Origin of the sequence: Nocardioides allogilvus (assembly GCF_003047285.1) — a bacterium.
GTDB lineage: Bacteria > Actinomycetota > Actinomycetes > Propionibacteriales > Nocardioidaceae > Nocardioides > Nocardioides allogilvus.
Window position 1 is genome coordinate 1 of the sequence record NZ_PZYX01000014.1, and the last position, 57,671, is coordinate 57,671.

Here is a 57,671-nt window from a genome sequence, read left to right on the forward strand (position 1 = left end):
CCAGTCACCGGTCGAGTTCGAACGCCTTCACAAGACCGCCAACCCGGCGGCATGATCAACACACCCAAACCGTCCGGAGAACCGGTTACAGGTCAGTGACTTCCTCAGTTGTGTTGGATTTGCTACCGGGGGGAGGGCGGGTGGGTCGTGTTCGACGCGTCGTGTTCGGGGGTGGGTGCCGGGTCCGTGGACGGTGATGGTGCGGGCGACGACGACACGGGTGGGACAGGCGCGGGTTCCGAAGGCGGCTCCGCGGTCGGTCGGACCGGAGCGGAGCTCGGGGTGCTGCTCGGTGTCGGTGTCGGCGCAGATGTGGGAATGGGGGTCGGGGGCGGGGTCGGCGCCTCAGTGGGTGTTGTAGAGGGGGACGGCAGCGGGACGGGCGAAGGAGATGTGGTTCCCGGCTGCGGGGAGGGGGTGGCGCTCACAGTGGGTTGAGGCGGCGATTCTTGAATGGGTCGATTGGGTTTCGGGGTGGGCCGAACGGATGGCACGTCCAAAGTGGGGGCCTGTTCGTGGGGCTTCAGCTCAACGGGTGTGGCTGGTTGGTCCGGGGCGGGAACGTCGATGCCCAGCTCGTCGAGCCAGCGGTGGGCCAGGTCCTGAGCCGAGTCCGGCAGGGAGCCGGTAGCGGCGGCGGCCGCGACCCCGACCGCACTCAGGGAGAAGGCGGCCGCGATGCCCGCGACGGTTGCGCGGAGTCGGTGGCGCCGGCGGCCCTGAGCTGTCTTTTGCCGGACGTGTGCCCGGAACTGGGCGAGGGCCGCAGCCTGTCCCGGCAGGGGGCCGGCCTCGCCGCGCTCGATGGTCGCACTAAGCAACGATCGGAGCTGGAGCTCGATCGCGTCGTCGGGGGTGTCTCGGTGGTTGACCATCTCATGCAGGTAATCGTCAGTGGGACCGAATCCGTTACCGAGGCTGTGAAGTAGGGACCGCTGCTGCGGGCGAACTCCGGTCCCCAGGGAGCCGCACCACCTTGAAGACCGCTGAGACCCGGAGAGATCTCAAGCCGGGCCCACTCGGATCGACGGACAAAGGTGCTCACGCGGGGGTTGGCTCAAGGCGACCAGTTGCCGCAATCCATGAGCACGTGGGAGCGGGCGGGCCCAGCCGCACGGCCGTTCATCCGCTTGAGGGTTCGATCCAAATGGTCTAGCGCAGCTTGGTGCGGGTGCTCCTTGGCTCGGCGCGGGAACGAAAGGATCGCGGGCCCTGGATCCGTTCGTCACGGACCTCGATGGCGGGGCGTGTCAGATGTTCTGTGTAAGGGATCGGTCCATCTGAAAGGACCACGATGGACCTCGTGACAGACGAAGAACCAAGGAGCGGCGCCGAGGTCGCCGCGCAGATGGCCGCGTCGGGTGCGCTGGATGAGATCTTCTCCAAGATCGATGCCGGCGAGCTCGACCTCACCGGTGCCGAGGGCTTCATCCCAGGGCTGGTCAAGGCCGCGCTCGAGCGCGGGCTACAGGCAGAGCTGACTGGTCATCTGGGCTATGAGAAGGGCGCCGAGGAGTCGTCGCTGTTCGCCAACTCCCGCAACGGCTCGACCCCGAAGACGGTCGCGACCAGCGTCGGCGACATCGAGCTCAACACCCCGCGTGATCGCGAGGGCAGCTTCACCCCGCGCCTGGTCCCGAAGGGGTCGCGGCGTCTGGGTGGGCTCGACGAGATGATCATCAGCCTCTACGCCGGCGGGATGACGATCCGCGACATCGAGCACCACCTTCGCTCCACGCTGGGCACCGAGCTGTCCCACGAGACGATCAGCAAGATCACCGGCGAGGTCCTCGAGGAGGTGCTGGCTTGGCAGCGGCGGCCGCTCGAGGCGCTCTACCCGGTGATCTACCTCGACGCGTTGGTCGTGAAGGTCCGCGACGGCGGCCACGTGCGCAACAAGGCCGCACACATCGCCGTGGGCGTCGACATCGAGGGCATCAAGCACGTCCTGGGGATCTGGGTGCAGGCCAGCGAAGGAGCCAAGTTCTGGGCCAGCGTGTGCGCCGAGCTCGCCAACCGCGGGGTGCGCGACGTGCTCATCGTGTGCTGCGACGGCCTGACCGGCTTCCCCGAAGCGATCGAGGCCACCTGGCACAACGCCACCGTGCAGACCTGCGTGGTGCACCTGATCCGTGCCGCGACCCGGTTCGTGTCCTATCAGCACCGCAAGTCCGTGGCTGCCGCGCTCAAGCCGATCTACCAGGCCGCTGACGCCGAGGCCGCGCGGATCGAGTTCGAGGCGTTCAAAGCCAGCGACCTGGGCCAGCGCTACCCCAACACCGTGGCCACCTTCGAGAACGCCTGGGAACGGTTCACCCCGTTCCTGGCCTTCCCACCCGAGCTGCGCCGAGTCATCTACACCACCAACAGCATCGAGTCGCTGAACTTCCAGCTGCGCAAGATGAAGCGCCCCAGGTTTGATGCCGCTCCTGTTTGAGTCCAGGAGAATGAGCACCATGCCGAAGAAGATCGATGAAGAGCTCAAGGCCCGAGCGGTACGACTGGTCAATGACCACCAGGGCGAGTACTCCTCGCTGACGGCTGCTGCGGCGGTCGTGGCCAAGCAGCTCGGTGTCGGCAAAGAGTCCGTGCGCCGCTGGGTGATCCAGTCCCAGATCGACGGCGGGCAACGTGCCGGCGCGAGCAGTGAGGAGCTGGCTGAGATCAAGGCGCTGAAGGCCGAGAACCGTCGGCTTCGGGAAGACGTCGAGATTTTGCGCGGGGCAACGACTTTCTTCGTCGGGGAACTCGACCCCCGCAACCGTTGATCATGGGCTTCATCGACACCATGAGAGCCGAGGGCCACGTGGTCGAGTCGATCTGTCGGGTCCTGCGTGAGCAGGGCTGCCAGATCGCCGCGCGGACCTACCGCAGCTGGAAGCGAGCCGGGCGCGTCGTCGCTGCTCGGACCGTGACGGATGCCCACGTCGTCGACGCGGTGCGTGACATCGCTTGGACAACGAAGGCCAACAGTGACGGCGTCCTCGTGCGCAAGCTCAGCCCCGAGGGGCTCTACGGGCGACGGAAGATGACGGCCTACCTGCGGCGCACCGCGTTGCCCGAGGCCTCCGCTGGCTCGGTCGATCGCGCGATGCGCACCCTTGACCTATCCGGTGTGCGGCGTGACAAGGGCGTCCGGACCACGATCCCGGCCAAGGACGGGATCCGGACCGGGGACCTGCTCGATCGCGACTTCACCGCCACGGCGCCGAACCGGACTTGGGTCACGGATTTCACCTACGTCCGCACGTGGGCTGGGTTCGTCTACGTCGCGTTCATCGTCGACGTCTATGCGCAACGGATCGTGGCCTGGCATGCCGCGACGACCAAGCAGACCGACCTGGTGATGATCCCGCTGCGGATGGCGTTGTGGCAGCGCGACCGCGAGGGACACCCCACCGAGCCGGGCGAGCTGATCCATCACTCGGATGCCGGGTCGCAAGGCGGAATCAATCGGTCGTCGCAACACCCCGTCATGGAGGTGTTGAGTGGTACGTCGTCAGCAAGCAGCAGATCGAGCGATCCGGCCGAAGCTTCGGTCGCCGGGGCACCCGAAGTTCCAGCGTCATGTCGAGGCCGCGTTCTGGGCCGAGATCGCCAATGGCTTTCTGCCCATCGAGGCCGCCGCGACGGTCGGCGTGGCGCAAGCGGTCGGTCAGCGGTGGTTCCGCCACGCTGGCGGCATGGCGCCGTTCGATCTGACGTTCAAGGCCACAGGCCGGTACCTGTCGTTCGCTGAGCGTGAGGAGATCGCGCTGCTCAAGGCCCAGAACAAGGGCGTGCGCGAGATCGCCCGAGCCATCGGCCGCGACCCCGCAACGGTGTCACGCGAGCTACGCCGCAACGCCGCCACCCGCGCGGGAAGTACCGGCTATCGGGCGTCGGTCGCGCAGTGGAAGGCCGACATGGCGGCCAAGCGCCCCAAGCCCGCGAAACTCGTCGCCAACCCTCGCCTGCATGCCTATGTTCACGAGCGGCTGTCGGGACAGATCAAGACGCCGGACGGCAAGGTCGTCCGCGGTCCGGAGCCACCACGGTTCACCGGCATCAACAAGCCCCACCGCAAGCATCGCGGGTGGTCGTCGGCGTGGAGCCCGGAACAGATCAGTAACCGGCTCAGGGTCGACTTCCCCGATGATGAATCCATGCGCATCAGCCACGAGGCGATCTACCAGTCGCTCTACATCGAGGGCCGCGGCGCGTTGAAGCGCGAGCTGGTCTGGTGCCTGCGCACTGGCCGCGCGTTGCGGGCGCCGCGGGAGCGATCACGGCGCAAGACCTGGGCACACGTCACGCCCGAGACGCTGATCAGCGAACGCCCCGCTGAAGCCGAGGACCGTGCCGTTCCCGGCCACTGGGAAGGCGACCTGCTGATCGGGCTGGAACGCTCGGCGATCGGCACCGTCGTCGACCGCACGACCAAGTTCACGATGCTGGTCCACCTTCCGCGTGAGGAGGGCTACAGGCATAAGGAGACGCCGAGGAACGGCCCCGCATTGGCCGGCTACGGCGCGCTCACGATGAAGGACGCGCTGGCGAGCACTATGTCGACGCTGCCGACCGAACTGGCGAGGTCGCTGACCTGGGACCGCGGCAAGGAGATGTCCGCGCACGCCAAGTTCAGTATCGAGACTGGGATCCCGGTGTTCTTCGCTGACCCGCAATCGCCTTGGCAGCGCGGGACGAACGAGAACACCAACGGCCTGCTCCGCCAGTATTTCCCCAAAGGCACCGACCTGTCGTGCTGGTCGGCCGAGGAGATCGAAGCCGTCGCTCACGCCCTGAATACCCGGCCCCGCAAGACCCTCGGATGGAAGACACCCGCCGAGGCGTTCAACGAGCATCTACTGTTGCTCCAACAAGCCGGTGTTGCATCGACTGGTTGAACCTGGTCAATACACGTCTCTGCGGCTGACCGAGCACCTCGCGCTCGAGGAGATCCGGCCCTCGATCGGGTCGGTCGGTGATGCGTATGACAACGCCCTGATGGAGACGATCAACGGCCTCTACAAGGCCGAGTGCATCCGCACGCTCGTCTTCCACGACGGCCCCTACAAGACCATCGCCGACGTCGAGTACGCCACCGCCGGCTGGGTCGATTGGTACAACAACCGAAGGCTCCACTCGACCCTGGGAAACGTCCCGCCAGTCGAGTTCGAGCAAGCCCACTACGCTGCTCTCAACCGAGAGCCGCACCCCGTATAGGAACGGCCGAGAACCTGGGGCGCTTCAAGATCATCAAGAACCGCGGCCACTTCCCCAACGACGACGCCGTCGTGAAGCTGCTGTGGCTGGCGATATGCAACATCGAGGACAAACGGGCACGCGCCCGCGAGAAGGAACGCGGCAAACCCGCCAACGAACGCAAGGCCGCACCGCGACTCGTCGAGGGCCAGGTCACCACAAACTGGAAGAAAGCCCTCGCCCAACTCGCCCTGGTCTACCCCGACCGAATCGAACCCCACCTGTGAACACCGACCGGCCCCTTACACAGAATTCTTGACAGGCTCCGATGGCGCAGCTGATCGTCTCGTCAGCCAGGCACGCGTCCGGACCCGAAAGCACGATCGGGATGAATGGCAGCAGCGCCTCGCCGTTCTCTCGAGTCGCGGAAGTTTCACAAGTAGTACCCGTGGTCAACGGGTAGTAGTTGACCCGCTGGGCGACGGTGGACCTCGGGTCGTCGAACGCCGTCGGGACGGCCCACGAGAACCCATTGCCTCGTCGCAGTGACACACCGACGGATCGCGCTCCCCTGGTGAAAACCTAAATCCTCGGTCTGCAGGTAGATCAGCGGCGCGTTGGGGTCCTGCTGCGTGTAGTTGACGACCATGTCGCTGTCCGCGAGGTACGGCGCCAACCGCACCGGGCCGCGATCGGTGATCACGTGGCTGCCGGACCAATGCTCCGAGTCAGAGTCGACCTGGTGGGCCCTGGGCGGGCGAGTCACTGGCAGACTACCTCGGACCAGCACGTCGTCCCGTAGTGACCCGGCAACGCCCAGCTTGATCACTTGTGATCGGCTAGACCAAGGCCCGGCCGGAAGTTCTGGCGAATCAGGGGGCGGTCACCGTCGGTGACCGCCCCCTGATTACATCGTTCCTGAGTGTCAGACGGTCGGAGCGACAACCTCGTCGTCGGTCTCGTGCGCTGTGTCGTCCTCACCCGCGTTCTCGTCGAGCTCTGCGCGGGCCGCGTTGAGCAGGTCACGAACAGCTCGAAGGTCAGCCTTCGTGCTGGTGGCACCGATCTCGAGCGCAGCTGCCTCGGCCTGGCCGACAAAGGCATGGGCCTCGGCGTCCGTAGCGGCCTCATCAGCGAGCCCCTCGGCCTGCTTGAGGATGTTCACCACGAGCTGAAAGTTCTCCACCCGGAAGGATCGCAGTTCCTTGCGGACGGCCTTGGTGTCGACCGTGCTGCCGGCCGCCTCGACGGCAGCCTTGATCTCGGCCAGCGTCGCGCGTGCCTCGTCGATGTTGACTACGAGGGCAGCCTCGCTCTCGTCGCCAAGGCGTGTGATCGCCTGGCTCGCGGCGAGGCGGGCGAGGCGCTTGTCCTTGACTGCGACGTCCTTGAGCAGCTGCTTGGACTGACCGCTGGCCGGCTGACCCTTGGCAGGCTGGGCCTTGGTCGGCTGACCCTGGGTCGGCTGGGCCTTAGTCGACTGACCCTGGGTCGGCTGGGCCTGGGTCGGCTGGGCCTTGGTCGGCTGACCCTGGGTCGGCTGGGCCTTAGTCGACTGACCCTGGGTCGGCTGGGCCTGGGTCGGCTGGGCCTGGGGGGGCGCCGTTGGCTGAGCCTGTGCGGGTGGGGTCGGATTGGGAGGCCCGGCGTGGGCGACGGTCATTGAGGCAGGGGCGACCAAGGCTGCGGTGGCGACCAAGGTGGCGGTGAGGCGGCGGGTTCGATTCATGACGGGGGTCCTTGCGATTCGGTGGGAGGGAGGGCCGGGAGCTGAGCCTGTGCCCCTGCTTCCGGTCTGAACAAGAGATGTCGATGCCATTTCAACTAGTCTTTTGGGGTGGTGCTGTTCCTGTGATGCTGTGCCAGGTGACAGTCCGCGAGTTGGGGCTCGATCGTGTCGTCGGGGGTCTCGGTGTTGCCATCTCAGTGCGGTAATCGTCAGGGGGGCGCGATCCGTTACTGGGGCAAGTCCAGGTCGGGATGATCCTGGATCGCCAACAGTTCGGCGAGGCTGCGTAGACCGCGATGGGCGGCGACCCGGACCGCTCCGGGCGACTTGTTGACGATGCGGGCCGTCCGGGCGACGTCCAGACCAGCGATGTACCTCAAGACCACGATCTCCGCCTGGTCCGCCGGTAGTTGCTTCACCGAGGCGAGGACGATCTCGGTGGAGAGGAGGACCTGCACGGACTCTTCGACGTTGTCGTGCGCGGGCAGGTCGGAGAGTGCCTGTTCGTCGATGTCGGTGGAGCGTGGGCGTCGGTAGATCTGGCGTTGAGCATCGTGAAGTCGGGCGCGACCGATCGTGAGGACCCACGCGCGCCAGCCGGCCTCGTCACCCTTAAAACGGTGCAGCCCTTTGACCACGCTGACCCACGTCTCCCCAGCCACTTCCTCAACCAGGGACCGGTCGCGCGCAAGAGACTCCAGATAACGCAGCAGGCTGGGCTGTGCAGCCCGGAAGAGCACGGTGAAGGCAACCTCGTCACCGTTCCGAGCGGAAGCCAGATGGCGTTCGAACTCAGACATCTCTCCCTCGATGGCGGCAACGCCGGTGCGGAAACGGGGGCCGCGGGTTCCCGGCGTGTGTCGTGGTCGGTGAGGCAGCGACATCATGCCGCGCGGTGGCCTCTTGTCGCAACTCGAGCGCTTGCTCCTCCGTGCTCTTGCTGTAGCCAACAGCAAGCTTGACTGACCGCCTGCTCCTGTGGCCCGCGGAGTTCTGCGCATCACCGTCGCCGCCCCAGGCGCTCGGCGTGCCGGTAGGAACACCACGTGCTACCCGAGTTGGTGTCCAGCCGACCCGGCTAGGTAGCCCAGCATGGTCCATTCGACCCATACCATCGCGTTACCCGGAAGTGGATGTCTTGTTACCGATGAGATGTGCTCATGCGTCGTCCCGCCTCAGCTCTTCTTGTGGTCACAGCCGTCTTCACAGCTTCAGCGACGGCGACGGTGCCGGCTGGGCAGAGCAGGCGTCCCAGCCCCGGGGCGATGCCACCGGGTGCTCCGCGGAGCTCGCTCCTGGCCCGGTTCGTGCCAGCACGCTCGGGAGCGTCGACCGGCCGGCGGTTCGTGAGCGCAACGGCCTCACCGCCGTTGGGCTGTCCAAGGTCGTGGAGGACCCCCAGGGCTGGGTCGACGAGTGCGGCGCGGTGTTCTACACAGAGCCCGTCCACGGCCCCGGGCGTGGAGGAGACGCCTAGCACGCGGGTCACGACGAAGTCGCCGCAGGCGGCACCCTAGCAGCGACGACCCGCAGACAGCCTCAGCAACTGTGCCGGCCGACGTGCTGGACCTCTCCTCGCGCCCGGCTCGGCGCGCACCATCTACCTCGACTTCACCGGAGACACCACGACCGGCACCGCCTGGAACAAGACCTACGGCACCACCATCACCTCGCCCGCGTACTCCATCAACGCCCCGGTGGACGCGACCTTCGACGACGCCGAACGCGCCGAGATCCACCTCGCCTGGCGCACGGTCGCGGAGGACTTCGCACCCTTCGTCATCAACGTCACGACGCGCGAACCGAGCTCTGACGCGATCGTCAGGTCCTCCACCTCGGACACGACCTACGGCGCGCGCGTGGTCATCACCGCGACCAACGCCGTGGGCAGCGCCTGCGGTTGCGGCGCCGCCGCCTACCTCGACGTCTTCGACGTGGTGGGCAGCGGCTACTACCAACCGGCGTGGGTCTTCACCGACGGCACCGGCCTCAACGGGTACAACGTCGCGCAGACCATCTCCCACGAGGTCGGCCACAACTTCGGCCTGCACCACGACGGGACATCAACGACGTCGTACTACACCGGCGCCAAGGGATGGGCCCCCCTCATGGGGGCGTCGTACAACAAACGGTTGTCCCAGTGGTCGAACAGGCAGTACGCCGACGCCAACAACAAGGAGGACGACATCGCGATCATCGCCCGCGCAGCACCGCTGCTGGTCGACGACCACGCCGCCACCACCGACGGCGCAACCAGCCTCGTCGCCGACGTCACGGCCGTCGCAACGATCGGTTCGCGCTCGGATGTGGATGCCTTCGCGTTCGTCGCCTCAGGGGCAACGCAGCTCTCCGTCGCCGGAGATCACGGAGTGTCGCACAGCGACATCGCGCTCACCATCCTGACCGGCGGGGGCGCCCACGTGGCCACCGTCAACCTGACGAGCGACACCGCAGCCGACGCTTCCCCGAACGCGACCTGGACCGTGACACTGCCCGACGCCGCCAGCGCCTACGTCGCCCTCGTAGACGGCACCGGCTACGACCCACTCGTGTCGGGCAGGTACGACGACTACGGATCCGTCGGTGCCTACCAGGTAGTCCTACAGACGGTTAGCACTTCGACCGAGCCGGAGCCCACCCCCGGAGCCGACTTCGACTGAGACCACGACTCCCGTGACGACGACCGATGTCCTGCAACCACCGACGTTCGTCGGACAGACCCGACAGCTCCCGCGGGCGACGCTCAAGGACCGCTACCGCGAGGTCATCAAGTTCACCGACACTGTCGCCACCGTGAAGGTGCGCGGCCTGCCGCGCGGCATCAAGGCGCACCAGCGCGACGGGCGCATCGTCCGGGAGGTGTCGAAAGCGCGGGGATTAACCGCCTCGTGGAGCAGCACGCGGCGCGAAGGCATGCGTCCTCCAACGTCCCGGATACCGATTCGAGCCGTCCGCTCATCGGCTCTGTCCGGAAACCCTTGACGCTAGTCGTCGCCGTCCCGCAAGGGATCGGCAACCGGGACGCGCGCCCACCGAAAACGACCGTTTCCGGTGGGTGTTTCGGATACCATTTCGGTCGCTTGCCGGCGGTCGGGTCTAGATGCCGCGTCCGAGCTCGGGGTGTGTTTGCTCGATCCGGTGTTCCGTCGGCGCATCGAGCCTGGCGCTGTGGGTGGCGGCTGTTCGCTCGACCTCGACTTGGAGGGCTCGAGCGCGGCGTGACTCGATGAAGTGCACGGCTCGTCCGATCGGGAGGGATTCGATGCGGGTGAGATCGGCCCGCGCCGCGTCGGCGTATTGCCGCCATCGTTGCGCACGCGCTTGGGCACTGTGTGCACCGCTGACTGCCCGGACAGAGGCGGCATCACGTCGACCGTAGATACGGAGGATGAGATCTTCGGCCTCGGCTCGGTGCCGCCATCGGGTCTGCTTCAGCGCTTCATCGGCGCGCGCGACATCCTGGCGAGCGCTGGCCACGGCGGGCTGGGCTTCGGCGAGTTGATGCGCAACGCGAGCGGCCCATGCTTCGAGCCCGTCGCGAGTAGTGGCGGCCCATCTGCCGGTGGCGGGCACGCTGCCCCACCGGTCCAGTACGGTCACCTGAGCGTCGCGGGTCCCAGCTCGTGCGGCGTCGAGCCGCCGCTGCGCGGCGCGCCGACCCAGTCGCCCCGTCGAGCGGTTTGCGTCCCACGCGGCGTCTTGTTGGATTCGCGCATCGAGGTAGGCCTGACCGTCAACCATGGCATGGGCCAGCAGTGGTCGCACGGCGTCGTCGAGGACCGTCGTCGAATGGGCTTCGGCTCTGGCCATGGCGTCTCGGCCGGATTCGTCCTCGCGAGCGTGGATCTGCCCTTGGGTCGCCAGCAGCCCGGCTGCGTGCTCACACCGTGCCGCTTCCCGGTCTGCGTTGGCGATGGCCTCGACCAACCGTGCTCGTTCGTCGTTGACCACCTTCACCGGCCCCTCAGCCGCCAACCCCGCGATGGCGACCTGAGCTGCTTCAGTTGCTGCTGGGAGGCCGCGGTCGGAGCGGTCGAGCTCGAGCGCGTCGATGAAGTGCTCCCGTGCCTCGTCGAGGTTATCGGCGACGATGTGCAGCACGTTCGCGTCACGGCCGCGAGTCATGCCGACGTACACCCCGGACGCGTCCAAAGCCTCCGACAGCAGGGTGTGCGCGCTGGTCGTGGTGACGCCTTGGACGCCGTACGCGGTCGCGGCGTAGGCGAGGTGGGCGTGGTCGGTCACGTACGAGCTGGGCAGAGCGACCGACCGTGGGTGCTTACGCGGGCAAACTGCCTCAAGCGCCCACACGGTGCCGTCGTCGCCGATGCTCTGGACTGTCCAGGTCTGCCGGTTGGCGACTCCCAGGGTGCTGTCGTTCTTGCGCGTGGTGATCACGTCGCCCGCGCCAATGGGCAGCTCGTCGTTCCCAGACACGGTCGCCGTGTCGTCGACTTCGCCTCGTACGACGCGTTGGGCACGAATGCGGTCGTTCAGGGAGCGGGCCTCGTCGTTGGTCGCGACTGTTGCGGCGACCGTCCTCGTGGACTCGATCGCCGCCGTGGTCGCGGAGGCGATGGCCTGCTCGGCGTCGTCGGTGCTGCGGTGCAGTCGGACATGTCCACGGGCGTGGAGCCGGTCGAACAGGTGCGCCGGGTTGTCACCGGCACGGAGCCGGAGGGTGAGGTCGGCGTAGACCGGGTCAGTGAACCGGTGGACCGAGTCCATGTCGAAGACGGTTCGGCCACTGCCGGCGGCCAGCGCTGCGGCCAAGTCGAGCACCCCACCGCGTCCCACGGCCGGCAGCTGTGCCCGGTCCCCGACCAGCGCGACCGTGGCCGCGGCGTCGTCCGCCAGGGTGAAGAGCGCGATCGCACTGTCCTGGTCGAGCATCCCGGCCTCGTCCACCACGATCCGCTCACCGCGCGACAGTCGCGCCCACACGGGAGGCCCGCCGAACGTCTTACCGGTCGCGGGATCGCGATCCCCGACGGCGAGGCGGGTCCACACGCCGTCGCTGTTCCACCGCCAGCCGTGGGCGTGGAGCAACTTGGCGACCGATTCGGCGGGTACCCCAAGCTCACGGGCGACCACGTCGGCGGCCTTCTTCGTCGGCGTGACGATCCTCGTGGCGCGACCCTCCGCACAGGCGGCAACGATCGCGACGGCGAGCATCGTCGTCTTTCCCGCACCGGCAGCGCCCTCGACCACCACCAGTGGGTCCGTCGATGCGACGGCCGCGGCGGCGCGAGCCTGCCCGCCGCCGAGACCTCGTTCCGCGGCCAACGCCGTAACGTCAGTTATGTGGGATCTCGCGGTAGTGCCCACCCGGGCGGTGAGCAGGTCACACAGTCGCATTTCTGCGGCGAGGACCTGGAGGCTGGTCAGGTGCGCGACATGCTCTGGTTGCGCGGCCCCGGGCGGCAACACCGACAGACAGTCGCCAACAGCAAGGTCGGTCGCGAGCGTTACGAGGTCGCGCAGGTCAGCGGGTGTGGCGCGTACGCCGTGTTCGGTGACGATGCGCGTCACCTTCTCGGCGACAGTGTGGCGGGTCCAGGTCGACGCGGCTGCAGCGCACCGGTCCAGCGCCCGTGAAGCGAGGGTGAGGACCTGGAGATCCTTTGGAGAGACCGTCTCGTTCGCCAGCCAATGGCCGCCTACTCGGGGCAACGAGAACAGCTCGGGGTCGCACCCGGCATCGGCCAACTCCCGACGCCAACCGTCCTCGTGGGCGAGCGAGGTGGGCCTCTTCTGCGGACGGTCCTTGGCCCAGGCCGCGGCGACCATCCGGGAGGTGATCACCGGACCAGGCTCCTCACCGGGATGCCGCTCGGCCCACTCGGCCTCGAGCTCGGCGAGGTTCTTCTCCACCTGGCCGGCGCGCTTCGACATCACCGCATTGAACGGCACCAGCTCGACCACCTCGCCCGTCACCGGGTCCAGGGTGAGGCCTTGACGATCCAGCACCGATGCAAGTCCTGGGTGCGCGGCCAGGACGGCAGTGCCGAGTGCCCGGATCGCTCCTTGTTGCTTGAACAGGGCCGCCGTGTCCAGGCCGCGCCACTTGCCTGCCGCCCAGACGCGGGTGCCGATCTGGAAGTGGACGTGCCGGTGCGGGTCGCCTGCCCTGCTGGTCTTGTGGACCACCGCGACGGTCTGCAGCCGCTCGACCGGCACCACTTCCTGGCGGCCACGTGGCCCGACTCGGGTGACCGAGTGCAGCGCGAGGAACCGGTGAATCTCGGCGACCGCGTCCGCCTGGGCCGCGTCTAGCGCATCCGACACGTCGGGATGCAGCGCGGCGGCGACCGACAGTGACTTCGGAGCGTTCACCACCATCTCGGCGAACCGCGGCGAACCGTGCTTGGCTGTGCCCTCCTCGCCGGGCAGTCGCGGCTTGCCCATCGAGGTCTTGGTCAGCGGGTCGATCCAGTCCACCCAGCCGGCGTACGCCTCGGCGTCCAGTTCGGAGGTGGCCAGCACCTCGCCGCTGCCGTCCATCACGGTGAAGGCGGCCAGCGTCGTCCCGCCCTCCAGGTAGTAGTCGTCAGCGCGCGAGCGATCCGACTCCAGGTACCGGCACGCCGCTGCGCCCGTTCCCCGGAAGAGAATTACTCCACCTTGCATACCCGCCTACGTTTCTAGTATCGCGTTGTTGGTATCTACCACGGTAGCATACGTACATTCAGAGGGGCGTGGGCAGAGAAGGAGGCGGTGCGGGAAGGTGCAGGTGCTAAGGATGAGGAAGGAGCGGTGAGGTGCGGAGTGAAGTGGAAGTTTGAGGCGGATCGAAGGAGATGGTGAGTAGGCGAAGGGAATGGGAGGTTAGCGTTCGGGATGAGCGTGATTGCTGCTCGCTGGAGCCGCGAGTTTCTCCCGAGTTTCTTCCTGGATCGTGGGAGCGCTTGTGCTAGAAACTCGGTATGAAACTCGATTCTCTCGGCGACGCACTGCAGCAGGTCATCGACGGAGCAACGGCTGACTCGCTCGAGAGCGAGACGCTCGACTTCAAGCGTGATCCGCACACGGTGACGGGCCGTGGTGCGCCTGGAAATCCACAAGCGCGGCTCATCGAGGAGTTGGTCGACGCCGTCGTGTGCTTCGCAAACGCTCGTGGCGGACGGGTCGTCCTCGGGGTCGATGACCGCACACCTGGGCAGGACGCCTTTATTGGTACGCAGGCCGACCCTGCGGTCCTCAGGAATCGGATCTACGGCAATACCAGACCACAGCTCACGGTACCGATCGAGGAGATCGAGTTCGGCGGGGCCCGGCTTCTGGTCATCACCGTTCCTGAGGGGCTGGACCTCGTGACCGACAGCAAGGGCAAGGCTCTCAGCCGCCGGGGCACATCATGTGCACCATTGACTGAGGATGCACGGCGTGCTTTGGCCCATGAGCGCCGGAATCCCGATCTGACTGCGCGGCCATCGGACCGTCCGTGGAAAGACGTCGCACCTTCTGCGATGAGGCAGACGCGCCATCTCTTGTCGCAGCTTGTCGACCTTCGCAACCAGATGGCAGACCTCGACGATGCCAGTCTCCTGCGTGCGCTGAACCTCATCGATCGTGACGACCGGTTGCTGATCGCTGGTGAGATCCTGTTCTGCACGCCGGAACAGGACATGCTCGACATCTTGACCCGGCCTGCCGCTGGTGCCGAGCCATCGGTACGGCGACTGCGGGAACCGCTGGTGCTCCTTTTACCGCATGCGCTCGATTCGGTGCGTGCCACGATCGACCCGGAGGTCGCGCACGTTGCGCTGGCGGGCGGCCAAGAGATCGCGCTTCCGGACTTCTCTCCGATCGCCGTCGATGAGGCGGTCACCAACGCCTTGGTTCACCGGGACTACTCACGACCCGAACGCGTCGTGATCGACCACTCGCCCAATGCCCTTAGGGTCTGGTCGCCTGGCGGACTGCCCTTCGGTGTGACGGAGGACCGACTCCTCAGCACAGTGTCGACACCGCGCAACGCAACACTCATGTCGGCGATGCAACAACTCGGACTTGCTGAGCGAGCCTCGCGCGGCATCGATCGGATGTTCCGGGAACAAGTTCGAGTCGGGCAACAAGTCCCCGGCATCCGAGCCGACGAGTACTCCGTCGAGATCTACTTCACCAGCGGCGCTCCCAACCGGGCATTCGCTGGCTACGTCGCGACCCTGCCCCGGAACCTGCGCGAGAACGTCGATGCCATGCTCTCGCTCGTCCACCTCTGCCAGAGACCGACGCTCACACTTGCTGACGCCGCACGCCTGCTCCAGGTGAGCGACATCGAAGCGAGGGACAGACTTGATGCACTCGGAGCGGGCACAGATGCTCTCGTCGAGCGTGACGGTGATGCGCGCCGGGGTGTGAGGTGGCGGCTGCGGCCGTCGGTGGCCTCCGCGCTCGGGACCGCCGTTCAGCACCGAGCACGAGCAAGTTCGGCGCGCCCGCGAGTCGAAGCTCATCTCAAGGAGTACGGCTGGATCACGAACAAGACGATCCGAAACATGTTCGACCTCGACGTCCAGCAAGCCACCCAGATCCTCAACGAGCTTCGGGCGGCGAATGTCGTGATCAAAGATCCCGACGGGCCCCAGCGAGGCCCATCGATCCGGTGGCTCCCCGTGAAGCCGTCGAAGCATCGGTAGCCAACGACTAACGCGAGCGCGTCGCTCATGTGCTAACTCATGTGCTACCGACCCTGTAGATCCCTGTACTACAACGATGTCATTCGATGCGCAGACATGGATTTCACGCCTGATTTGAGCGTGAATCGGGGTCCCGGGGCTCGAACGGGTTCGGGGATGATCGCCAGTTCGAATCCCCTATCCTCCGCCAGTGGTAACGGCGCCGGTCTCGACCGGCGCCGTTCGCCATTTCAGCCACAGCTCGAGGCGAATCATCTCGACGTCGCGCGCGGCCCGACAACCGGCTCAGCGGCGGGTGAGCGAGCGCAGCATGAACGCCAGCGCCAGCAAGGCGCCGCCTGCGAGCCCGCCCCACAGCAGCAGGGCGCGCGAGGAACCGAAGAGGTCGAGTCGGGCTGGCGGGGGCGGCGGCATCGAGTCGCGCCGGTCCTCCGAGATCGAGCGCTCGATCCGGCCGTTGCGTCGCGGGTCGAGGGAGCGGGTGAGCGCGTCGTGGGCCTGGACGACGCCGGCGCCGGTCCACGGGTTCGTGGCGGACTCCGACCCCTCGGTCGTCGCCATCAGCCGGGCGACGGTCTGCTGCGGTGTGTCGCGCGGGTAGTGCGCCCGCAGCAGCGCCACGACCCCGCTGACCTCGGCAGCGGCCCACGAGGTCGCCAGCTGGTCGACGTGGCAGCGCTGGCCGTTGGCGTTGACCGAGAGCGCGTCCACCGTGGGCGCGGCGAGGTCGGTGTCCAGGTTGGGCACCGTGGAGCCGATGGCCGAGCCGCCGAGCGGCGGCGCGGCACTGACCGCGAGCACGCCGGGATAGTCGGCGGGATAGACGGACGCGTCGTTGTCGGGCGTGCCCTTGAACGTCTCGGAGGGCTCCGCGGCGTTGCCCGCCGAGGCCACCACGACGACGTCGAGCTCCAGCAGTTCCTTCACGGCACGGCGCAGGTTGGGGTCGTCCTTCGTGACCGAGAGCGCGATGTTGACCACCTCGAACGGGTTGGTGCGGTGCAGCGCGATCGCCTGGTCGATCCCGTCGGCGATGCCCTGGGAGGTGACGTCCTTCTCCTGCTGCGACACGTCCGCCGGCGAGGTGTCGAAGACGCGGACATCGATCACCCTGGCTCCCGGCGCCACTCCCTCCGGTCCCGCGATCAGGCCGGCGACGATCGTGCCGTGGCCCGACAGCAGCGGCCCGCCCGCGTCCGGCAGCGCGACCGCGGCCGCCAGGTCGATTCCGAGGCCGGCTGCGACACCGCTGTCGATGACGGCGACGCCGACGCCGGAGCCGTCGGTGACCTCCTGCGCCTGCGGCACGTGCATCCGCTCCAGCGGCGGGTTGTCCCGCTCCGTGCTGTCGGCCAGGACCTCGGTCCCCGGGATGTCGGCCTCCGAGCAGACCCCGCCGTCCGCGGCGTACGCCGATGGCAGCACGCCCGCAACCGCCGTCCCGGCGAGGGGCAGCACGCCGACCACACCAGCCGCCAGCAGCCCGGCGGCGGACCGACGCCTCATGACTCCTCGGCGGAGGCGTCCTCCGGCGGGGCGTCCTCGGGCACCCGTCGGGCCGAGTTGACCGACAGCTCGACCTTGTCGTCGAAGAAGCCCATCCACGCGCTCGGCACCACCGGTGCGTCCGTGTCGCCGTAGCCGATGTAACCCGGCACCTCGGCCCCGATCAGCTGGTACTTGTAGCCGGCGGAGTCGATGACGTAGGGCGTGCCCTCGGTGCCCGCGTCGTCCCCACCGGACAGGACGTAGGCGCCGCCCGCGGGCTGCACCTCAACGCGACGCCGGCCCTGGGCGAGGCCCTCGGGGGACGCGTCGCCCGTCGGTTCGTCGGCCAGCGTCACCCGGTGGGGCTCCCCGGAACCGGGGTGGAGGACCGCACACATCTCCTCCGCCAGCACGGGCGTCGGCAGGTCGTCGGGCCACTCGGTGGGGTACGCCGCGGGCTGGGTGCCGCCACGCGGGGCGGCATCGACCGGCTGGGTGCCGGGGCCGACGGCGTCGTAGATCGTGGCGGCGAACGCGGACAGCTGCTGCGGGCCGTCGTCGGCCAGCAGGTAGGCGTCGCCATCGGGGGTGGTCAGCAGGTCACCGACGCGGTAGCGCGAGAGGTCGGTCTCGACCTCGGGGCCGTAGTCGACCGGGCCGGAGCCGGTCACCCCGAAGGAGTCCTGGGTCAGCGAGCCGCCGCGCGGAAAGAGGTTGAGCCAGTCCGCGCTGACCTCGGGGGCCTGCTCGGTGGACCCGAAGCCCAATCCGGTGGCGATCGTCCCGGCGTCGGCCAGGGTCGGCGGCAGCTCGAAGCGGTGGGCCGCCCCCTCGGGGCCGGAGCTGTCCGGCGCGATCAGCCACAGCGATGCGCCCTTGCGGACGAGGAACGCGGACCCGGCCAGCTCGTCGACCGCGGGGCTCGGATCGACCGCGACCTGGATCCCGGCGGCGGGCGCCGTGCACGCCGTCCAACCGTCCTGGATCAGGCCCTCGGGGTCGGGCAGGCCCGCGGGCGCGTCGTCGATGCCAAGGTCCTCGCCGAGGGTCACCTCGCGGATGTACTTGTCCCGCACCTGGAAGGGCGCGAGGTCGGGCTCGCCGAGCAGCAGCTGGGCGGAGATGTAGTTGGGCACGCGCCGGATCACCGGGTCGTCGCCGCCCTCGAGCACGACGTACTGCTCGCCGGTGTCCTTGCTGGTGACGAAGCTGCCGGCCTCGAGCCACTGGGAGTTGGGGCGACCGATGAGGAAGCCCGCGATGGCGGCTCCGGCCAGCAGCAGCAGGGAGATCGCGACACCACCGATGAGCACCCGGCCCGGGCGCACCGGCTCGACCTCGCGACCACCGGGCGCGCCGCTGATGAAGGCGGTGACCAGGCGACGCTTGCTGAACGAGTGGGCCTCGACCAGGTCCTTCTTGGTGGCCACCCTCAGCCCCTGATCTTGTCGAAGAAGCCGGCCGCGACGACCATCAGCGGCAGCAGCGACAACAGGGTCGCCGTCTCGACGGCGTCACCGATCCGTCCCCGGCGTACCGACGGCGAGGCGGGCACGAGCGTCGACACGAGGAGTACGGCGCCGACGACCGCGAGAGCGATGGCAGCACCCGCGCGCCACCCGTCGTGGATCAGCAGCATCGACAGCGCGGTGGAGACCAGACCGAGGATGCCGGAGACCAGCCCGGCCAGGACCTCGGAACCCGCTCGATATTGGCGGGTGCGGAACATGACGGCCAGGCAGCACACGCCAGCCAGGATGGTGCCGAAGACGCCGCGGCTCACGGCCAGCGGCGCCAGCAGCACGAGCAGCGTGCCCACGGTCGCCGACACCGCGAGCAGGATCTCGTGTGCGACACGGGCGTCGGCACCGACCTGCGCGAGGTCGATGTCGTCGGGGTCGGCGGTGATGTCGTGCAGGGAGTAGATCTGGTCGACCTTCGTCCCGGTGACGCCCAGCGCCAGCCACGGGAAGATGCTGCCCGCCAGCACGACCAGGGTCATCAGCACGGTGAACACGACGCTCGGCTCGAAGTCGGAGACCTGCATCAGCAGGCCGCTCGCGGCGAGCACCGCACCCACGACGATCGCGGGGATGACCAGCGAGCGCCCCTCCTGCAGGCCCGCCACGGCCACGACACCGACCAGCAGCATCGCCGCCCCGGCGGTCGCCAGCGGTGCACCGAAGAAGTCAGCGGGCAACGGCCACTGCCACGAACCGAGCTCACCGGGGGCAAGCAAGAGGCCGGCGACGCCGGCGTAGACGACAGCGATCAGGGCGACCGCGACACCCGCATCCGGCTCGTCCTGGCCACGGGCCAGCACGATGCCGCCGACGACGAGCAGCAGGGCGGCGGTGGCAGCCGCGAGTCCGCCCATGATGCTCTCGCCCTGGAGCAGCAGCGCCAACGCACCCAGGCCGAGCAGGAGGCCTCCGGCCCCGAGGGCGGTACGGCGACCGGCGGACGCCTCCCAGGGCTTGAGCTCGTGCTCGACGACGTCGGCCATGGCCTCGACGATGTCGTCGTAGACCCTCGGGGCCTCGTCGTCGATGCCGGCGGTGACGGTCAGCAGGCCGCCGTCCTCGATGCCCTGGATCAGCAGGCCGGCGTCACCCGCGAGCCGGCGCCCGTCCTGGGCGACGAGGCGGTAGCCGCCGTACACGGTGCTCGCATCGAGCAGGCCGACGCTGCGCGCGAGCTCGGGCACGAGCTCGGCGACCGGGACCGCGCCCGGGAGGACCAGGTCGACGCGGCGTGAACCTGAGGCGACGGTGACCCGGACGAGGCCGGATCCGACGGGCGTCGTCTGACTCATGCTGTGGTCCCCCGTGTGGTTCGTGGTTCGGCGATGACACTGCCCGGCCTCCGAGTGGCCCGCTCGCCGATCGGTTGCAGACTATATGGATCGCGGGGCCGGTCATGAAGGCCCGCGCACGACCGAGGCCGGCCCCCCGAAGGGCGGCCGGCCTGGAGTCCAGCTGGTCGTGGTGCGACTCAGAAGCGGCCGGCACCGCGAGCGTCAGCGGCCTTGTACTCCTGGTTGGACGTGTCGACGTTCTGACCGGCCTGGTTGAGCAGGATGATCATGTCGGTGATGGCCTTGTCCCAGGTCGCCTTGGCCTCGCGGTAGGCCTCCTTGGCCGCACCGGTCCAGTCGCTGGCGAGCGGCTTGAGCTCGTCCTCGAGGGTGTTCAGGCGGGCCTCGATGTCCTTGGCCGCGGCGATCACGTCGGCCGCGCCGGTGTCAAGCTTGCCGTGCTCTACTTTGATTCCGTCGAACGACATAACTGTCTCCTTCTAGGTCTGTGGTGGTCGCGGCGGTCAGCCGAGGCGGTTCTGCAGGTTGAGGTGGGAGTCGGACTGCGCCTGGTCGGTGGCGACGTTGTCCTTCTCGGTCTCGATCATCGAGGCGGCCAGCTGGTCGAGCGCCTTGAGGATCTGCTCCTGCTTCTCCTGCCAGGCGAGCATCAGGTTGCCGAAGGACGAGGCACCCTGGCCTCCCCAGCCGGCCATCATGTCGTTGACCCGGTCAGCGACGGTGTTGCACTTCGTCTTGACGTCCCCGCGGGCCGTGTTGACGAACTCGGCTCCCCTGGAGAGCGCCTTTTCTGTCTGGCTGAGGTTGCTCATCTCAATCCTTCCCCCTCGGCGGGTCTGTCCCGCCAGAGTTCACTGTGTGGGTGCTGCTCTGACTGTGCCGCTCGGGGAGACGTCCCGGCCCCCGCGCTGAGGTCGATGTACCCGGGCACTGGGGCGCTAAACATCAAGAAGTCATTTCCCACAGGGCGCGGAAGAGTCCGGACGCCACGACCGTCGCCGCGAGGGCCAGCGCTCCGCTCAGCCCCTCGGCCACCTCGGCCTTGCGCGACCACCAGACCGAGCGCCACCCGCGACCCGTGGCGACGGCCGCCGCGAGGCTGATCGCGCCCAGGGTCGTGACGCCCCCCAGGCCCCAGGTCGTCCACGTCGTCGTGAGGTCGCCGATCTCGAAGCCGACCAGCCACGCCCAGCACGCCAGGCCGGCCGCACGCAGCAGCCGGCGCGCTGCGTCGTGCCTGTACTGCCGGGCAGCGAGCAGGATGGCCGCGCCGGCGAAGAAGGCCAGGCACCTGGCCCCGATCCGGTCCAGGTCGATGCTCGCCGTGTGCAGGAGCAGCGGGGTGGCGATCAGGGCGATGAGCAGGATCGCGGCGCAGGATGCGGTGACCGTGCGCGTGGCGTCACTGACCAGGCGGTGCATCGCCGACTCCGGGATCACCAGGCGTCCGCGTCGACTGCTCGTCTTGTCGCGCGCCGACCACGCCGTCACGGCGAGCCGGTCGAGGTCGAGGAGCGCCTCGTCGGGTACGTCGATGGCGAGCGAGGGAGCGAAGCGCGCACCGAGCATGGCCAGGACGAGGAGGACCGCCCAGGAGACGCGGTCGTTCCACTCCATCAGCGGACTGATCGCGCACACCCCGAACACGAGGCAGCCGACGAAGATCCACACCGTCAGCACCTGGTCGCGGTCCTCGACCATGGCCCGGGTGATCGCGGCGGTCAGCGCTGCCGCCAGCGCGCCCACGGCCACCACCGCCCCGGTCAGCTGGTCGCCGGGCTCGAAGAAGGCGGCGAACGCGGCGGCCGCGGCGAAGGCCGGCGCCGCGGCGGTGCGCTGCCTCGCGTGCCGTCCCCACGGGAGCGCGGCGGTGAGCGCGCACGCCATCAGGACCCCCACGGTGACGGTGCGCAGTGCGGCGTTGCCCGACAGGGCGGCGTACCAACCGGACAGGGCGGCGGCACCGGCGGCGAGGCTCAGCACGACCGCCGCGACCTGGGGCGTCTCGGCGACGAGCTGGGCGCCGGAGCCGTCGTCGTCGCTGGCCCTGGCCCGGCGCACGCCGGTGGCCGCGATCAGCACGGAGCCCGACTCGACCCCCATCTCGGCGAGCGCTCGGTCGGCACGGAGGTGCTCGCCGAGCGCGGTCTGGAGCAGCGGGATGCCGGTCATGCCGGCCTGGTCGGCGTAGGCCCGGCCGACGTCGACGGGGGTGGCACCGATCGGGACCACGAGGTCGAGCACGCCCACGGGGCCGTGCACGCTGATCGCGATCGTGGCGGCAGGCCCGGAGGATGTGCTCACCTCGGACACCGCATCGGACACAGCTCCCCCTTGACCTCGTGCACGCCGACCTCCGAGTCCGGCCGACCCTGTGCAGGGTAGTAGGTGGCCGACGACCCACCTATCATCGTCGCGAATGACCGGGCCTGCATCGACCGGCGAGCCCATCGTCTCGAGGGGGAACGCGTGAGCACAGCACTGCGAGGCGGGCACCGGCTCGACGAGCCGGAGATGCCCGGCGGGCAGATCGTCCTGCAGCCGCCGCCGGAGCTCCAGGACAACGAGGGCGCCAGCGGTGTCCTGATGAACGCGATCCCGATGCTCGGCAGCCTCGGCTCGATCGTGCTGGTCGCGACCATGGGCGGTGGCGGCAACCGCACCCGCAGCTTCCTGGCGGCCGGCATGTTCCTGTTCGCCACGCTCGGCTTCATCATCGTGCAGATCGACCGGCAGCGGAAGCAGCGTGCACAGCAGGTCACCGGCTCGCGCACCGAATACCTGCGCTACCTCGCCAACATCCGCAAGGTCGCACGCAACGCTGCCGACCAGCAGCGTCGCGCGCTGATGTGGCACCACCCCGAGCCGACCGCGCTGCCGGCGCTGGCCGAGGAGCGCACCCGCCTGTGGGAGCACGGCCCGGGCGACGACAACTTCCTGCACGTCCGCTACGGCCTGTGCGCCCAGCCTCTGTCGCTGGAGCTGATCCCGCCGGAGAGCGCACCGGTCGACCAGGTCGATCCGGCAGCCGCGTCCGCGCTGCACCGACTCCTCGTCGTACACCGCCTGCAACCCAACCTGCCGGCCTCGATCGACCTGCGCGCCTTCGACCGGATCGAGCTGTGCGGTCCCGAGGAGGACGCCCGCTCGGCCGCCCGCGCGATGATCTGCTCGGCCACCGCCTTCCACAACCCCGACCAGCTCGTGGTCGCGGTGCTCAGCTCGGAGGCCAACCTCACCCACTGGGATTGGGTCAAGTGGCTGCCGCACGCCCAGAGCTCGCGCGAGATGGACGCCGTCGGACCGCGGCGCCTCGTCGCCACCTCGATCGACGACCTGGGCAACCTGCTGCCGCCCGACCTCAGCGACCGGCCCCGCTTCGGCGCCGACGAGCGCCCGCCCACGCCGCACATCCTGCTGGTGATCGACGGCGGCCACCTGCCGCCCGGCAACCACGTCGTGCCGCCCGACGGGCTGCACGGCGTGACCCTGCTCGACATGCCCGCGCGCTGGGACGAGCTCGAGGACTCCACGCGGCTGCGCCTGCAGTTCGCCGAGGGCCGCCCGGAGCTCGACAAGCTGCCCGTGCTCGGGATCCGCCTGCGCGAGGAGCCCGTCAAGGCCCTGATCGACCAGTGCGACCTCGCCACCGCCGAGGCCTTCGCGCGCCGGCTGGCGCCGCTCAAGACAATCAGTGCCGACGCCTCCTCGGGCAGCGCCGTCGACATCACCTCGGCCAACCCCGACCACATGGAGCTGCTCGGGCTCGGCGATATCCACACCTTCGACCCGACCAGCTCGTGGCGCCCGCGCCCGGCCCGCGACCGACTGCGGGTGCCGATCGGCATCGGTGACTCGGGCGGCCTGATCCACCTCGACATCAAGGAGTCCGCCCAGCAGGGCATGGGGCCCCACGGCCTGTGCATCGGCGCCACCGGCTCCGGAAAGTCGGAGTTCCTGCGCACGCTGGTGCTCGGCCTGGTCATGACGCACTCGCCCGACCAGCTCAACCTCGTGCTCGTCGACTTCAAGGGTGGTGCGACGTTCGCCGGCATGGCCGACATGCCGCACGTCTCGGCCGTCATCACCAACCTCGCCAACGAGCTCACCCTCGTCGACCGCATGCAGGACGCCCTGTCCGGTGAGATGGTGCGTCGCCAGGAGCTGCTGCGCGACGCGGGCAACTACGCATCGGTGCGCGACTACGAGAAGGCGCGCGCCAATGGCGAGGACCTCGCCCCGATGCCGTCGCTGTTCATCGTCGTCGACGAGTTCTCCGAGATGCTCTCCGCCAAGCCGGAGTTCATCGACCTCTTCGTCGCCATCGGCCGGCTCGGCCGCTCGCTCGGGCTGCACCTCCTGCTGGCGTCCCAGCGGCTGGAGGAGGGTCGCCTGCGCGGCCTCGAGTCCCACCTCTCCTACCGCGTCGGCCTGCGCACCTTCTCGGCCGGCGAGTCGCGCGCCGTGCTCGGCGTGCCCGACGCCTACGAGCTGCCCGCGGTCCCCGGTCTCGGTTACCTGAAGCCCGACCAGTCCACGCTGCTGCGATTCAAGGCGGCGTACGTCTCGGGGCCGCCCAGCGGCCGGGCCCGGGTCAGCCGCGACGAGGGCGGCCACGTGCGCGGCATCCTGCCCTTCACGATCTCCGAGGTCCTCGCGCTCGAGCCGCTGGAGAGCGAGGACGACGTGGTGTCGATGCCGGTGCAGCAGCAGGGCGAGCAGCCCTCGCTGCTCGACATCGCGGTCGACCGGATGATCGGTGTCGGCAACCCCGCACACCAGGTCTGGCTGCCGCCGCTCGACGTCCCCGACACGCTCGACGAGCTGATGCCCGACCTCGTGGAGGATCCCGAGCTCGGCCTCGTCTCGCCCCAGTGGCGCAACCTCAACGGCCTGGTGATCCCGCTCGGCACCGTCGACCGACCGCGCGAGCAGCGCCGCGACACGATGACCCTCAACCTGTCGGGCGCCTCGGGCCACGTCGCCGTCGTCGGCGGTCCGCGCTCCGGCAAGAGCACCCTGCTCCGCACGATCGTCACCAGCATGGGCCTCGTCTCGACGCCGGCGGAGTCGCAGTTCTTCGTGCTCGACTTCGGCGGCGGCACGTTCGCGCCGCTGTCGCGGTTCCCGCACGTCTCCGGTGTCGCGTCCCGGTCCGAGCCGGATGTCGTACGACGTGTGGTCGCCGAGATCCAGGGCGTGGTCGATCGCCGCGAGGCCTACTTCCGCGAGCAGGGCATCGACTCGATCGAGACCTACCGCAGCCGTCGGGCCCAGGGCCGCGCCGACGACGGCTGGGGCGACGTGTTCCTGGTCATCGACGGCTGGAGCACCCTGCGTGCCGAGTTCGACGACCTGGAGATCGAGCTCCAGCAGCTCGCCGGTCGCGGTCTGACCTTCGGCCTGCACATCATCGCCGCGTCCACGCGCTGGGCCGACTTCCGCGCAGCGATGCGCGACGTCTTCGGCTCCAAGCTCGAGCTGCGGCTCGGCGACCCGGTCGACTCCGAGATCGACCGCAAGGTCGCTGCCCTGGTGCCGACCGGTCGGCCGGGTCGAGGCCTGGTGCCGAGCAAGCTGCACTTCCTCGGCGCGCTGCCGCGGGTCGACGGCGACGGGGACTCAGCCACGCTGGGTGAGGGCGTCGACGACCTCATCGAGCGCGCGACGACCGCCTGGAAGGGCGCACCCGGGCCCAAGCTGCGGCTGCTGCCGGAGCTCATCAGCCTCGACAGGATCCGTGAGGACGCCGTCCGCCGCAAGATCGACGAGAAGCGCATCCTCATCGGCATCAACGAGAAGGAGCTGGCTCCGGTCGCGATCGACGTCAACGCCGAGCCGCACCTGCTCATCTACGGCGACGGCCAGTCCGGCAAGAGCGCGCTGCTGCGCAACTACGTCCATGAGGTCATGCGCACGCGGACCCCGAAGGAAGCGCAGATCGTCATCGTCGACTACCGGCGCTCGCTGCTCGGCGAGGTCCCCGACGAATACCTCCTCAACTACCTCACCTCGGCCACCCAGGCGACGCCGACGCTCAAGGACATCGCGGCCTACCTCGAGAGCCGGATCCCCGGGCCCGACGTCACGCCCGACCAGCTGCGCAACCGGTCGTGGTGGACGGGGGCCGAGGTGTTCGTCGTGGTCGACGACTACGACCTCGTCGCGACCGCCCAGTCCTCACCGGTCCAGGCCCTGCAGCCGCTGATGGCGCAGGCGCGCGACACCGGGCTCCACCTGGTCGTGGCCCGCCGCGTCGGTGGCGCGTCGCGCGCGTCGTACGAACCCGTCCTGCAGTCGATGCGCGACCTGGCGATGCCCGGCATCCTGCTCTCCGGTCCGCGCGACGAGGGTGCCCTCATCGGCAACCTGCGTCCGCAGCCGGCGCCGCCCGGCCGCGCTCGCGTCGTCACCCGTGACAAGGGGATCGAGGTCGCGCAGCTCGCGTGGACCGACCCGACGACGTGAGTGATCAAGACGAGCGGGCGACCGAGCTCACCAGGCACTACGTCCGCGTGCGCAGCCGACTCAGATGAATCTCCACGCGTGTGCGTGGAGATTCATCCCTGGACCGATGCTCGAGCCTGAAAGTCCACGCATGTGCGTGGAGCTTCATGACCGCTACGTCAGCTCGACGGTTGCACGCCCCCGACTCAGTCAGTGGTCCTCTTCGCCTCGCCCTCGGTGGACGTATCCACCATCCCGCCGCCGCTGACGGCCTCATTGGCCTCCTGATCCGCCGATGGCGGCTCCTCCTCGGGCAGCGAGCTGGGGGTCCCGAGTGTTCCGCCCCGACCGGAGCCGGTCCCGGTCTCCTGCGTCTCGACGTCGGTGGCTTCCGGGTCGTCGGCGCGGTCGCGGCTGCTGTAGTCCTGGCTCATCCTGTGCTCCTCGGGTCGGGGGCCGCCGACCGAGATCGCCCGGCGGGAACCTGGCGGTACCCAGATGGAGCACCCGCAGACACCGGAGCGGCGCCCTGGGGCAACAGTTCAGGCGGGGTGCTCTCCGCGCGAGCGCGCGCCCTGCTCGATGGTGGCGCCGGCGACGGTGGTCTTCTTCTCGAAGATCCGCTCGTAGCCGGTGTGGGACATCCGCCAGCCCTCGGGCGTGCGGACGTAGCGGTCGGAGTAGAGCGCCGCGCCCTCGAGCGCGAAGTCGAAGGCGGGTGCGTAGACCTGGTCGTGGAGGTACCACGTGCCGGTGGCCGAGTCCCCGTCCACGCGGATCTCCGGGTGGTGGCCGTGGTGCATCGTCACCAGGTCGGGCACGAGGGAGGTCCTGATGAACGCCAGGATCGCGTCGAGGTCGGCACAGTCCTGGGTGGGGTACGTCGCCGTCGCCTCGGGCACGAAACAGGCCGCGAGACCCGGCCAGTCCTTGGTGTCGATGCAGCGGAAGTAGGCGTACTTCAGCCGCCGGATCTCCTCGAGGTCCAGCAGCAGGCGCAGGTCGTCACCGTGGGTCATCGGCGTCCGGACTTGAACATCCCGCGGGCGACCTCGCGCGCCGCCGTACGCATGAAGTCCTTGAAGGCACTGGACCGCACCACGTCCATGACGATGCCGTCGTCGTCCTTCTTCGCCTGCTTGGTGACGCGCTCGACCTTCTGCTCGCGCGCCATCTCCTTGACCTTGGCGTCCTCCGCGGCCTTGGCCGCGCCCTCCTCGATGCGGGCGGCGAGCTTCTCGCGGGCGGACTCGCGGTCGATGACCTCGCTGTACTTCGCGAACAGCGGGCTGGCCTTGACGGCTGCCTCCATCGCGGCGGTCTCCGCCATCGCCATCAGCGACTCGGGGGCTCGCAGCCGGGTCCACGCGACGGGGGTGGGTGCACCGCGCTCGTTCATCACGGTCACGACCGCCTCGCCGATGCCGAGGCTGGTGATCACCTCGCCGAGGTCGTCGTAGGCGGAGTTGGGGTAGGTGTTGACCGTCTGCTTGAGCGCCTTGGCGTCGTTGGGCGTGTGGGCGCGGAGCTGGTGCTGGATGCGCGAGCCGAGCTGGGCCAGCACCTCGTCGGGCACGTCGGTGGGGCTCTGCGTCACGAAGAAGACGCCGACCCCCTTCGATCGGATCAGTCGCACCGTCTGGGCGATCTGGTCGAGGAACGCCTCGGAGGCGTCGTCGAAGAGCAGGTGTGCCTCGTCGAAGAAGAAGACGAGCTTGGGCCGGTCGATGTCGCCGACCTCGGGCAGGTCGTGGAAGAGGTCGGCGAGCAGCCACATCAAGAACGTGGAGAACAGCGCGGGGCGGTCCTGCAGGTTGGGCAGCTCGACCAGGCTGATCACGCCCTTGCCGTCCGCGGTGACCTTGAGCAGCTCGCTGGACTCGAACTCCGGCTCACCGAAGAACGTGTCGGCGCCCTGGCTCTGGAAGGAGATCAGCTCGCGCAGGATCACCCCAGCGGTGGCGCTGGAGAGGCCGCCGAGCCCCTTGAGGTCGGCCTTGCCCTCGTCGCTGGTGAGGAACTGCACGACGGCGCGCAGGTCGGCGAGGTCGAGGAGCGGCAGCCCGGCCTGGTCGGCATAGTGGAAGACCAGTCCGAGGCTCGACTCCTGGGTGTCGTTGAGGCCGAGCACCTTGCTCAGCAGCATCGGCCCGAAGGACGTCATCGTGACGCGGAGGGGTACGCCGATGCCCTCGCCCCCGAGGGCGTACAACTCGGTCGGGAAGCCGGTCGCGGTCCACTCCTGGCCGACGGACTTGGCCCTGGCCGCGATCTTCTCGCCGCCCTCGCCGGGGACGCTGAGGCCGGACAGGTCGCCCTTGATGTCGGCCGCGAAGACCGGCACCCCGTTGGCGCTGAGCTGCTCGGCGAGGAGCTGCAGCGTCTTGGTCTTGCCGGTGCCGGTCGCGCCGGCGACGAGCCCGTGGCGGTTGAGCATCCCGAGCGGGATCCGGATCTGCACGTCGGAGAGGTCGGTGGCGTTGAGCATCAGGCCGCCGAGCTCCAGCGCGGTGCCCTCGAAGGCGTAGCCGGGCGCCACGGCAGCGGTGATCGGGTCCTGTGGTGCCGGCTGCTCGGGAGTCTGCGTCATGGGCGGAAGCCTAGTCAGGACGAGCGGCCCGGGACGCGGGGTTCGGGTGCGTCGATATAGTCGCGCCGTGATCTTCAAGGGGGTGGGCCAGGGACGTCCCTACCCCGCCCACGGGCTGGAGCCTCGCGACTGGGCCAAGATCCCGCCGCGGCAGGTGCGCCTGGACCACCTGATCACCACGAAGGACACGCTGCAGCTCGCGACCTTGCTGGACGACGACTCGACCTTCTACGGCGACCTCTTCGCCCACGTCGTCGAGTGGCAGGGCGACCTCTACCTCGAGGACGGCCTGCACCGCGCCCTGCGCGCCGCCCTCCACCAGCGCAACGTCCTGCACGCACGAGTCCACGAGGTGGCGGCCCCATGACGGCATCCCTGAAGTCCGCGCTCACCCTGCTCGCACTGGGAGCCCTGCTCGTCATCGCAGCGGTCTGGGGCTGGCACGCGGTCACGAAGCCGTTCCCCAGCACCGAGCCGCCTCCGCTGTGCACCGACGTCACCGTCAACACCGGCACCGAGGTCTTCCGCGACCAGGTCGCCGTCAGCGTCTTCAACGGCAGCAACCGCAACGGCCTGGCCGGCGCGACGATGGCGCAGCTCGAGCAGCGCGGCTTCGTCGGCGCCGACAGCGACAACGCCCCGACCAAGGTCGCCGGCGTCCAGATCTGGACCGACCAGCCCCGCAACGCGGCCGTGCGGCTCGTGGCCCGTCAGTTCAAGGCCGCGAAGATCGTCTCGGGCGAGGAGCTCGGCCGCGGGATCGTGGTCGTGGTCGGCGAGTCGTTCAAGGCGCTGCGCAAGAAGGAGGTCGAGTCGGTCACCGCCGTGGAGACCTCCACCTTCTGCAGCCCGTCCGCCGGCCAGTAGGCCCTAGTCCTTAAGGATCACGGGTTGGGGTGACACCCGGTGTGCCTGCGTGTAGGGGTGGGCCACGGAAGACAGTCTCTGGATTGCTGAGATCTAGAGAACAGGAAGCCATTCCGTGACCCACGACGACATTGTCTATGACAGGCGTGTGCGAGTGATCGAGCACGCCGCCCGGATCAACAACGTGAGCGAGGCGTGCCGGGTGTTCGGCATCTCGCGCAAGACCTACTACGAGTGGGTCAACAAGGCCGAGCAGTACGGTCTCTCGGCGTTGCTGCCGCGTGAGCGACGTCGTCCTCACATGCCGAACGCGATGACCTCCGAAGAGGTCGCGGTGATCTTGTCGGAGGCGATCGCCAGGCCGACGCTGGGGCCGAAGTCGTTGCTGCGCCACCTGAAGAAGCGTGGTGTCGATCGGTCGGCCTCGGGGGTCGCGAAAGTCCTGCGACGCCACAACCTCGGCACCGCGAAGCAGCGGGTCATCGCGTTGGCCAGCCTGACTGCCACCGAGACGGGGCAACTCACCGAGGCCGCGATGGAGGGCCCGTTCGGGTTCTGCCAGTACGCCTCCCGCCCGGGCCAGGTCGTGGCCCTGGACGCGTTCTACGTCGGGCGTCTCAAGGGTGTGGGCGCGGTGTGGCAACTGACCGCGGTCGACATCGCGACCCGGATCGCGGTCGTCCAGCTCGTTGTCGGGGACAAGACCGCCGCCGTCACGGCGTTGCTGCTCGACCATCTGAAGAAGGCGCTACGCAAGCACAGCATCACCCTCGAAGGAGTCCTGACCGACAACGGCCCAGAGTTCGTCGGCAAGGCATTCCAGGCCCGCGTGGGCGAGCTCGGGTTGCACCATCACCGGATCCCGCCAAGGTCACCGAACCACAACGCGGTGTGCGAGAGATTCCACGGAACCGTGCTGCACGAGTTCTACCGGCCCCACTTCCACCGAGGCCGGGTCGAGGACGTCGCACTGCTCGACAGGGCCTTGCAGGCCTGGGTCACCGACTACAACAACGAGCGTCCCAACCACGGTGACTACATGGCCGGTCGCACCCCGCTGCAAGTCAAAAGAGAACTCAAGCGCCGCATCCGGCAGACTGCTGCCTGACCATCAAAAGTCAGCATCCCCAGAGACGCTGACCTGTCACCCCGACCCGTGAGCCGCAAGCCCTAGTCCCGCTGCGGGTTCCCGTCGCCGAGCCACTGGGCCAGTCGGCCTCCGGACGACACCTGGCGCAGCCGCTCCTCGGTGGCCTCCCGCGACCTGCGCGGCGTCACGACGAGCAGGTCGTCACCGTGGCGCAGCACCGTGCGTCGTTCGGGCACCAGCATCTTGCCCTGGCGGATGACCAGCGACACCGAGGCGCCGGCGGGCAGCCGGAGCTCACCGACCTCGACGCCGTGCATGCGTGAGCTGGGCGCCAGGGTCACCTGCAGCAGGTCGGCCGCCACCCGCTCCAGCGGCGCCGCCTCGACATCGAGCCCGCGGGGCTCGGATCGCCGCGCAACGCGCAGCACGCGAGCGGCCAGCGGCAGCGTCGGCCCGGTCAGCAGGGTGTAGACCACCACCATCACGAAGACGATGTCGAAGAGCTTGTCGGCGCCGTCCACGCCCTCGGCCAGCGGGATGGTCGTCAGCACGATGGGTACGGCGCCGCGCAGCCCGGCCCAGGAGATGAAGGACAGCTCACGCCACGGCATGGGTTGGGCGACCGAGCTCACCAGGACCGAGAGCGGGCGGGCGACGAAGGTGAGGATCAGCCCGGTCACGATGCCCAGGCTGACGATCTCGAGGGTGATGCGATCCGGCGAGAGCAGCAGGCCGAGCATGACGAACAGCCCGATCTGCGCCAGCGACGCGAGCCCCTCGGCGAACGACCTGGTCGCCACCCGGTGCGGGAGGTCCTGGTTGCCGAGCAGCAGCGCGGCGACGTACACGGCAGCGAAGCCGGAGGCGTGCAGGGCCGAGGCGCCGCCGTAGGCGACGAAGGCCAGGCAGAGCACGGAGAGCGGGTAGAGACCGGACGACGGCAGCGCGACGCGGCGCATGATCCAGGCACCCACGACGCCGGCCAGGACTCCGATCAGGGCGCCGACCGCGAGCTCGAAGACGATCAGGCCGGCGACGTGGAGGAGCCCGCTCTCCGCGGCGGCACCGGTCGAGATGACGGAGACCAGGACGACGGTCGGGGCGTCGTTGAGGCCCGACTCCGCCTCGAGCGCGCCCGTCAGGCGCTTGGGCAGCGGCACGACGCGCAGCACCGAGAACACCGCAGCGGCATCGGTCGGGGAGCAGACCGCGCCGAGCAGGATCGCCAGCTCCCACGGCAGGCCGAGCAGGAAGTGTGCGCCGACCGCGACGACCGCCACCGAGACGGCCACCCCGACGGTCGCCAACGAGACGCCGAGCCTGATCGAGGGGCGCATCTCGCGCCAGCTGGTCGTCAGGCCGCCTTCGGCCAGGATCAGCGCGAGCGCCCCGAAGCCGAGCGCGTGTGCGAGCTGGGCGTCCTCGAAGTTGATGCCGAGCACCGACTCGCCGAGCAGGACGCCCATGAGGAGGTAGAACAGCAGGCTGGGCAGGCCGACCGTGGCCGAGAGCCGCACCGCGAGGATCGCCACGAGCGTGACGAGCGAGCCCACGAGCAGGAAGGAGTCGAGCTGGTGGACATCGAACGTCACTCGCGCCTCATTCCTCGTCGGCTCGGAGTCGGGTCCTGATCCTATCGGTGCAGGGCTCCCGGCAAACTGCAACGTGTTCTAGTCTGGCGCCGTGGTCGAGACCAAGGGCACCGCGCTGCCGTCCGTGCTGGACGAGTCGTCGCTGGCAGGCGCGGAGGCCTTCGACGTCGTCGTGGTCGGCTTCGGGATGGCAGGCGCGTGCGCGGCCCTGGAGGCGGCCCGCGCCGGTGCCCGGGTGCTGCTGCTCGAGCGCGCGGCCGTCCACGGCGGCACGTCGTCGATGTCGGGCGGCCACTTCTACCTCGGCGGCGGCACCGCCGTACAACGCGCCACCGGACACGACGACTCACCCGACGCGATGTTCGACTACCTGATGGCCGTCACGCCCTCGCCCGATCCGGTCAAGATCCGTGCGTACGCCGACGAGTCGGCCGCCCACCTCGAGTGGCTCGAGGCACTGGGATTCGAGTTCGAGCGGTCGTTCTTCGCCGGCAAGGCCGTCATCCAGCCCGGCACCGAGGGGCTGATGTTCACCGGCAACGAGAAGGTCTGGCCGTTCCGCGACCGGGTCACGCCTGCGCCCCGCGGGCACAAGGTGCCCAGGCCGGGTGACACCGGCGGCGGCGGGCTGGTGCTCGACCTGCTGGCCGAGCGGATCGCCGAGACCGACGCGGAGGTGCGCTTCGAGACCGGCGCGACCAACCTCGTGACCGACGCGTCCGGTGCCGTCGTCGGTGTCGCGTGGAAGCGCTTCGAGGAGACCGGCGTCGTGCGCGCCGGCTCGGTGGTGATCGCCGCCGGCGGCTTCGTGATGAACCCCGACATGGTCGCCGCCCACACGCCCTCGCTCGGCTCCAAGCTCTTCACCCTCGGCTCGACCTACGACGACGGGCTGGGGCTGCGCCTCGGGAAGTCCGTCGGCGCCGCGTGGGAGCACATGGACGAGGCCTTCATCACCGCGCCGTTCTACCCGCCCTCCGACTTCGTCAAGGGCATCGTCGTCAACAAGGAGGGCCGGCGCTTCGTCGCCGAGGACTCCTACCACTCGCGGACGTCCTTCCACGTGATGAAGCAGCCTGGCTCCGCCGCCTACCTCATCCTCGACAGCGCACACATGGCCGAGCCCGCGATGCCGCTGTGCCCGTTGATCGACGGCTGGGAGACGGTCGAGGAGATGGAGGTCGGGCTCGGGCTGCCGACCGGCTCGCTCGTCTCCACCCTGGCGGTCTACAACGAGCACGCGCGCGCCGGCGAGGACCCCGACTTCCACAAGCACCCCGACTGGCTGGCCCCGCAGGACCAGGGACCGTGGGGGGCCTTCGACCTCACCCTGGGCTCGGCGCTCTACGCCGGCTTCACCCTCGGCGGGATGGCCTGCGACGTCGACGGCCGCGTCCTGTCCGAAGGCGGGACCGTCATCACCGGTCTGTACGCCGCCGGCGCCTGCGCGGCCAACATCGCCCAGGACGGCGCCGGCTACTCCTCCGGCACCCAGCTCGGCGAGGGCTCCTACTTCGGCCGGCGGGCCGGGCGTCATGCGTCCGCATCTACATTGCCTGCATGACTTCCCGCCTGGCCGTGGCCCAGCGCGCCAACGTGCCGCCGTTCCACGTCATGGACCTGCTGGCAGCGTCGGCCGAGCGCCAGCGCACCCACGGCGACCTGGTCAACCTCGTGGCCGGCCAGCCCAGCACGGGCGCACCGCAGCCGGTGCGCGACGAGGCGATCCGGCTGCTCGGCGGGTCCGACCCTCTCGGCTACACGGTGGCGGCCGGCGTCCCGGAGCTTCGGGAGGCGATCGCCGTACACCACCGGCGCCAGCACGGGATCGACGTGACGGCCGAGGACGTGGTCGTCACGACGGGCTCCAGCGGCGGCTTCCTGCTCGCCTTCCTCGCGGCCTTCGAGCCCGGCGACCGGGTGGCGATGGCGCGGCCCGGCTACCCCTGCTACCGCAACGTGCTGACGGCGCTGGGGTGCCAGGTGGTCGAGATCCCGTGCGGGCCCGAGAACCGCTTCCAGCCCACCGTCGAGCAGCTCGAGGCGTGCGGCGACATCAAGGGGCTGGTCATCGCCAGCCCGGCCAACCCGACCGGCACCATGCTGCTGCCCGCCGAGCTCGCCGCGATCGCGAGCTGGTGCGAGGACGCCGGGGTGCAGCTGGTCTCCGACGAGATCTACCACGGCATCGAGTACGCCTCGCCCGCCCTGTCGCGCAGCGCGTGGGAGACGTCGCGCGAGGCGATCGTCTTCAGCTCGTTCTCGAAGTACTTCTCCATGACCGGCTGGCGGATCGGCTGGATGCTGGTCCCCGAGCGGCTGCGCCGGGCCGTCGACATCCTCACCGGCAACTTCACGATCTGTCCGCCGGTGATCGCGCAGTGGGCCTGCGTCGCGGCGTTCACGGACGCGTCGTACGCCGAGCTCGACTCCCATGTCGAACGCTATGCCGGCAACCGGCGACTGCTCCTGGACGGCCTCGCCTCCCTCGGCATCGACCGCCTGGCCCCGGCTGACGGCGCGTTCTACGTCTATGCCGACGTGGGCCACCTGACCGACGACTCGATGGCCTTCTGCCACCGCCTGCTGGCCGAGACCGGGGTCGCGCTCGCACCCGGCATCGACTTCGACACCGAGGTGGGCGATCGGCACGTCCGACTCAGCTTCGCCGGGCCCCAGGAGACGGTCCGGCTCGGGCTCGAACGCCTCGGGGACTGGCTGCCCGCACAAGTCACGTGAAAGCAGACCCACCTGACGGGTTTGAGATCCACGCGCCCGGGGAAGGGCGGTGCACAGGTAATGCACGGGGACGACGAGGAAAGGTGTGATCCGATGTACGGCGACTCAGCCGCATCGCGAAAGCGTGTCGCCCAGCTGCGCGAGCAGGGCGGCGACATCCGCGCCGCAGCCGACCGCCTGGTCGCCCAGGCCGAGAGCGTCCCCTGGCACGGACGCGCTGCCGAGGCCATGCGCACCCGCATCAAGGAGCGGGCCAACCACCTGCGCGTCGCCGCCGACCACCACGAGACGGCAGCCGACTCACTGGCTCGCCACCTCACCGAGGTCGACGCCCGCAAGGAGACGATCGAGGCGACCCGCCACCGCGCCGAGTCCCTCACGAGCGACGCCGCTTCACGGATCGCAGCGCTCGACCCCGAGAGCGGCGCACAGCCTGCGGACGAGGATGCCGTCCTCGCCGCCTTCACTCCCCCTCCGGCCGGTCACAAGGACTGGCTGAGCGTCGAACTGCCGGGACTCTGACATGGTGACGATCGACCTGACCACGCCGCCGCCCCCGGCCGCGAGCTTCCTCGACGGCCTGCCCCGCCGCATCGCCCTCACGCTGCCCGAGCTGCGCCACGTCGCGAGCCTCGCCGGCGACGCGCCGCTCCCCTTCGACCTGGTCGAGGCCTCGGGTCCCGACGGCCTCGAGGGCCGCCTCGGCCAGTCCCGCGGCTCGGTCGAGGACCAGGCGTACGCCGCCGCGCTGGCCTCGCTCCACGACGCCGACGAGTCGCTGCGCCGCCGCGGCCTCATCACCGACGAGGGGATCGACCCCGGCCTGACCGGCGCGATCGGGTTGCTCGCCACCCCCACGCTCGCCCTCGACCTCGACGTCGCGGCCCCGGGCTCCCAGGTCAAGGCCTGGCACCGGCAGGCCGGCGGCGCGGTCGCGACGCTGGCCACCAGCGACGGACTGGTCTTCGAGCTCGCGTGGTTCGCGGCCGACCAGTGGCCCGGGGAGCTCGCCCGTGTGGCCGCCATCCCCGATGACGTGGCCCTGGGCGAGTCCTCCGTCCCCGAGGACATCGACCTGCCCTTCCACCTCGTCGACGCGATCGGCGAGGCGCTGCGCGCCGGTCGGTCCGACCTGGTGCCGGTGCTGATGAGCCAGCACGGCGACGGCATCGCGGACGGCCGGGCCGAGCCCCTCGACGACAGCGTCGCCGCGACGGCGGTCGGCGCCATCCACACCGAGGGCCGTGGCCGGCTCCGGGTGCTCGCCGCCCGGGTGTCCGACGAGGAGGCGACCGACGTCGGCCTGGTGTCGTGGGTGTTGCTGGCCGACGGCTGGCACTCCCTCTCGCCGCACACCAGCGGTGCCGAGTCCAGGCTCCGCGTGCGCCGTACCCTCCCCGCCGATCTCGCGACCGAGCTCGCGCCCGTCCTCGCCCAGGTGATCGCATGAGCACTTCCCCGCAAGCCCAGACCCCCGGCGGCCGACGCATCTCCGAGGCCGCGGTCGAGGCCGACAAGTACCACCAGATGCTCGCGCTCGCCGACTTCTTCGACGCCTCGGGCGCCGAGATGCGCGAGCGTGCCCGGCTCGGCGGCGCGATCCTCGCCGACCCCGAGGTGGCGGACTCGGCCGAGCTGTCGGAGGCGACCTACGCCCAGGCCGAGGAGGACATCCGCGCCGCCACGACCGGCAAGCACGGCCTGCTGACCCGCTCGGTCGAGCTCGACGCCGACGCCCTCGTCGTGCGGGCCACGGTCCTCACCTACCAGTGGATCGACGAGCTGCAGGCCGCGGCCTTCAAGACCCTCGGCTCCATCGCGGGTCGTGCCATCGGCTACCTCGCTCCCGAGGTGGCCCTCGGCGGCGCCATCGTCTCGGCGGGCCTGATCGAGACCGACTCGCTCGACCGCGACGGTGTCGCGGCCTACCTCAACGAGCTGGCCGACAGCCACCCCGAGCTGATGGAGCACCTCACCGACGGTGGCGGGCTGCTCGAGGGCCTGCAGATGCGCTCGCTGCTCACGGCCGGCGTCATGTCCTCCGAGAGCGGCGCCGCTGCCGCGCGCGGCGGCCTGCGTGCGATCGGTGTCGAGCCCTTCCCCACCGACGCGGCCTCCGCACTGCGTGACGCGGCCGCGGGGTTCGCCGAGACCCCCGCCGCCGAGCCGGCCGCCGAGCCCGTCGGCGACGCGGCCCTCCCGGCCTCGATCGAGGACCTCATGGTCAAGCTGACCACCGCCGACCGCCGGATCAGCGTCCAGCGCATCGGCGCGGGCCGCTACATCGCCTACCTCCCCGGCAACAAGGCCCACGAGGGTGGTCGCTTGCGACTCGTCGGCAACGACACCACGACCTACGTCCGTCAGGTCGTGCGCGCGATCGAGCAGGCCGTCGACGGTGAGCCGGGCGCCCGCGTGATGCTCGTCGGTTCGTCGTACGGCGGCGCAGCGGCGGCCGAGATCGCGTCGGCGGCCGCCTCGCCGGCCTTCGTCGTCGACCAGGTCGTCACCGCCGGTGCCCCGTCCGCCCAGGTTCCCTCCATCCCGGAGGAGACGCGGGTGCTCTCCCTGGAGGACCGGGCCGACCCGGTCGCGCTCCTCGGGTCGCTGATCAACGCCGACGTCGCCAACCGCGTCACGGTCGTCTACGACGGCGCCGACGTGGGCGAGCAGCCCTACGTCGCCGGCGGCCGCGCGGCCGACTCGGCCCAGCACCCGGGCCTGCGCGCCGAGATCCGCCGGATCACCGAGCTGGGCTACCTCGCCGGCTGAGTCCCCATCGAGATCGCGGAGACGAACTCCTCGAGCTGGGTCAGGTTGCGGCACTCCACCATCGGCACGATCTCGCCGTAGGCCGGGGCCGCGCTGTCGCCGGTGCCCCAGTGCCGGGTGTGCTCGGGGTTGAGCCACCACGCGTGCCGCACTGCGTCCTCCAGCTCACGCAGGACGGGCAGCGCGAGGTCGCTGTAGTTGGAGCGCGCGTCGCCCAGGATCAGCAGCGACGTCTTCGGTCCCAGCGCGTCGGCGTGCTCCTCGGCGAACTTCGTGAAGGCGCGGCCATAGTTGGTCCGCCCCCACAGCGCTGCGTGGGCGGTGCTGGCGGCGAGGTTCTCCATGACCTCGACGACGTCCCCGCCGGGCGTGAAGTGGTGGGTGACCTCGTGGACGTGGTCGACGAACGTGAAGGCGCGCACCTTGTGGAACTGCTCGCGCAGCGCGAAGACCAGCAGCAGCGTGAACTGCGCGAAGTTGGCGACCGAGCCGCTGACGTCGCACAGCACGACGAGCTCGGTGCGGTGGGGCCGCTTCGGGCGGTGGTGGGTCTCGATCGGCACGCCGCCGGTGGACAACGACGCGCGGACCGTGCGCCGGAAGTCCAGCGCCCCGCGGCGGCGCGCGTGCTGCTGCTTGGTGAGCCGGGTCGCCAGCCGGCGCGCGAGGGGATAGATCTCGCGCCGCATCTCCTCCAGGTCGGAGCGGCGGGCGGCGGTGAAGTCGAGCCTGTCGATGGTCGGCCGGACCACGATGTTCGCGACGTGCTCGGGCCCCTTCTCCTCCGCGATGCGGCGACGCGCGTCGTCCTCCACGAGGCGGGTGAAGGAGCCGATGCGACGCCCGGCGATCCGTTCGGCGTCCTCCTCGACCATGCCGTCGGCCATCAGCCCGGCGACCAGCTGCCCGATGAGCTGCCCCGGGGAGACGCGCTGGAGAGCGGTGTACGCCGACCAGCTGGACAGCCCCGGACCACGGCCGGGCATCGCGCCGAACCTGCCGACCGCCTCGACCGCGAGGTCCTGCAGCCGCTGACTCTCCGCGTCGGTGTCGGCGAGCGCGTCGGCCAGCTCGTCGGTGAACCTGGTGAGCGCCGCCCCGTTGTCGCGCACGCCGTCGGACTCCGGCTCGCCCGCCACCCCGGCGCCGACCAGCCGTGGGTAGTAGAGGTCGAAGATCGCGTCGAAGGTGACGCGTTGGGCCTGCTTCTTGACCAGCGTGGCGGCGTACGCCGTGCGCACCACGTCGCGCTCTCCCCACCCGATGCGTCGCATCGCCTCGATCGCGTCGAGGCCCTCGGCGAGCGAGACGGACAGGCCCGCCGAGCGCAGCGCCTCGATGAAGCCGATGTGGGTGTCGAGCAGGGTCATTTCCCGGCCAGCCTCAGTTCCTTGACCGCGCGTGCCTGGTCGGAGGAGTGCTTGAGGACGACACCCAGCGTGCGCTGGATCGCCGCCTCGTCGAGGTCACCGATCTCCAGCGCGATCAAGGTGCGCGCCCAGTCGACCGACTCGGCGATCGAGGGCGCCTTCTTCAGCTCGAGCTCACGCATCCGGGCGACCACGTCGACCAGCTGCTTGGCGACGGCGTCGTCGAGGCCGGGGACCTGCGAGGTGACGATCTCGCGCTCCCGCTCGGCGTCGGGATAGTCGAGGTGGAGGTAGAGGCAACGACGCTTCACTGCCTCGGACAGCTCGCGGGTGGCATTCGAGGTGAGGACGACGAAGGGCCGGCGGGTCGCGGACACGGTGCCCAGCTCGGGGATGGTGACCTGGAAGTCGGACAGCACCTCGAGCAGCAGCCCCTCGACCTCGACGTCGGTCTTGTCGACCTCGTCGATGAGCAGCACGGTCGGCTCCTCGCGGCGGATGGCAGTCAGGAGCGGGCGGGTCAGCAGGAACTCGTCGGTGAAGATGTCGTCGTGGGTCTCGCTCCACGCCTGGTCGGCACCGCTGGCCTGGATGCGCAGCAGCTGCTTCTTGTAGTTCCACTCGTAGAGCGCGCGGGCCTCGTCCAGGCCCTCGTAGCACTGCAGCCGGATCAGCTCAGCGCCCGTGGAGCGGGCCACTGCCTTCGCGAGCTCGGTCTTGCCGACGCCCGCGGGGCCCTCGACCAGCAGCGGCTTCTCGAGCGCGCCGGCGAGATAGGCGGTCGTCGCGGTCGCTGCGTCCGCGAGGTAACCGGCCTCGTGCAGGCGGGCGCTGGCGTCGTCGGGGCTGCTGAACCAGGTCACCCGGCGGAGCCTAACGCTTGGCGGAGGAGGCGGGATTTGAACCCGCGGTAGCTCTCGCTACGACCGCTTTCAAGGCGGTTCCGATAGGCCGCTCCGGCACCCCTCCTCGTGCCGCCCGAGGACGGCACTGCAGCATTCTAGGAGATGCGGTGGGGCTACTCCGAGCCGCCCAGCTCGAGCTCGACGTCGTCGTAGGCCAGGTCGTGCAGCCGCTGCAGGTGGTGGTTGATGTCGTTGAGCAGTCGCAGGCCCTGCATCCGGACCTGGTCGAGGTCGGGACTCTCGAGCACCTCGGGGCCCAGCTCGCCGATGCGGGCCAGCAGGGCGCGGCGCTCACGCAGCGCGGTGCCGCGGCGCGCGCTCAGCCAGGCGTCGTCGGGGTGCTCCGACTCGCGCATGAGCACGTCGCGCACGCCGGTCATGCGTTGGCGCACGGTCCAGCGCCAGTTGCCCGCGGCGACGCCCCCGACGTCGCGGGGCGCATCGAGGGCGCGGTGCAGCTCTGACAAGGCGGCGGTGGCACTCGTCATGCGCGGCCTCCCGGAGTGGTTGACGTTGACAGTGATGATCCGAGTGTGACCCGCACCACAGAGTTGGACAAGGGCTGGATTGGCACAACCTCGGCCGCCTGTGTTCAATCTTCACGTGCCGTCCGAATACCGAGTCGCTCCCCCCGTCGCTGCCCGACTGATGGGGGTGCTGCTGATCGCCATCGCGGCGCTGGTGTTCATCACCACCGGGCTGGTCGCCTTCCTGGACCTGCACACCGCCCTCCTGCTGGTTCCTGCGCTCATCGGGATCGGTGCCCTGCTGACCGGCGCGGTCGTCCTCGGCCGCCGTGGCTGGGTCGTCCGGTTCACCGAGGACGGCTACCGCGTCCAGTGGGTGCGCGGCGTCGGCGTCGCCGCCGCTCGCTGGAAGGACGTCGAGGACGCCGTCACCACGACCTCGGCCGACTCACCCGTCGTCGTGCTCCGCCTGCGCTCGGGGGCGACGACCACCATCCCCGTGGAGCTGCTGGCCGGTGATCGTGAGGATTTCGTCCGCGACCTGCAGGCCCATCTCCAGCGCGGACACGGCTTGCGGCCGCTCTGAGGAGCCTGCGCGAGGGCCGGGCCGGGTGCGATTCGGCAAAGGCCCGACGCGCCTAGTAACCTCATCCGTGCTCTGGCCCTGAGGCCCGAGCATGGAGGCGTCGCCTAGTCCGGTCTATGGCGCCCGCCTGCTAAGCGGGTTTGGGGCTACAACCCCATCGAGGGTTCAAATCCCTCCGCCTCCGCCCACCTCTGGCCCTCATCCGTGGGGGCCAGAGTCCATTTCGGCACTCGTGCGAGAACGTGCAATGCACAGACTCGCAGCGTCACCCATGATGGACATCTGGCCCAGGTCACCGACAATGGAGGCCGGTCTCGGTTCAGACTGACACACAACAGAGGATGAAAACATGATCTCCGGACGACGCATCGCAGCAGCGGCCCTGACCGCAGTCCTGTCGGTCGGCGCGGTCGCTCTGACCGCCGGCACCGCTGGCACGGTTGACGCACGCACCGACACCTCCTGGCCCGAGGTCAGCTCCAACCTCTGACCCGATCAGAAACCGGGGTCGGGAGCCGGCCCCAGCCCCTCCCCTGACGGCACGTCACGACCGGTGATGCCGCGGCGCCCCATCTCGTAGCCCAGCTGGAACCGGGAATCGACCTCGAACTCCTGCTTCAGCTCCGAGACGTAGCCCGCATAGGTGCGCGGGCTGACGCCCAGCCGCGCAGCGCCGCTCGGATCTGCGTGGCCGCCGATCAGCATCCGGATCGTCATGGCCCGCTGCTCGGCGGCGATGTCTCGCACCACCGACGTGTCCTTGTTGGTGAACGGACGGGCCCGCTCCCAGGAGCGGTCGAAGATGTCGGCGAGGTAGGCGATGACCGACGGCTCGCGCACCACGAGCGCCGAGTTGTGCTCGCGGCCCGGGATGATCGCGATCCGCCGGTCGACGACGATCAACCGGTTGAAGAACTCGTCGAGGGTGCGGACCTGCGCTCCCTCGGCCGTGACCGCGGCGACGTAGTTGACCGTGGCGGCCGACCGGCGCGCGGCGTGCTGGTAGAGCGTGCGCATCGAGACGCCGCGTCGCAGCGCCGCCCGGTCCCGCTCGACGACCACGTCGGGCAGGTGCTGCATGGCGCGGTTGGTCTGCGGCTGGGCCGTCAGCAGCTCCCCCGACGCGTCAGCCACCACCGAGGTGATGTGGGCCCCGATCGCGCTGCCCCGCAGCTCGGTGAAGGGCCCACGCAGCGCCTCCGGCGAGCGACGCCACGCATGGGTGAGGCCCTGGAAGGCCTTCGCCCACTGGGCCGACTCGGCGATCAGCTCGGCCCCCTGCTGGCCGAGCGGGGAGACGACACGCGACTGGACGATCGAGGGATCGACCGGCACCCACCGGTCCTCGCCCTCGTCGAAGGTGACCAGGCCGATGTCCTGGAGCAGCGCGAACGGTCCCGCAGCGCTGCCACCCTCCTGGATACGCGGATCCTGCGCGTCGAGGCCGGCTGACCCCACGAGCTCCTCGTAGAGGTCGGTCGCGGCTGTCTCGAAGACGGAGCGCTCATCAGGCCCGTAGTTCACGCCAACAACACCTCCCAGCGTCGTCGTGGCTTTCAATGACCGGCCGATCTTTCCACAACAACGGCTCCGGCCCGCCGGGATCAGGGATCCTGGCGGGCCGGAGTGGTGACGCTGGGCGATCAGGCGCCGAGGCGCTCCTTGAGACCGTCGAGCTCGGTCCACAGGACGGCCGGCAGGTCGTCGCCGAACTTCTCGAACCACTCGGTGATCTGCGGGATCTCGGCCTTCCACTCCTCGACGTCGACCGCGAGGGCGGCCTCGATGGCCTCCGGGGTCATGTCGAGGCCGTCGATGTCGAGCGAGCCCGGCGCCGGCACGTGGCCGATCGGGGTCTCGACCGCGGCGGCCGTGCCCTCGAGGCGCTCGATGACCCACTTGAGGACGCGGCTGTTCTCGCCGAACCCGGGCCACAGGAAGTCGCCGTCCTCGGAGAGGCGGAACCAGTTGACGTAGAAGATCTTGGGCATCTTCGACTCGTCGTTGTCCTTGCCCATGTTGATCCAGTGGCTGAAGTAGTCACCGGCGTTGTAGCCGATGAACGGCAGCATGGCCATGGGGTCGCGACGCACGAGGCCGACGGCCCCGACGGCGGCAGCGGTCGTCTCCGAGGAGAGCGTGGCGCCCATGAACGTGCCGTGGGTCCAGTCGCGGGCCTCGGTCACGAGCGGGACGGTCGTCTTGCGACGCCCGCCGAAGAGGATCGCGTCGATCGGCACGCCGCGCGGGTCGTCGTACTCGGCAGCGAGCATGTCGCACTGCTTGATCGGCGTGCAGTAGCGGCTGTTGGCGTGGCTGGACAGCTCGTCGCTGTCCGGCGTCCAGGGCTGGCCCTTCCAGGACGTCGCCTGGGCCGGGGTGTTCTCCAGGCCCTCCCACCACACGTCGCCCTCGGGGGTGAGCGCCACGTTGGTGAAGACCGAGTTGCCCTTGTTGATCGTCGCCATGGCGTTGGGGTTGGTGTGCTCGTTGGTGCCGGGCGCGACGCCGAAGAAGCCGAACTCCGGGTTGACGGCCCACAGGCGACCGTCCTCGCCGACGCGCATCCACGCGATGTCGTCGCCGATGGCCTCGACCTTCCAGCCCGGGATGGTGGGCTTGAGCATGGCGAGGTTGGTCTTGCCGCACGCGCTCGGGAAGGCAGCGGCGATGTACTTCGTGACGCCGGCCGGCGAGGTGAGCTTGAGGATGAGCATGTGCTCGGCCATCCAGCCCTCGTCGCGCGCCATGACGCTGGCGATGCGCAGGGCGTAGCACTTCTTGCCGAGCAGGGCGTTGCCGCCGTAGCCGGAGCCGAAGCTCCAGATCATCCGCTCCTCGGGGAACTGCACGATGTACTTGGTGTCGTTGCACGGCCACGGGACGTCGGCCTCGCCCTCGGCCAGCGGCTTGCCGACGGAATGGAGCGCGGGGACCCACTGCACGTCCTCGCCGATCTCCTCGATCTTGCGGAGGACCTCGGTGCCCATCCGCGCCATGACCCGCATCGAGACGGTGACGTAGGCGGAGTCCGTGAGCTCGATGCCGAACATCGGCTTCTCGGCGTCGAGGTGACCCATGACGAAGGGGATGACATACATCGTCCGGCCCTTCATGCAGCCGGCGTAGAGCCCGCGCATGAGGTCCTTCATCTTCTCGGGCTCCATCCAGTTGTTGGTGGGCCCGCAGTCCTTCTCGTCGACCGAGCAGATGAAGGTCTTGTCCTCGACTCGCGCCACATCAGTGGGGTCGGAGGCCGCGTGGAACGAGTTGGGCTTGATCTCGGGGTTCAACCGCGTGAACGTGCCGGTGCCCTCGAGGGCCACGGTGAGCTGCTCCCACTCCTCGTCGGAGCCGGTGCACCAGTAGATGTTGTCGGGCTGGGTGAGCTCGGCGATCTCGGTGACCCACGCCAGGATTCCTTGGTGGGTGGTCGGAGCCGAAGTTTCTGAAATGGCGGTCATGCCTGCGGATTCCCTCTCGCGCATTCGCGGTGGTCGCCTCGCTGAGCGAAGGCGCCTCCGGCCGTCGAGCGCATCGACGGTGGTGTCGTGGAGTGTTGATTGACCCGTCCGGCAACGCTGCGGCGACGGTTGTCGCCGAGGCTAACGTCCGCCCTGCGGCGTACATATTGGAACGATCAAGGGCTGTGACCCAGGTCCCACGCGCGGCTCAGATCGGCGCGTCAGGGTGGATGCTACGGGTTTCGCGGCGACGGTTGCGAGGTGATCGGGTCATGGACGCAGACAGCCGGCCGCGGGCGAACCGCGGCCGGCTGTTGGTCGTGCACTGTTCGAGGCGTCAGGCCTGGTCGTCCTCGAGCGCCTTGGCGACCCGGCGGTGGGCCTCCCAGATCGCGTCGGGCATCCGGTCGAACTGCTGGAGGTGCTCCTCGCGGAAGCCCATCTCCTGCTTCCAGCGGTCCGTGTCGATCGACAGGATCGTGTCGAGGTCCTCGGGGGTGATGTCCACGCCCTCGAGGTTGAGCTCCTCCTTGGTCGGCAGGATGCCGACCGGGGTCTCGCGACCCTTGACCTCACCGTTCTTCAGCTGCAGCAGCCACAGCAGCGGACGCAGGTTGTCGCGGTAGCCGGGCCACAGGAAGCGGCCGTCCTCGCCACGCTGGAACCAGTTGACGTGCGCGAAGATCGGCTGGTCCTTGGCCGCCCCGACGATGTCGAGGTAGTGCTGCGCGTAGTCGCCCTCGCCGTACGCCATGAAGGGGCGGTTGGACATCGGGTCGTAGCGCAGCAGGCCTTCCTTGCCCTCCGCGGCCGAGGTGGCCTCGGCGCCCAGGGTCAGGCCGTCGTAGACACCCTCGGCGAGGTCGTGGATCGCGCGGATCAGCGGCTCGCGGTCGCGGGTGCGGCCACCGAAGATGATCGCGTCGATCGGGACACCGGTCGCCGCGTTGTAGTCCTTGGCGATGTTGGGCACGTTGTCGAGCGTCGTGGTGAACCGGCTGTTGGGGTGGGCCCACGGCTCGCCCGCCTGCTCGGGCGTGCGCTCCGAGATCGGGTTGCCCTTCCAGTCCAACCAGCCCGTGACGTCGGCCGGCGGCTCGGGCGTGCGGCCCTCCCACCAGACCTCCTGGGTGGTCGGGTTGTAGGCGATGTTGGTGAAGATCGCGCCCGAGCCCGGGTCGACCGAGTGCAGCGCGGTCGGGTTGGTGTTCTCGTTGGTGTCCTTGGCGACACCGAAGACACCGAACTCCGGGTTCATGCCCATCAGCTTGCCGGTGGACTCGTCGACCCACAGCCACGCGATGTCGTCGCCGTAGAACGAGACGTGGTAGCGCTCGCCGAGGACGTCGGGGGCCAGCATCATCGCCAGGTTGGTCTTGCCGGAGGCACTCGGGAAGCCACCACAGATGTGGTAGTCCTTCCCGGTCTCCTTGTCGTGGATGCCGATGAGCATGTACTGCTCGGCGAGGAACTTCTTGCTCGCCCACCCGTCGTAGGCACCCTGGCGCAGGCCGTGGGCGATCTTGCCGAGCAGCGCGTTGCCGCCGTAGGACGAGCCGAAGTGCAGGATCGTCCGCTCGTCACCGACGGTGACGAAGTAGCGCTGGTCCTCGGGCGTGCCCTGGCCGAGGTTCTCCAGGTCGCCGGTGACGTGGACGGCGCGGACGAACTGGTCCCCGGCGTCGTTGAGGTGCTCGGCACCGACGCGCGCCATCCGCAGGATGTGCAGCACCACGGTGCGGGTGTCGGTGACCTGGACGCCGGTCGCCCACGGGGCGAGCTCGTTGCCGGGGGGCGCCATCAGGTAGGGGATGACGTACATGGTCTTGCCCTGCGAGGCTCCGCGCATGCGGTCCTCGAGCATGGGGACCATCTCGGAGGCCGGGCGCCAGTTGTTGTAGACGCCCTTGTCCTTCTCGTCGTTGGACGCGACGATCGTGCGCTCCTCGGAGCGCGCGGTGTCCTTGTGGTAGCTCCGCGAGTAGTAGCGGCCCTCACCCGCAGGCATGAGCTCACCCGCCTCGAGAGCCTCCTGGATCAGGCGCGCGTCATCTGCGGGGCTGACCACCTCGATCCGCTCTGCGCCGGTGAGATCGGCGTACTTGCGGACGTATTCGCGGACCGCCGGGTTGGTCAACCCAGCTGCATCCAATGCCGCCTCGACATCTGCCATCGAAAAGTTCTGCCTCTCGTGAGGTGCCGGGGTCGCCTCGTTCGCCCCCAGCCGCGCAACGTGCACGACACCATAACGACCCTCCACCGGTCGGGGCGCGTCAGTCCATCAGCGGCCTCACCAATGCTGGGGAAGCGGGCTGATTTCGGGTTGACCGTAGGGGTCCGCTATCCTCATCCGGTCGTGCTGTTGCAGCGCGACATGCGCCTGTAGCTCAACGGATAGAGCATCTGACTACGGATCAGAAGGTTTGGGGTTCGAATCCCTACAGGCGCACAAGATGGCCCCGACTCCCACGAGTCGGGGCCTTTTGCGTGCGCCCGGATCGAGCCGATGCTGCGAGCCCTTCCTGCGTCACGTCGTGTGAGTCGCGCCCCGCGAGACGAGGTGGGGTACGGCGACGAGCAGGACCAGCAGGACCAGCAGCGACACCCCGCTGGCGAGGGTCGCGGCGGTCCGGTCGAGCACGACGTCGACCACGAGGAACGCGATGCCGGCCAGCAGCAGCGCGATCAGCCCCAGCGCGAGCTCGGTCAGCACGTGCGCGGCGCGGACCAGCCTCGGCTTGGCGCCACCCTGGAAGACCTGGCGGTGGATGGCGACCGGCGCGAGCGTGACGCCGACGGTCAGGAAGGCGAGGGCGAGGAGGCCGAGGTACCACCGCTGCTGGAAGTCGTCGAGCTCGGTGAAGCGCGACTGGAACGGCAGCGTGACCAGGAACGCCGCAAGCAGCTGGACACCCGTCTGGCTGACGCGCAGCTCCTGGAGCAGGTCGGTCCAGTTGCGGTCGGCGCGCTCCTCGGGGGTCTCGCGCCGGCCCTGCCCGCTCGGCTCGCTCATGCGGCGAGCGTACGGCGACGCCCCGCCCGCGCGCTCCGCCCGAAGGGAGGTGGCCGGCCGGTCAGGTCGCGGGGCAGGGTGAGGAGGGACCCGAGGAGGCGACATGCGATTCGGATACTTCCTCTCGAGCGAGGAGTACACGCCCCAGCAGCTGGTCGAGCAGGCGAAGCTGGCCGAGAAGGCAGGCTTCGAGGCCCTCTGGATCAGCGACCACTTCCACCCGTGGAACGACGCGCAGGGCCAGAGCCCGTTCGTCTGGTCGGTCATCGGCGCGATCGCCGAGGCCACCGACCTGCCAGTGACCACCGCGGTCACCTGCCCGACCTACCGCATCCACCCGGCGATCATCGCCCAGGCCGCCGCCACCAGCGCGGTGCTGCTCGAGGGCCGCTTCACCCTCGGGCTCGGCTCGGGCGAGGCGCTCAACGAGCACATCCTCGGCCAGGCGTGGCCGACCGCGCACACCCGCCTCGACATGCTCGAGGAGGCCGTCGACGTCATCCGGCAGCTCTTCACCGGCGAGGTGGTCCGGCACGAGGGGCGGCACTACACCGTGGACACCGCCCGCATCTACACGCTCCCCGACGAGCCGCCGCCGATCTACATCTCCGGCTTCGGGCCGCACGCCACCGACCTCGCCGCGCGCATCGGCGACGGCTACATCACCACGAGCCCCGACCAGGAGCTGCTGACGCGGTTCGGTGAGGGGTCCGGCGGCAAGCCCGCGCAGATGGGGACCAAGGCCTGCTGGGCGCCCACCCGCGACGAGGGCGTGGAGATCGCCCACCGGTTGTGGAGCACGAGCGGCCTGCCGGGTGAGTTGGCCCAGGTGCTGCCGTCGCCGCAGCACTTCGAGCAGGCGGCCGAGCTCGTCACCCCGGAGCAGACCGGCGAGAAGGTCGCCTGCGGCAGCGACGTCGAGGTCCACATCGAGGGCCTGCGACCGGCCGTGGAGGCCGGCTTCGACGAGGTCTACGTCGCCAACATGGGGCCTCACTACGCCGACATGATCGCGGCGTACGGCGCCGAGGTGCTGCCCGCACTGCGTGAGTCCACCGCGTGACCACCTGAAGGAGGAGACATGCCAGGCAAGAAGGAACCCGGACCGTCCGTCAAGGACGCCGAGATGTACGAGGCGCTGCGCGACGACGGCGCGAGCAAGGAGAAGGCCGCGCGGATCGCCAACGCAGCCGCGGCCGAGGGCCGCTCGACCGTCGGCGAGCGCGGCGGCGAGGCCACCGACTACGACGACCGCACGGTCGAGGAGCTGCGCGAGCGTGCGGCCGAGCTCGACATCGAGGGGCGTTCCCAGATGAGCAAGGACGAGTTGATCGAGGCCCTCCGGCACCACTGACCCGCACGCGTGACCCCGTGTGAGCGTGGTCGTTGAGCCCTCAGACCCTGGTCGGGTGCGCTCGGCGCCCGACATCCCCAACGGAGGTTCAACGATCGTGCGACTCAAGACCACCCTCGCGCTGGGCGCCGCCGCCCTTGCGACCACGGCCAGTCTCGTGGCCCCGACGACGCTCGTCGCACAGGCCAACGCCGCCGACGACCGCGCCAACGTCTCGGCCTTCCTGGCCGAGCAGCTGTCGACGTTGTCCGCCTCGGCGCCCGCCGCCGTCATGGTGCACGGAGCGACGCTGACGCAGGCCCAGGCGGCGGTGACCAACACCGGGATGAAGCGGGTCACCACCTTCCGCAAGATCGGCGTCGTCGTCGCGACCGGCACCGCGTCGCAGATCCAGGCCGTGCGCAGCCAGCCCGGCGTGACATACGTCGAGGGCAACGCCCCGATCGAGCTCTTCCAGGACACCAGCAACGTCGCCACCCGTGGCTTCGAGGCGACCCAGACGCTCACCGGCGCGGACGGCACGAGGCTGACCGGCAACGGCGTCAGCGTCGCGGTCATCGACTCCGGCATCGACCCGACCCACCCCTACTTCAAGGAGGCCGACGGCAGCAGCGCCGTGGTCGCCAACCTGAAGACGCTCTGCGACCCGTTCGACCTGATCTGCTCGGTCCAGAAGGTCCCCAACTCCGTCGACACCGACACGCTGGCCGTCGGCGGCCACGGCACCCACGTCAGCGGCATCGTCGCCGGCAACCCGGTGACCATCGCCGGTGGCAAGAAGCTGCAGGGCGCCGCTCCCGGCGCCAAGCTCGTCTCGCTGTCCACCGGCGCAGGCCTGTTCATCATCGGTGCCGACGCGGCCCTCAACTGGGTGCTGGAGAACCACGCGGCCCCGTGCGGCGCGGGCGTCCCGGCGACCACCTGCCCGCCGATCAAGGTCACCAACAACTCCTACGGCCCCTCCGGCGGCGGTGACCTCGAGCCCGAGTCGGCGACCGTCAAGATCCAGCGTGCGCTGGTCGCCGAGGGTGTCGTGACCGTGTGGGCCGCCGGCAACGACGGTGGCAACGGCTCGGAGAGCCTGACCAACCCGCCCGGCCAGGACCCGACCGGCGGCATCCTCTCGGTTGCCTCCTACTTCGACGAGAACACCGGCACCCGTGACGGCGTCGTGTCCGAGTTCTCCTCGCGCGGGGACGCCTCGCGCACCCAGACCTGGCCCGACATCTCCGCCCCGGGCGAGGACATCACCTCGGCGTGCCGCCTCTACCTCGTGATCTGCTCCACGGGCGGCGCTCCCGAGAACGGTCCGGGCATGCTCGACGTCGGGACGTTCAACACGATCAGCGGTACGTCGATGGCTGCACCTCATATCGCCGGCATCGTGGCCCAGCTCTTCCAGGCCAACCCGTCCGCTTCGCCGGCCCAGGTGGAGGCCGCCCTCAAGGCGACCGCCCACAAGTACACCGACGGAGCCCACTACGTCAGCGGAACGTCGTACGACAAGGGCTTCGGCCTTGTCGACGTGGTCGCAGCTGCGGCAGCGATCCGCTGAGAGAGGCCGCGCGCTCCTCTGAGTGAGCGCATGGCCTGAGTGCCGGGGGGCACCGCGGCGGCCGACGCACCAAGGGGGTGCGTCGGCCGCTCGCGATTTCGACACATTGCACCCACAGGGGTGATGAACGGTCCGGTGACCCGTGACAGGTTCGAAGTGCGTCCGAACGGGGCGCGACGACGAAGGGAACCGCATGGGACTCGACGACAAGATCAAGAACAAGGCAGAAGACCTCTCGGGCAAGGCCAAGGAGGGCGCCGGCAAGGCGACCGACGACGAGAGCCTGGAAGCCGAGGGCAAGGGCGACCAGACCTCCTCGGACATCAAGCAGGCCGGCGAGAAGGTCAAGGACGCCTTCAAGCACTGACGCTCCCTGCACGTTGTCAGGACAGACAACACCGGACGGGACATCGACTCGAGCAGTCGGTGTCCCGTTCCGGATTTCGCGCATCCAGCATCCACCGCTGTCGGTGCCTGATGGCAGGCTGCGGCCATGGCAGTCCACGTCCACGTCGCCGAGCGCACCGACGCCCTGGCTGATGCCCTGGCGGCGTTGCTCGCGACCCCGCTGGCGGATCCCTTCGCCCGCGAGGTGGTCGTGGTGCCGGCGCGCGGCGTGGAGCGGTGGTTGACCCAGCGGCTCTCGCACCGGCTCGGGGTGGGGCCGCGGGCCGGTGACGGCGTGTGCGCGGGCGTGGACTTCGTGACGCCCTCCTCGCTGGTCGCGATGCTGCTCGACAAGGACACTGAGGACCCGTGGGACCCGGAGCGGCTGGCGTGGCCGTTGCTCGACGTCATCGACTCGGTGATGGGCGAGCCCGGTTTCGGTGACCTGACGGCCCACCTCGGCGGCGGCGACCCCGACGACGAGCGCAGCACCCGCCGTTATGCCGTCGCCCGGCGACTCGCCGGGCTGTTCGCGTCCTATGCCAGCCAGCGACCGACGCTGATCACCGACTGGCGGGCGGGTCGCGACACCGACGGCACGGGCGGCGAGCTCGAGGGCGACCTGCGCTGGCAGGCCGAGCTCTGGCGACGGCTGATCGCCCGGATCGACGTTCCTCCTCCGGACGTCCGGCTCGCGACCACGCTGGAGCGACTGCGCAGCGGCGGCGCCGACCTCGACCTGCCGCCCCGGCTCTCGCTGTTCGGCCACACCCGGCTGCCCGAGACCGAGGTCGCGCTCCTCGACGCGCTCGGCGCCCTCCGCGACGTCCACCTCTGGCTGCCACAGGCCTCCCCGGCGTTGTGGTCGGCCCTCGAGCCGACCGCTCGCGAGGGTCAGGTGCCGAGGTCGGCCGACGACTCCGCCGACCTCGTCGGCCACCCGCTGCTCGGCTCCCTGGGGCGCGACTCGCGCGAGCTGCGACGCACGCTCGGCGCCGTACCAACAGCGCCCACGTCGGGCACACCCCGACCGCCCGACACGCTGCTGGGCTGGCTGCAGTCCGACCTGCGCGCCAACGCCGCCCCCGACCCCGCGACCCGGGCCCGACGCACGGGCGCGGACTCGTCCGTGCAGGTCCACGCCTGCCACGGCTCCGCGCGCCAGGTCGACGTGCTGCGCGAGGTGCTCGTCGGGCTGCTCGCCGACGACCCGACCCTCGAGCCCCGCGACATCCTGGTGATGTGTCCCGACATCGAGAGCTATGCACCCCTCATCTCGGCCGGGTTCGGGCTCGCCGACATCGCCGAGGGCCAGGGCCACCCGGCCCACCAGCTGCGGGTGCGGCTCGCGGACCGGGCACTCGGTGCCACCAACCCGTTGCTCGGCGTCGCGGCCCAGCTCGTCGAGCTGGTGCGCGGACGGCTGACCGCGACCCAGGTCCTCGACCTCGCCGGCTCCGACCCCGTGCGCGCGCGTTTCGGCTTCGGCGACGACGCGCTCGAGCGGATCGCGCAGTGGGTGGGCGAGGCCGGCATCCGGTGGGGCTACGACGCCGACCACCGCGCCGGGTTCGGGCTCGGCGGACTGTCCGCCAACACCTGGGCCGCCGGCCTCCGCCGGGTGCTGCTGGGAGCCGCGATGTCGGGGCTGGACCACCGACAGGTCGCCGGAGCGCTGCCGGTCGACGACGTCAGCGACGGTGACCTCGAGCTGGCCGGCCGGTTCGCGGAGTTCATCGACCGGATGCACACGTTCCTGACCGGCGCCGAGGCCGCGCGCACGGTGGCCGACTGGACGGGCGTGCTGGGCGACGGCGTGCACCAGCTGACCGCGACCGCGCTCGACGACAGCTGGCAGGTCGCACAGTTCGACCGCGAGCTGGCCCGGATCGCGGCCGGAGCGGCCGGCAAGGACACCTTGCTGCGGCAGGCCGACGTCCGCGCGCTGCTGCAGCAGCGGCTCCGGGGGCGACCGACCCGCTCCAACTTCCGCACCGGCACGCTGACGGTCTGCACGATGGTGCCGATGCGCTCGGTCCCGCACCGCGTGGTGTGCCTGGTCGGACTCGACGACGGTGTCTTCCCGCGCGCGACCGGGGTCGACGGTGACGACGTGCTGGCGAGACGACCGCGCACCGGTGAGCGCGACGTGCGCTCGGAGGACCGCCAGCTGCTGCTCGACGCGATCGCCGCGACGACCGAGACCTTGGTGATCACCTACACCGGGCGCGGCGAGCACAACGGCGCCGAGCGACCGCCGGCAGTCCCGCTCGGAGAGCTGCTCGACGCCCTCGACCGCACCGCGGCCGAGCCGGTCCGCGACCGCGTGCTCACCCAGCACCCGCTCCAGCCCTTCGACGAGGACAACCTCGTCCCCGGCCGGCTGCGCGGCACGCGCCCCTTCACCTTCGACCGCTCCGCCCTCGCCGGCGCCCAGGCTGCCCGGGGCGAGCGGCTGGTCGTGCGTGAGCTGGTGCCGACGGCGCTGCCGCCCGCCGAGCCGACTCCCGAGGTGGCGCTGGCGGACCTGCAGGACTTCTATCGGCACCCGGTGCAGGGCTTCCTGCGCAGGCGGCTGCGGATCACCAAGCCCTACGACGCCGACGCGATCAAGGACGCGATCCCGATCACCCTCGACAACCTCGAGCAGTGGGCGGTCGGCGACCAGCTCGCGACGGCGGTGCTCGGCGGGGCCGAGGGTCCCGCCGTCATCGAGGCACTCCGAGCCGGCGGCCAGCTGCCGCCGGGTCCGCTCGGCGACGGGGTGCTGGAGACGATCAAGACGAAGGCAGGGCCGCTCGTGCTGGCCGCGCGCGGCCTGCAGACGGGTCCGCCCCGCACCCTCGACGTTGACATCGACCTCGGTGATCGCCGCGTCACCGGCACCATCGGCGACATCTTCGGCAACAACCTGGTCGCGGTCTCCTTCTCCAACCTCGGCGCCAAGCACCGGCTGGCCGCGTGGCTCAACGCGCTGGCCCTCGCCGCCGGTCGGCCCGACGAGAACTGGACGATCCACACCATCGGCAAGCACCGCTCCGGCGGACAGGTCGCGATGGTCAGGCCGCTCGCCGAGCACGACGCCCGCGCGTGGCTGCGCGACCTCGTCGCCCTGCACGAGGCCGGGCTGCGCGAGCCGCTGCCGCTTCCGGTCAAGACGTCGCTGGCCTGGACCGAGGAGTTCCGCCGCACCCAGGGCGGCAGCGACGGCGACCCCGACGCGCGGGGCCGCGCCGAGTGGACGACACCGCGCTTCAACGACTCCGGCTTCCCCAAGGAGGACGCCGACGCCTGGCACGTGCGCGCCTTCGGCGAGCACGCCGACTACGACCTGCTCGCCGCGCCGCTGCGGGCGGGAGAGGACGGCCCCGCCCCCCACCGGCTGGGTCACTTCTCGTGGCGGCTGTGGAGCCCGCTGATCGGCGACGACTCCCCCACCGGCCGCCCCGGCAACGAACAGATCCGGGGCATCTGATGGAGACCTTCGACATCACCCGCGACCTCGAGCCCGGCATCACCCTGCTCGAGGCGAGTGCCGGCACCGGCAAGACCTGGACGATCGCAGCCCTCGTGACCAAGCACGTCGCCGAGGGCCGGGTCGCGCTCGACGAGATGCTCGTCGTCACCTTCACCCGAGCCGCCAGCCAGGAGCTGCGCGAGCGGGTGCGCGCCCAGCTCGACGAGGCCGTGCAGGTGCTCGCCGACCCGGCGTCGCGCGAGTCCGGCAACCGCCTTCACGACTGGCTGCTGGGAGCCGACGCGGCCGAGGTCGCGCAGCGGCTGCGCCGGCTCACCGCCGCACTGGTCTCCTTCGACGAGGCCACCATCGCCACCATCCACCAGTTCTGCCAGCTCGTCCTGCGCAGCCTGGGCGTCGCCGGCGACACCGACTCCGGCGCCACCCTGGTCGAGGACCTCGAGCAGCTCACCTCCGAGGTCGTCGACGACCTCTACCTCGCCCGCTTCGGCAAGGAGGAGAAGCCGCCGTGGAGCCGCACCGAGGCGCTGGCGCTCGCCCGCGAGGTGGTCGGTGACCCGCGCGCGGTGATCGAGCCGGTGGCGGTGCTGACCGAGGCGCCCGACTCACCGGCGGCGATACGCGTGCGGTTCGCGACCGAGGTGCTCGACGAGGTCGAGCGCCGCAAGCGCCGGCTCGGCGTGCTCAGCTACGACGACCTCCTCAGCCAGCTCGCCGACGCCCTCACCGAGCTCGACGCCCCGGCCCGCGCGCGCATGCGCCGGCGCTGGAAGTTCGTGCTGATCGACGAGTTCCAGGACACCGACCCGGTGCAGTGGCAGGTCTTCCAGCGGGCCTTCGCCGACTCGACCACGATGGTGCTGATCGGCGACCCCAAGCAGGCGATCTATGCCTTCCGCGGCGGCGACATCGTCACCTACCTCGCCGCGGCCGACGCCGCGCGCACCACCCAGACGCTGGGCGTCAACTGGCGCTCCGACCAGCCGCTGCTCGACGGGCTCCAGGCCCTGCTCGAGGGCGCGACCCTCGGCGACCCGCGCATCGCCGTACACCCCGTGACGGCGAACTATCGCGAGTCGCGCCTGTCCGGTGCGGGCGCGCCGTTCCGGCTCCGGGTCGTACGCCGCCAGGAGCTCGGCAAGGGGCCGCGGTCCAAGCCCCCGGTGGCCGTGTGGCGCGAGCACGTCATCACCGACGCGGCCCACGACATCAAACGGTTGATCCAGAGCGGCGCGACCTTCGAGGGCCGGGCGCTGGCGCCCGGCGACATCGCCGTGCTGGCCGCGCGACGCAGCGAGCTCGAGGCGACGCAGGAGGCGCTCGCCGTCGTCGGCGTGCCGTCGGTCATCAACGCGGGCGGCTCGGTGTTCCACACGCCCGCGGCCGCCGAGTGGGTGACCTTGCTGGAGGCGCTGGAGCAGCCCCACCGCGCCGACCGGGTCCGGGCCGCCGCGCTGACCTCGTTCTTCGGCTACTCCGCGGCCGCGCTCGACGCCGGCGGCGACCAGCTCACCGACTCGCTGGCCGAGCGCGTCCGTACCCTCACCGACGTCTTCACCACCCGTGGCGTCGCCGCCGTCCTCGAGGTCACCGTCGTCGCCGGCCTCACCGCGCGGGTGCTGGGACGCGTCGGCGGCGAGCGCACCCTGACCGACATCCGCCACATCGGCGAGGCGCTCCACCGCGTCAGCGTCGAGGACCGGCTCGGCATCGTCGGTGTCCTCGGGTGGCTGCGCGAGCAGGTCGCCGACGATAAGGTCGAGGTCGCCTCCGAGCGCACCCGCCGACTCGACTCCGATGCCGCGGCGGTCCAGCTCGTGACGATCCACGGCAGCAAGGGCCTGCAATATCCCGTCGTCTACCTCCCGACTCTGTGGAACCGCTATGTCGGCAACGACCCGGAGATCCCGCTCTTCCACGACGACGAGGGCCGGCGCTGCCGCGACGTCGGTGGCCGCAGCCCCTTCCACCGCCACTCGGTGGCCCGCCACTGGCGCGAGGACGCCGGTGAGTCGCTGCGGCTGCTCTACGTCGCGCTGACGCGGGCCCAGTCGCAGGTCGTCGCGTGGTACGCCGCGGCCGAGCGCAACACCCCGGCGTCCCCGTTGCACCGGATGCTCTTCGGGCGCCGGCCGCAGGGAGTGGCCGTGCCCGACGAGCAGGCCCTGGTCGCCGAGGACCGGTTGCTGGAGATCCTGGGGCACTGGCAGGCCGCCGGCGGCCCGGCGGTCGAGCTCGCCGCACTGACCCCGCCCGACCCGACGCCGCTGGAGCGGTCCACCGAGCCGCTCGCCGTGCGCACGTTCACCCGCATCGTCGACACCGCGTGGCGCCGTACGTCCTATTCGTCGTTGTCGGCCGCGGGCGCTGCCCACAGCGATGCGGGCACCTGGTCCGAGCCGCTGTCCGAGCCCGAGGACCCGCCCGAGCTGGGCGACGCCTTCCTGCTGACCGAGGCCGCACCGCCGCCCGACGTGGAGACCGCGGCGGTGCCCTCGCCGATGGCCGACCTGCCCGTGGGCGCGACGTTCGGCTCCCTCGTGCACGCGGTGCTCGAGCACGCCGACCCGGCGGCGTCCGACTTCCGTGCCGAGCTGCTCGCCCACATCAGCGAGCAGCTCGTGTGGTGGCCGGTCGACCTCGATGCCGAGGCGCTCGCCGACGCCCTGGCGGCCGTCTGCTCGAGCCCGCTCGGTCCGCTGGCCGACGACCTGACGCTGCTCGACCTGCGACTCCCCGACCGGCTGCGGGAGCTCGACTTCGAGCTGCCGCTCGCCGGCGGGGACGACGCGGCCTACCCCACCGTCCCGGTGCGGCTCGGCGACCTCGCCCCCTTGCTGCGTCGACACCTGCCTCTGGGCGATCCGGTGCTCTCCTACGCCGACACCCTCGACGGCGACCCCGACCTCGCCGACCAGGAGCTGCGGGGCTACCTCACCGGCTCGATCGACGTGGTGCTGCGGGTGGCGGGCCGCTTCCTGACCGTCGACTACAAGACCAACTGGCTGGGCGACCTGGACGCGCCGCTGACCGCCCACGACTACCGTCCGGCGGTGCTCGACGACGCGATGGGCCACTCCGACTACCCGTTGCAGGCACTCCTCTACACCGTGGTGCTGCACCGCTTCCTGCGC

The 57,671-nt window shown here is 70.0% G+C and carries 42 protein-coding genes, 3 tRNA genes and 4 pseudogenes (1 of these 49 running past the window's edge); 28 read left to right on the plus strand and 21 right to left on the minus strand.

Translation table 11 applies throughout. The features are described from left to right. Positions 1 to 515: 515 nt before the first annotated feature. From C9J87_RS16925 to C9J87_RS16950, 6 genes and pseudogenes are all read left to right on the plus strand, one after another. A complete protein-coding gene (locus C9J87_RS16925; RefSeq protein WP_107706112.1) occupies positions 516 to 929 on the plus strand; it encodes a hypothetical protein in 414 nt (137 codons plus the stop codon). Positions 930 to 1,348: 419 nt separating this feature from the next. Beyond that, positions 1,349 to 2,416: pseudogene (locus tag C9J87_RS16930) on the plus strand (IS256 family transposase); the annotation flags it as partial. A 40-nt stretch (positions 2,417 to 2,456) separates the two neighbouring features. Then, a pseudogene (locus C9J87_RS16935) lies at positions 2,457 to 3,448 on the plus strand (IS3 family transposase); the annotation flags it as partial. A 40-nt stretch (positions 3,449 to 3,488) separates the two neighbouring features. Continuing rightward, a complete protein-coding gene (locus tag C9J87_RS16940; RefSeq protein WP_107706113.1) occupies positions 3,489 to 4,886 on the plus strand; it encodes an IS30 family transposase in 1,398 nt (465 codons plus the stop codon). A gap of 1 nt (position 4,887) precedes the next feature. Further along, a pseudogene (locus C9J87_RS16945) lies at positions 4,888 to 5,205 on the plus strand (integrase core domain-containing protein); the annotation flags it as partial. 26 nt (positions 5,206 to 5,231) lie between these two features. Then, positions 5,232 to 5,471, plus strand: a pseudogene (locus C9J87_RS16950) (IS256 family transposase); the annotation flags it as partial. A 638-nt stretch (positions 5,472 to 6,109) separates the two neighbouring features. On the opposite strand, the gene C9J87_RS19770 reads toward C9J87_RS16950, so the two are convergent. Next, positions 6,110 to 6,913, minus strand: coding sequence for a hypothetical protein (locus C9J87_RS19770; RefSeq protein ID WP_157953240.1), 804 nt, complete (start codon positions 6,911 to 6,913; stop codon positions 6,110 to 6,112). A gap of 227 nt (positions 6,914 to 7,140) precedes the next feature. After that, complete coding sequence (locus C9J87_RS16965) at positions 7,141 to 7,713, minus strand: RNA polymerase sigma factor (protein WP_157953241.1); 573 nt, start codon at positions 7,711 to 7,713, stop codon at positions 7,141 to 7,143. An 897-nt stretch (positions 7,714 to 8,610) separates the two neighbouring features. Between C9J87_RS16965 and C9J87_RS16970 the strand changes: the two genes are divergently transcribed. Both C9J87_RS16970 and C9J87_RS19775 read left to right on the plus strand, forming a co-directional pair. Further along, on the plus strand, positions 8,611 to 9,573 hold the full coding sequence (locus C9J87_RS16970) for a M12 family metallo-peptidase (protein WP_157953242.1): 963 nt from the start codon (positions 8,611 to 8,613) through the stop codon (positions 9,571 to 9,573). A 13-nt stretch (positions 9,574 to 9,586) separates the two neighbouring features. Further along, entirely contained in the window at positions 9,587 to 9,895 is a 309-nt protein-coding gene (locus tag C9J87_RS19775) for a hypothetical protein (protein WP_157953243.1), read from the plus strand. 114 nt (positions 9,896 to 10,009) lie between these two features. Here C9J87_RS19775 and mobF read toward each other — a convergent pair whose 3' ends face one another. Then, on the minus strand, positions 10,010 to 13,543 hold the full coding sequence (mobF, locus tag C9J87_RS16975) for a MobF family relaxase (RefSeq protein ID WP_107706117.1): 3,534 nt from the start codon (positions 13,541 to 13,543) through the stop codon (positions 10,010 to 10,012). Between the two features lie 296 nt (positions 13,544 to 13,839). Here mobF and C9J87_RS16980 point away from each other — a divergent pair, with 296 nt between their 5' ends. Then, positions 13,840 to 15,555: an RNA-binding domain-containing protein gene (locus C9J87_RS16980; protein WP_107706118.1), complete on the plus strand. Its 1,716-nt coding sequence runs from the start codon at positions 13,840 to 13,842 to the stop codon at positions 15,553 to 15,555. A gap of 285 nt (positions 15,556 to 15,840) precedes the next feature. On the opposite strand, the gene C9J87_RS16985 is transcribed toward C9J87_RS16980, so the two are convergent. The 6 genes from C9J87_RS16985 to C9J87_RS17010 form a co-directional block, all read right to left on the minus strand. Next, positions 15,841 to 17,061, minus strand: coding sequence for a S8 family serine peptidase (locus C9J87_RS16985; protein ID WP_107706119.1), 1,221 nt, complete (start codon positions 17,059 to 17,061; stop codon positions 15,841 to 15,843). Then, positions 17,058 to 18,473 (minus strand): type VII secretion protein EccB, encoded by a 1,416-nt coding sequence (locus tag C9J87_RS16990; protein ID WP_010831194.1) that lies wholly within the window; start codon positions 18,471 to 18,473, stop codon positions 17,058 to 17,060. The genes C9J87_RS16985 and C9J87_RS16990 overlap by 4 nt, the downstream gene beginning before the upstream one ends. 2 nt (positions 18,474 to 18,475) lie before the next feature. After that, positions 18,476 to 19,858, minus strand: coding sequence for a type VII secretion integral membrane protein EccD (gene eccD, locus C9J87_RS16995; RefSeq protein WP_010831195.1), 1,383 nt, complete (start codon positions 19,856 to 19,858; stop codon positions 18,476 to 18,478). 179 nt (positions 19,859 to 20,037) lie between these two features. Next, positions 20,038 to 20,328: a WXG100 family type VII secretion target gene (locus C9J87_RS17000; RefSeq protein ID WP_010831196.1), complete on the minus strand. Its 291-nt coding sequence runs from the start codon at positions 20,326 to 20,328 to the stop codon at positions 20,038 to 20,040. Positions 20,329 to 20,364: 36 nt separating this feature from the next. Next, positions 20,365 to 20,673 carry a WXG100 family type VII secretion target gene (locus tag C9J87_RS17005; protein WP_107706120.1) on the minus strand — a complete coding sequence of 103 codons (309 nt, stop codon included), beginning with the start codon at positions 20,671 to 20,673 and terminating at the stop codon, positions 20,365 to 20,367. A 133-nt stretch (positions 20,674 to 20,806) separates the two neighbouring features. Continuing rightward, a complete protein-coding gene (locus C9J87_RS17010; protein WP_157953244.1) occupies positions 20,807 to 22,165 on the minus strand; it encodes a hypothetical protein in 1,359 nt (452 codons plus the stop codon). A gap of 165 nt (positions 22,166 to 22,330) precedes the next feature. On the opposite strand from C9J87_RS17010, the gene eccCa reads away from it, so the two are divergent. After that, the gene (gene eccCa / locus C9J87_RS17015) at positions 22,331 to 26,329 is read left to right on the plus strand and encodes a type VII secretion protein EccCa (protein ID WP_232820092.1); all 3,999 of its coding nucleotides are present in this window, start codon (positions 22,331 to 22,333) and stop codon (positions 26,327 to 26,329) included. Between the two features lie 185 nt (positions 26,330 to 26,514). On the opposite strand, the gene C9J87_RS17020 is transcribed toward eccCa, so the two are convergent. The 3 genes from C9J87_RS17020 to C9J87_RS17030 form a co-directional block, all read right to left on the minus strand. Beyond that, entirely contained in the window at positions 26,515 to 26,742 is a 228-nt protein-coding gene (locus tag C9J87_RS17020) for a hypothetical protein (RefSeq protein ID WP_010831200.1), read from the minus strand. Positions 26,743 to 26,850: 108 nt separating this feature from the next. Beyond that, complete coding sequence (locus tag C9J87_RS17025) at positions 26,851 to 27,327, minus strand: nuclear transport factor 2 family protein (protein ID WP_232820093.1); 477 nt, start codon at positions 27,325 to 27,327, stop codon at positions 26,851 to 26,853. Beyond that, on the minus strand, positions 27,324 to 28,898 hold the full coding sequence (locus C9J87_RS17030; RefSeq protein ID WP_107706123.1) for a helicase HerA-like domain-containing protein: 1,575 nt from the start codon (positions 28,896 to 28,898) through the stop codon (positions 27,324 to 27,326). The genes C9J87_RS17025 and C9J87_RS17030 overlap by 4 nt, the downstream gene beginning before the upstream one ends. A gap of 67 nt (positions 28,899 to 28,965) precedes the next feature. Between C9J87_RS17030 and C9J87_RS17035 the strand changes: the two genes are divergently transcribed. The 3 genes from C9J87_RS17035 to C9J87_RS17045 all read left to right on the plus strand — a co-directional run bounded on the left by C9J87_RS17035 (position 28,966) and on the right by C9J87_RS17045 (position 30,873). Then, entirely contained in the window at positions 28,966 to 29,265 is a 300-nt protein-coding gene (locus C9J87_RS17035; RefSeq protein WP_010831203.1) for a type II toxin-antitoxin system VapB family antitoxin, read from the plus strand. Next, entirely contained in the window at positions 29,262 to 29,765 is a 504-nt protein-coding gene (locus tag C9J87_RS17040) for a LytR C-terminal domain-containing protein (RefSeq protein ID WP_107706124.1), read from the plus strand. The genes C9J87_RS17035 and C9J87_RS17040 overlap by 4 nt, the downstream gene beginning before the upstream one ends. Before the next feature lie 148 nt (positions 29,766 to 29,913). Continuing rightward, positions 29,914 to 30,873: a helix-turn-helix domain-containing protein gene (locus C9J87_RS17045; RefSeq protein ID WP_269634820.1), complete on the plus strand. Its 960-nt coding sequence runs from the start codon at positions 29,914 to 29,916 to the stop codon at positions 30,871 to 30,873. Between the two features lie 62 nt (positions 30,874 to 30,935). On the opposite strand, the gene C9J87_RS17050 is transcribed toward C9J87_RS17045, so the two are convergent. Beyond that, positions 30,936 to 32,447 (minus strand): potassium/proton antiporter, encoded by a 1,512-nt coding sequence (locus C9J87_RS17050; RefSeq protein WP_107706125.1) that lies wholly within the window; start codon positions 32,445 to 32,447, stop codon positions 30,936 to 30,938. A 91-nt stretch (positions 32,448 to 32,538) separates the two neighbouring features. Here C9J87_RS17050 and C9J87_RS17055 point away from each other — a divergent pair, with 91 nt between their 5' ends. The 5 genes from C9J87_RS17055 (at position 32,539) to C9J87_RS17075 (ending at position 37,958) form a co-directional block, all read left to right on the plus strand. Beyond that, a complete protein-coding gene (locus C9J87_RS17055; protein ID WP_198652387.1) occupies positions 32,539 to 34,011 on the plus strand; it encodes an FAD-binding protein in 1,473 nt (490 codons plus the stop codon). Next, the gene (locus C9J87_RS17060) at positions 34,008 to 35,186 is read left to right on the plus strand and encodes a pyridoxal phosphate-dependent aminotransferase (RefSeq protein ID WP_198652388.1); all 1,179 of its coding nucleotides are present in this window, start codon (positions 34,008 to 34,010) and stop codon (positions 35,184 to 35,186) included. Before C9J87_RS17055 ends, C9J87_RS17060 begins: the two co-directional genes overlap by 4 nt. Positions 35,187 to 35,279: 93 nt before the next feature. Further along, a complete protein-coding gene (locus C9J87_RS17065; protein ID WP_107706126.1) occupies positions 35,280 to 35,708 on the plus strand; it encodes a hypothetical protein in 429 nt (142 codons plus the stop codon). A gap of 4 nt (positions 35,709 to 35,712) precedes the next feature. Continuing rightward, positions 35,713 to 36,636 carry a hypothetical protein gene (locus C9J87_RS17070; protein WP_157953245.1) on the plus strand — a complete coding sequence of 308 codons (924 nt, stop codon included), beginning with the start codon at positions 35,713 to 35,715 and terminating at the stop codon, positions 36,634 to 36,636. Continuing rightward, complete coding sequence (locus tag C9J87_RS17075) at positions 36,633 to 37,958, plus strand: hypothetical protein (protein ID WP_107706128.1); 1,326 nt, start codon at positions 36,633 to 36,635, stop codon at positions 37,956 to 37,958. Before C9J87_RS17070 ends, C9J87_RS17075 begins: the two co-directional genes overlap by 4 nt. Here C9J87_RS17075 and C9J87_RS17080 read toward each other — a convergent pair. The 4 genes from C9J87_RS17080 to C9J87_RS17095 all read right to left on the minus strand — a co-directional run bounded on the left by C9J87_RS17080 (position 37,943) and on the right by C9J87_RS17095 (position 40,721). Continuing rightward, positions 37,943 to 39,328, minus strand: a complete 1,386-nt coding sequence (locus tag C9J87_RS17080; protein ID WP_107706129.1) for a vWA domain-containing protein — start codon at positions 39,326 to 39,328, stop codon at positions 37,943 to 37,945. The two genes, C9J87_RS17075 and C9J87_RS17080, sit on opposite strands and share 16 nt — an antisense overlap. Further along, positions 39,325 to 40,191 carry an AAA family ATPase gene (locus tag C9J87_RS17085; protein ID WP_010831212.1) on the minus strand — a complete coding sequence of 289 codons (867 nt, stop codon included), beginning with the start codon at positions 40,189 to 40,191 and terminating at the stop codon, positions 39,325 to 39,327. The genes C9J87_RS17080 and C9J87_RS17085 overlap by 4 nt, the downstream gene beginning before the upstream one ends. 18 nt (positions 40,192 to 40,209) lie before the next feature. Then, a tRNA-Ser gene (locus C9J87_RS17090) sits at positions 40,210 to 40,297 on the minus strand. A 49-nt stretch (positions 40,298 to 40,346) separates the two neighbouring features. Beyond that, on the minus strand, positions 40,347 to 40,721 hold the full coding sequence (locus C9J87_RS17095) for a hypothetical protein (protein WP_107706130.1): 375 nt from the start codon (positions 40,719 to 40,721) through the stop codon (positions 40,347 to 40,349). Between the two features lie 115 nt (positions 40,722 to 40,836). Between C9J87_RS17095 and C9J87_RS17100 the strand changes: the two genes are divergently transcribed. From C9J87_RS17100 to C9J87_RS19780, 3 genes are all read left to right on the plus strand, one after another. Beyond that, positions 40,837 to 41,286, plus strand: coding sequence for a hypothetical protein (locus C9J87_RS17100; RefSeq protein ID WP_156887117.1), 450 nt, complete (start codon positions 40,837 to 40,839; stop codon positions 41,284 to 41,286). A 93-nt stretch (positions 41,287 to 41,379) separates the two neighbouring features. Beyond that, positions 41,380 to 41,470 (plus strand) — tRNA-Ser (locus tag C9J87_RS17105). A 165-nt stretch (positions 41,471 to 41,635) separates the two neighbouring features. Further along, the gene (locus C9J87_RS19780) at positions 41,636 to 41,776 is read left to right on the plus strand and encodes a hypothetical protein (protein ID WP_156887118.1); all 141 of its coding nucleotides are present in this window, start codon (positions 41,636 to 41,638) and stop codon (positions 41,774 to 41,776) included. A gap of 5 nt (positions 41,777 to 41,781) precedes the next feature. On the opposite strand, the gene C9J87_RS17110 is transcribed toward C9J87_RS19780, so the two are convergent. The 3 genes from C9J87_RS17110 to C9J87_RS17120 all read right to left on the minus strand — a co-directional run bounded on the left by C9J87_RS17110 (position 41,782) and on the right by C9J87_RS17120 (position 46,923). Continuing rightward, positions 41,782 to 42,810 (minus strand): phospholipase D-like domain-containing protein, encoded by a 1,029-nt coding sequence (locus C9J87_RS17110; RefSeq protein ID WP_107706131.1) that lies wholly within the window; start codon positions 42,808 to 42,810, stop codon positions 41,782 to 41,784. Between the two features lie 119 nt (positions 42,811 to 42,929). Beyond that, entirely contained in the window at positions 42,930 to 44,750 is a 1,821-nt protein-coding gene (locus tag C9J87_RS17115) for a phosphoenolpyruvate carboxykinase (GTP) (RefSeq protein ID WP_010831216.1), read from the minus strand. Between the two features lie 337 nt (positions 44,751 to 45,087). Next, positions 45,088 to 46,923: a phosphoenolpyruvate carboxykinase (GTP) gene (locus tag C9J87_RS17120; RefSeq protein WP_107706132.1), complete on the minus strand. Its 1,836-nt coding sequence runs from the start codon at positions 46,921 to 46,923 to the stop codon at positions 45,088 to 45,090. A 203-nt stretch (positions 46,924 to 47,126) separates the two neighbouring features. Here C9J87_RS17120 and C9J87_RS17125 point away from each other — a divergent pair. Beyond that, positions 47,127 to 47,199, plus strand: a tRNA-Arg gene (locus C9J87_RS17125). A gap of 78 nt (positions 47,200 to 47,277) precedes the next feature. Here C9J87_RS17125 and C9J87_RS17130 read toward each other — a convergent pair. Next, positions 47,278 to 47,763: a DUF6328 family protein gene (locus tag C9J87_RS17130; RefSeq protein WP_010831218.1), complete on the minus strand. Its 486-nt coding sequence runs from the start codon at positions 47,761 to 47,763 to the stop codon at positions 47,278 to 47,280. Positions 47,764 to 47,866: 103 nt separating this feature from the next. Between C9J87_RS17130 and C9J87_RS17135 the strand changes: the two genes are divergently transcribed. From C9J87_RS17135 to C9J87_RS17160, 6 genes are all read left to right on the plus strand, one after another. Beyond that, a complete protein-coding gene (locus tag C9J87_RS17135) occupies positions 47,867 to 48,826 on the plus strand; it encodes a TIGR03557 family F420-dependent LLM class oxidoreductase (protein WP_010831219.1) in 960 nt (319 codons plus the stop codon). Positions 48,827 to 48,844: 18 nt separating this feature from the next. After that, positions 48,845 to 49,117, plus strand: coding sequence for a DUF7218 family protein (locus C9J87_RS17140; protein WP_010831220.1), 273 nt, complete (start codon positions 48,845 to 48,847; stop codon positions 49,115 to 49,117). A 97-nt stretch (positions 49,118 to 49,214) separates the two neighbouring features. Further along, complete coding sequence (locus tag C9J87_RS17145) at positions 49,215 to 50,672, plus strand: S8 family serine peptidase (RefSeq protein WP_036491790.1); 1,458 nt, start codon at positions 49,215 to 49,217, stop codon at positions 50,670 to 50,672. A 193-nt stretch (positions 50,673 to 50,865) separates the two neighbouring features. Beyond that, positions 50,866 to 51,039 (plus strand): CsbD family protein, encoded by a 174-nt coding sequence (locus C9J87_RS17150; RefSeq protein ID WP_036489921.1) that lies wholly within the window; start codon positions 50,866 to 50,868, stop codon positions 51,037 to 51,039. A 126-nt stretch (positions 51,040 to 51,165) separates the two neighbouring features. Further along, positions 51,166 to 54,534, plus strand: coding sequence for an exodeoxyribonuclease V subunit gamma (gene recC / locus C9J87_RS17155; RefSeq protein ID WP_010831222.1), 3,369 nt, complete (start codon positions 51,166 to 51,168; stop codon positions 54,532 to 54,534). Then, a protein-coding gene (locus C9J87_RS17160) for a UvrD-helicase domain-containing protein (RefSeq protein WP_107706133.1) crosses the window boundary here: on the plus strand, positions 54,534 to 57,671 show its 5' portion. 201 nt of this gene lie beyond the right edge of the window; only the first 3,138 of its 3,339 coding nucleotides appear in the window; the start codon lies at positions 54,534 to 54,536; its stop codon lies beyond the right edge, outside the window. The genes recC and C9J87_RS17160 overlap by 1 nt, the downstream gene beginning before the upstream one ends.

Excerpts from the sequence above, each read along its gene's own strand:
- C9J87_RS17065 (WP_107706126.1), top strand. The coding sequence starts at position 35,280 with ATGTACGGCGACTCAGCCGCATCGCGAAAGCGTGTCGCCCAGCTGCGC.
- C9J87_RS16980 (WP_107706118.1), top strand. The coding sequence starts at position 13,840 with ATGAAACTCGATTCTCTCGGCGACGCACTGCAGCAGGTCATCGACGGA.
- recC (WP_010831222.1), top strand. The coding sequence starts at position 51,166 with ATGGCAGTCCACGTCCACGTCGCCGAGCGCACCGACGCCCTGGCTGAT.
- C9J87_RS17130 (WP_010831218.1), bottom strand. The coding sequence starts at position 47,763 with ATGAGCGAGCCGAGCGGGCAGGGCCGGCGCGAGACCCCCGAGGAGCGC.
- eccD (WP_010831195.1), bottom strand. The coding sequence starts at position 19,858 with ATGAGTCAGACGACGCCCGTCGGATCCGGCCTCGTCCGGGTCACCGTC.
- C9J87_RS17000 (WP_010831196.1), bottom strand. The coding sequence starts at position 20,328 with ATGTCGTTCGACGGAATCAAAGTAGAGCACGGCAAGCTTGACACCGGC.
- C9J87_RS17115 (WP_010831216.1), bottom strand. The coding sequence starts at position 44,750 with ATGACCGCCATTTCAGAAACTTCGGCTCCGACCACCCACCAAGGAATC.
- C9J87_RS17040 (WP_107706124.1), top strand. The coding sequence starts at position 29,262 with ATGACGGCATCCCTGAAGTCCGCGCTCACCCTGCTCGCACTGGGAGCC.
- C9J87_RS17095 (WP_107706130.1), bottom strand. The coding sequence starts at position 40,721 with ATGACGAGTGCCACCGCCGCCTTGTCAGAGCTGCACCGCGCCCTCGAT.
- C9J87_RS17005 (WP_107706120.1), bottom strand. The coding sequence starts at position 20,673 with ATGAGCAACCTCAGCCAGACAGAAAAGGCGCTCTCCAGGGGAGCCGAG.
- C9J87_RS17120 (WP_107706132.1), bottom strand. The coding sequence starts at position 46,923 with ATGGCAGATGTCGAGGCGGCATTGGATGCAGCTGGGTTGACCAACCCG.
- C9J87_RS17135 (WP_010831219.1), top strand. The coding sequence starts at position 47,867 with ATGCGATTCGGATACTTCCTCTCGAGCGAGGAGTACACGCCCCAGCAG.
- C9J87_RS17075 (WP_107706128.1), top strand. The coding sequence starts at position 36,633 with ATGAGCACTTCCCCGCAAGCCCAGACCCCCGGCGGCCGACGCATCTCC.
- C9J87_RS17150 (WP_036489921.1), top strand. The coding sequence starts at position 50,866 with ATGGGACTCGACGACAAGATCAAGAACAAGGCAGAAGACCTCTCGGGC.
- C9J87_RS17020 (WP_010831200.1), bottom strand. The coding sequence starts at position 26,742 with ATGAGCCAGGACTACAGCAGCCGCGACCGCGCCGACGACCCGGAAGCC.
- C9J87_RS16985 (WP_107706119.1), bottom strand. The coding sequence starts at position 17,061 with ATGAGGCGTCGGTCCGCCGCCGGGCTGCTGGCGGCTGGTGTGGTCGGC.
- C9J87_RS19780 (WP_156887118.1), top strand. The coding sequence starts at position 41,636 with ATGATCTCCGGACGACGCATCGCAGCAGCGGCCCTGACCGCAGTCCTG.
- C9J87_RS16965 (WP_157953241.1), bottom strand. The coding sequence starts at position 7,713 with ATGTCTGAGTTCGAACGCCATCTGGCTTCCGCTCGGAACGGTGACGAG.
- C9J87_RS19770 (WP_157953240.1), bottom strand. The coding sequence starts at position 6,913 with ATGAATCGAACCCGCCGCCTCACCGCCACCTTGGTCGCCACCGCAGCC.
- C9J87_RS17060 (WP_198652388.1), top strand. The coding sequence starts at position 34,008 with ATGACTTCCCGCCTGGCCGTGGCCCAGCGCGCCAACGTGCCGCCGTTC.
- mobF (WP_107706117.1), bottom strand. The coding sequence starts at position 13,543 with ATGCAAGGTGGAGTAATTCTCTTCCGGGGAACGGGCGCAGCGGCGTGC.
- C9J87_RS17080 (WP_107706129.1), bottom strand. The coding sequence starts at position 39,328 with ATGACCCTGCTCGACACCCACATCGGCTTCATCGAGGCGCTGCGCTCG.
- C9J87_RS17140 (WP_010831220.1), top strand. The coding sequence starts at position 48,845 with ATGCCAGGCAAGAAGGAACCCGGACCGTCCGTCAAGGACGCCGAGATG.
- C9J87_RS17030 (WP_107706123.1), bottom strand. The coding sequence starts at position 28,898 with ATGACGCAGACTCCCGAGCAGCCGGCACCACAGGACCCGATCACCGCT.
- C9J87_RS17025 (WP_232820093.1), bottom strand. The coding sequence starts at position 27,327 with ATGACCCACGGTGACGACCTGCGCCTGCTGCTGGACCTCGAGGAGATC.